42 protein-coding genes and 2 pseudogenes are annotated in these 53,181 nt (G+C 70.7%); 30 read left to right on the forward strand and 14 right to left on the reverse strand.

The window, feature by feature from the left end:
* Nucleotides 1-404 precede the first annotated feature (404 nt).
* Entirely contained in the window at nt 405-1,208 is an 804-nt protein-coding gene (locus ACLJQZ_RS45725) for an alpha/beta fold hydrolase (RefSeq protein ID WP_410627716.1), read from the forward strand.
* Nucleotides 1,205-1,963: an SDR family oxidoreductase gene (locus tag ACLJQZ_RS45730; protein WP_410627718.1), complete on the forward strand. Its 759-nt coding sequence runs from the start codon at nt 1,205-1,207 to the stop codon at nt 1,961-1,963. Before ACLJQZ_RS45725 ends, ACLJQZ_RS45730 begins: the two co-directional genes overlap by 4 nt.
* Here the strand turns inward: ACLJQZ_RS45730 and ACLJQZ_RS45735 are convergent.
* A complete protein-coding gene (locus tag ACLJQZ_RS45735) occupies nt 1,960-3,504 on the reverse strand; it encodes a transposase (RefSeq protein WP_410627720.1) in 1,545 nt (514 codons plus the stop codon). The two genes, ACLJQZ_RS45730 and ACLJQZ_RS45735, sit on opposite strands and share 4 nt — an antisense overlap.
* Nucleotides 3,505-3,656: 152 nt before the next feature.
* Between ACLJQZ_RS45735 and ACLJQZ_RS45740 the strand changes: the two genes are divergently transcribed.
* From ACLJQZ_RS45740 to ACLJQZ_RS45760, 5 genes are all read left to right on the forward strand, one after another.
* Nucleotides 3,657-6,254 carry a bifunctional FO biosynthesis protein CofGH gene (locus ACLJQZ_RS45740; protein ID WP_410627721.1) on the forward strand — a complete coding sequence of 866 codons (2,598 nt, stop codon included), beginning with the start codon at nt 3,657-3,659 and terminating at the stop codon, nt 6,252-6,254.
* Between the two features lie 110 nt (nt 6,255-6,364).
* Entirely contained in the window at nt 6,365-6,898 is a 534-nt protein-coding gene (locus ACLJQZ_RS45745) for a DUF4232 domain-containing protein (RefSeq protein WP_410627723.1), read from the forward strand.
* A gap of 111 nt (nt 6,899-7,009) precedes the next feature.
* On the forward strand, nt 7,010-7,867 hold the full coding sequence (locus tag ACLJQZ_RS45750) for an arpA protein (protein ID WP_410627725.1): 858 nt from the start codon (nt 7,010-7,012) through the stop codon (nt 7,865-7,867).
* A 17-nt stretch (nt 7,868-7,884) separates the two neighbouring features.
* Entirely contained in the window at nt 7,885-8,763 is an 879-nt protein-coding gene (locus tag ACLJQZ_RS45755) for a class I SAM-dependent methyltransferase (RefSeq protein ID WP_410627727.1), read from the forward strand.
* A gap of 4 nt (nt 8,764-8,767) precedes the next feature.
* Nucleotides 8,768-10,519 (forward strand): choline/carnitine O-acyltransferase, encoded by a 1,752-nt coding sequence (locus tag ACLJQZ_RS45760; RefSeq protein ID WP_410627729.1) that lies wholly within the window; start codon nt 8,768-8,770, stop codon nt 10,517-10,519.
* Here the strand turns inward: ACLJQZ_RS45760 and ACLJQZ_RS45765 are convergent.
* Nucleotides 10,488-11,423 carry an alpha/beta hydrolase fold domain-containing protein gene (locus ACLJQZ_RS45765; RefSeq protein WP_410627730.1) on the reverse strand — a complete coding sequence of 312 codons (936 nt, stop codon included), beginning with the start codon at nt 11,421-11,423 and terminating at the stop codon, nt 10,488-10,490. The genes ACLJQZ_RS45760 and ACLJQZ_RS45765 overlap by 32 nt on opposite strands.
* A 1-nt stretch (nt 11,424) precedes the next feature.
* On the reverse strand, nt 11,425-12,210 hold the full coding sequence (locus tag ACLJQZ_RS45770; protein ID WP_410627732.1) for a class I SAM-dependent methyltransferase: 786 nt from the start codon (nt 12,208-12,210) through the stop codon (nt 11,425-11,427).
* A gap of 207 nt (nt 12,211-12,417) precedes the next feature.
* On the opposite strand from ACLJQZ_RS45770, the gene ACLJQZ_RS45775 reads away from it, so the two are divergent.
* The 7 genes from ACLJQZ_RS45775 to ACLJQZ_RS45805 all read left to right on the forward strand — a co-directional run bounded on the left by ACLJQZ_RS45775 (nt 12,418) and on the right by ACLJQZ_RS45805 (nt 23,205).
* On the forward strand, nt 12,418-14,736 hold the full coding sequence (locus tag ACLJQZ_RS45775; RefSeq protein ID WP_410627734.1) for a discoidin domain-containing protein: 2,319 nt from the start codon (nt 12,418-12,420) through the stop codon (nt 14,734-14,736).
* 38 nt (nt 14,737-14,774) lie between these two features.
* Nucleotides 14,775-16,967 (forward strand): discoidin domain-containing protein, encoded by a 2,193-nt coding sequence (locus ACLJQZ_RS45780; protein ID WP_410627736.1) that lies wholly within the window; start codon nt 14,775-14,777, stop codon nt 16,965-16,967.
* Nucleotides 16,968-17,055: 88 nt separating this feature from the next.
* A complete protein-coding gene (locus ACLJQZ_RS45785) occupies nt 17,056-18,063 on the forward strand; it encodes a LacI family DNA-binding transcriptional regulator (RefSeq protein ID WP_247055644.1) in 1,008 nt (335 codons plus the stop codon).
* Between the two features lie 315 nt (nt 18,064-18,378).
* Entirely contained in the window at nt 18,379-19,755 is a 1,377-nt protein-coding gene (locus ACLJQZ_RS45790; RefSeq protein WP_410627738.1) for an ABC transporter substrate-binding protein, read from the forward strand.
* Nucleotides 19,733-20,707 (forward strand): carbohydrate ABC transporter permease, encoded by a 975-nt coding sequence (locus tag ACLJQZ_RS45795; protein WP_247055648.1) that lies wholly within the window; start codon nt 19,733-19,735, stop codon nt 20,705-20,707. The genes ACLJQZ_RS45790 and ACLJQZ_RS45795 overlap by 23 nt, the downstream gene beginning before the upstream one ends.
* Nucleotides 20,704-21,573, forward strand: a complete 870-nt coding sequence (locus ACLJQZ_RS45800; protein ID WP_247055650.1) for a carbohydrate ABC transporter permease — start codon at nt 20,704-20,706, stop codon at nt 21,571-21,573. Before ACLJQZ_RS45795 ends, ACLJQZ_RS45800 begins: the two co-directional genes overlap by 4 nt.
* Nucleotides 21,574-21,615: 42 nt before the next feature.
* Nucleotides 21,616-23,205: a glycoside hydrolase family 13 protein gene (locus ACLJQZ_RS45805; protein ID WP_410627740.1), complete on the forward strand. Its 1,590-nt coding sequence runs from the start codon at nt 21,616-21,618 to the stop codon at nt 23,203-23,205.
* Between the two features lie 79 nt (nt 23,206-23,284).
* Here ACLJQZ_RS45805 and ACLJQZ_RS45810 read toward each other — a convergent pair whose 3' ends face one another.
* Nucleotides 23,285-24,619, reverse strand: a complete 1,335-nt coding sequence (locus ACLJQZ_RS45810) for an LVIVD repeat-containing protein (protein ID WP_410627742.1) — start codon at nt 24,617-24,619, stop codon at nt 23,285-23,287.
* Between the two features lie 95 nt (nt 24,620-24,714).
* On the opposite strand from ACLJQZ_RS45810, the gene ACLJQZ_RS45815 reads away from it, so the two are divergent.
* The 3 genes and pseudogenes from ACLJQZ_RS45815 (at nt 24,715) to ACLJQZ_RS45825 (ending at nt 26,722) form a co-directional block, all read left to right on the forward strand.
* The gene (locus ACLJQZ_RS45815) at nt 24,715-26,148 is read left to right on the forward strand and encodes an ABC transporter substrate-binding protein (protein ID WP_410627744.1); all 1,434 of its coding nucleotides are present in this window, start codon (nt 24,715-24,717) and stop codon (nt 26,146-26,148) included.
* A gap of 26 nt (nt 26,149-26,174) precedes the next feature.
* Nucleotides 26,175-26,267 (forward strand): annotated as a pseudogene (locus tag ACLJQZ_RS45820) (amino acid transporter); the annotation flags it as partial.
* Nucleotides 26,268-26,506: 239 nt separating this feature from the next.
* Nucleotides 26,507-26,722 carry a hypothetical protein gene (locus ACLJQZ_RS45825; protein ID WP_410627783.1) on the forward strand — a complete coding sequence of 72 codons (216 nt, stop codon included), beginning with the start codon at nt 26,507-26,509 and terminating at the stop codon, nt 26,720-26,722.
* Nucleotides 26,723-26,766: 44 nt separating this feature from the next.
* On the opposite strand, the gene ACLJQZ_RS45830 is transcribed toward ACLJQZ_RS45825, so the two are convergent.
* Together ACLJQZ_RS45830 and ACLJQZ_RS45835 are read right to left on the reverse strand one after the other, a co-directional pair.
* Nucleotides 26,767-28,158, reverse strand: coding sequence for a hypothetical protein (locus ACLJQZ_RS45830; RefSeq protein ID WP_410627745.1), 1,392 nt, complete (start codon nt 28,156-28,158; stop codon nt 26,767-26,769).
* Between the two features lie 142 nt (nt 28,159-28,300).
* A complete protein-coding gene (locus tag ACLJQZ_RS45835) occupies nt 28,301-29,179 on the reverse strand; it encodes a LysR family transcriptional regulator (protein WP_410627747.1) in 879 nt (292 codons plus the stop codon).
* Between the two features lie 71 nt (nt 29,180-29,250).
* On the opposite strand from ACLJQZ_RS45835, the gene ACLJQZ_RS45840 reads away from it, so the two are divergent.
* Entirely contained in the window at nt 29,251-30,270 is a 1,020-nt protein-coding gene (locus ACLJQZ_RS45840; RefSeq protein WP_410627749.1) for an SDR family oxidoreductase, read from the forward strand.
* On the opposite strand, the gene ACLJQZ_RS45845 is transcribed toward ACLJQZ_RS45840, so the two are convergent.
* From ACLJQZ_RS45845 to ACLJQZ_RS45875, 7 genes and pseudogenes are all read right to left on the reverse strand, one after another.
* Nucleotides 30,260-33,244, reverse strand: a complete 2,985-nt coding sequence (locus tag ACLJQZ_RS45845) for an NACHT domain-containing protein (RefSeq protein WP_410627751.1) — start codon at nt 33,242-33,244, stop codon at nt 30,260-30,262. The genes ACLJQZ_RS45840 and ACLJQZ_RS45845 overlap by 11 nt on opposite strands.
* Nucleotides 33,245-33,353: 109 nt before the next feature.
* Nucleotides 33,354-34,088 (reverse strand): SDR family oxidoreductase, encoded by a 735-nt coding sequence (locus ACLJQZ_RS45850; RefSeq protein ID WP_410627753.1) that lies wholly within the window; start codon nt 34,086-34,088, stop codon nt 33,354-33,356.
* A gap of 59 nt (nt 34,089-34,147) precedes the next feature.
* The gene (locus ACLJQZ_RS45855; RefSeq protein WP_410627754.1) at nt 34,148-36,049 is read right to left on the reverse strand and encodes a S8 family serine peptidase; all 1,902 of its coding nucleotides are present in this window, start codon (nt 36,047-36,049) and stop codon (nt 34,148-34,150) included.
* A 136-nt stretch (nt 36,050-36,185) separates the two neighbouring features.
* Nucleotides 36,186-36,329 (reverse strand): annotated as a pseudogene (locus ACLJQZ_RS45860) (zinc-binding dehydrogenase); the annotation flags it as partial.
* A 381-nt stretch (nt 36,330-36,710) separates the two neighbouring features.
* Nucleotides 36,711-38,102: a dihydrolipoyl dehydrogenase gene (lpdA, locus tag ACLJQZ_RS45865; protein ID WP_410627756.1), complete on the reverse strand. Its 1,392-nt coding sequence runs from the start codon at nt 38,100-38,102 to the stop codon at nt 36,711-36,713.
* A gap of 49 nt (nt 38,103-38,151) precedes the next feature.
* On the reverse strand, nt 38,152-38,916 hold the full coding sequence (locus tag ACLJQZ_RS45870) for a lysophospholipid acyltransferase family protein (RefSeq protein ID WP_410627758.1): 765 nt from the start codon (nt 38,914-38,916) through the stop codon (nt 38,152-38,154).
* Between the two features lie 63 nt (nt 38,917-38,979).
* The gene (locus ACLJQZ_RS45875) at nt 38,980-39,384 is read right to left on the reverse strand and encodes a nitroreductase family deazaflavin-dependent oxidoreductase (RefSeq protein WP_410627760.1); all 405 of its coding nucleotides are present in this window, start codon (nt 39,382-39,384) and stop codon (nt 38,980-38,982) included.
* A gap of 317 nt (nt 39,385-39,701) precedes the next feature.
* On the opposite strand from ACLJQZ_RS45875, the gene ACLJQZ_RS45880 reads away from it, so the two are divergent.
* The 10 genes from ACLJQZ_RS45880 (at nt 39,702) to ACLJQZ_RS45925 (ending at nt 50,581) form a co-directional block, all read left to right on the forward strand.
* On the forward strand, nt 39,702-40,742 hold the full coding sequence (locus ACLJQZ_RS45880) for a LacI family DNA-binding transcriptional regulator (protein WP_410627761.1): 1,041 nt from the start codon (nt 39,702-39,704) through the stop codon (nt 40,740-40,742).
* A gap of 447 nt (nt 40,743-41,189) precedes the next feature.
* Nucleotides 41,190-42,323 (forward strand): DUF993 family protein, encoded by a 1,134-nt coding sequence (locus ACLJQZ_RS45885; RefSeq protein WP_410627763.1) that lies wholly within the window; start codon nt 41,190-41,192, stop codon nt 42,321-42,323.
* The gene (locus ACLJQZ_RS45890; RefSeq protein ID WP_410627765.1) at nt 42,323-43,135 is read left to right on the forward strand and encodes a sugar phosphate isomerase/epimerase family protein; all 813 of its coding nucleotides are present in this window, start codon (nt 42,323-42,325) and stop codon (nt 43,133-43,135) included. Before ACLJQZ_RS45885 ends, ACLJQZ_RS45890 begins: the two co-directional genes overlap by 1 nt.
* Nucleotides 43,136-43,188: 53 nt before the next feature.
* Nucleotides 43,189-43,863 (forward strand): IclR family transcriptional regulator, encoded by a 675-nt coding sequence (locus ACLJQZ_RS45895; protein WP_410627767.1) that lies wholly within the window; start codon nt 43,189-43,191, stop codon nt 43,861-43,863.
* 34 nt (nt 43,864-43,897) lie between these two features.
* A complete protein-coding gene (locus ACLJQZ_RS45900; protein ID WP_410627769.1) occupies nt 43,898-44,608 on the forward strand; it encodes a response regulator transcription factor in 711 nt (236 codons plus the stop codon).
* 2 nt (nt 44,609-44,610) lie between these two features.
* Complete coding sequence (locus ACLJQZ_RS45905) at nt 44,611-45,894, forward strand: histidine kinase dimerization/phospho-acceptor domain-containing protein (RefSeq protein WP_410627770.1); 1,284 nt, start codon at nt 44,611-44,613, stop codon at nt 45,892-45,894.
* Nucleotides 45,895-46,021: 127 nt separating this feature from the next.
* Nucleotides 46,022-47,413 carry an amino acid permease gene (locus tag ACLJQZ_RS45910; protein WP_410627771.1) on the forward strand — a complete coding sequence of 464 codons (1,392 nt, stop codon included), beginning with the start codon at nt 46,022-46,024 and terminating at the stop codon, nt 47,411-47,413.
* On the forward strand, nt 47,410-48,165 hold the full coding sequence (locus tag ACLJQZ_RS45915; protein ID WP_410627773.1) for a carbon-nitrogen hydrolase family protein: 756 nt from the start codon (nt 47,410-47,412) through the stop codon (nt 48,163-48,165). Before ACLJQZ_RS45910 ends, ACLJQZ_RS45915 begins: the two co-directional genes overlap by 4 nt.
* Nucleotides 48,162-49,853 carry a flavin monoamine oxidase family protein gene (locus ACLJQZ_RS45920; RefSeq protein WP_410627774.1) on the forward strand — a complete coding sequence of 564 codons (1,692 nt, stop codon included), beginning with the start codon at nt 48,162-48,164 and terminating at the stop codon, nt 49,851-49,853. The genes ACLJQZ_RS45915 and ACLJQZ_RS45920 overlap by 4 nt, the downstream gene beginning before the upstream one ends.
* An 80-nt stretch (nt 49,854-49,933) precedes the next feature.
* Nucleotides 49,934-50,581: a TetR/AcrR family transcriptional regulator gene (locus ACLJQZ_RS45925; RefSeq protein ID WP_410627776.1), complete on the forward strand. Its 648-nt coding sequence runs from the start codon at nt 49,934-49,936 to the stop codon at nt 50,579-50,581.
* 109 nt (nt 50,582-50,690) lie between these two features.
* Here ACLJQZ_RS45925 and ACLJQZ_RS45930 read toward each other — a convergent pair whose 3' ends face one another.
* Entirely contained in the window at nt 50,691-51,434 is a 744-nt protein-coding gene (locus tag ACLJQZ_RS45930) for a TetR/AcrR family transcriptional regulator (protein ID WP_410627778.1), read from the reverse strand.
* A 67-nt stretch (nt 51,435-51,501) separates the two neighbouring features.
* Here ACLJQZ_RS45930 and ACLJQZ_RS45935 point away from each other — a divergent pair, with 67 nt between their 5' ends.
* Together ACLJQZ_RS45935 and ACLJQZ_RS45940 are read left to right on the forward strand one after the other, a co-directional pair.
* Complete coding sequence (locus tag ACLJQZ_RS45935) at nt 51,502-52,368, forward strand: alpha/beta fold hydrolase (protein ID WP_410627780.1); 867 nt, start codon at nt 51,502-51,504, stop codon at nt 52,366-52,368.
* 82 nt (nt 52,369-52,450) lie between these two features.
* Entirely contained in the window at nt 52,451-52,894 is a 444-nt protein-coding gene (locus ACLJQZ_RS45940; protein WP_410627781.1) for a hypothetical protein, read from the forward strand.
* The last annotated feature ends 287 nt before the right edge of the window (nt 52,895-53,181 follow it).

Consider the following 53,181-nt stretch of genomic DNA (forward strand, 5'->3'; position numbering starts at 1 on the left):
CTGGCTTAGTTCACTAGCACACTGTTGAGTTCTCAAGCAACACACTCCGGAATCACCCACATTATCCGCGGGCTCAACCTCGGCGATTGTTTCAAGCTATTTTGGTGGGACACCCACTCAATCGCTTTTGCGAGAGCTTGGTTCGTGTCCCCGCCGCCCGGTTTCCCTGGCGACTTGGAGAACTTTACATGCCCCGAAACCGCCCGAAACAGGGGGTCCCGTTAACAAGATCAGCGCAGGTCAGAACCCCTGACGGAGCCCGTCCGAGGCCCAGTGTGCCCCCGGCGCCCCGAGAGCGCCAGGGGAAATCCCGGGAAGCAGCCGAGGAGAGCACGGAAAGAACATTGCTCCGAGTACATTGCGCCGTATTGCTCCGCATCAAAGCTCCGCCTAGCTTCGAAGGCATGACCTCCCCTTACGACGACGCGGGACCGAAGGACGCGACCACCGTCCTGCTCGTCCACGGCCACCCCTTCGACCGCTCGATGTGGCGGCCCCAGGCCGCGCACCTGACCGAGCTGGGTTACCGCGTCGTCGTCCCCGACCTCCGCGGCTACGGCACCCACAAGAACGGCACCCACAGGACCGAAGCGACCAAGACCGGCCTCGACGTCTTCGCGAACGACCTCGTCGAGCTGGCCGACCACCTCGGTATCGAGACCTTCGTGCTCGGCGGCCTCTCCATGGGCGGCCAGATCGCCATGCAGACCGTCGCCGGTCACCCGGACCGCGTCAGCGCTCTCCTGCTGGCCGACACCTTCGCCGGCCTCGACACCCCCGAGGTGAGACAGGGCCGCGTCGACACCGCGGACCGGATCACGCGCGAAGGCATGGAGCGCTACGCCGAGCAGCTGCTCCCGAAGATGATCTCGCCGACGACCCGCGCGAACAGGCCGGACGTCGAGGAGCACGTCAGAAGGATGATGCGCAACGCTCCCGCCGAGGGGGCCGCGGCCGCACTGAGAGGACGCGCCGAGCGCCCCGACTACACCCCCGGGCTCAAGAACATCGCCGTCCCGACCCTGGTCGTGGTCGGCAGCGACGACGAGTTCACCCCGGTACGGGACGCCGAACTCATCCACCGGGAAGTGCAGAGTTCGACCCTGGTGGTGATCGACGGCGCGGGCCACTTGCCTAACCTGGAGCGTGAGACCGAGTTCAACGAAGCGCTCAGCACCTTCCTGACCACAAGCGGAGCCAAGCCATGACCCAGCAGACCGTGTTCGTGACCGGCGCCAGCGCCGGCTTCGGTGACGCCATCGCCCGCCGGTTCGTCGCTGAGGGCGCCCGGGTGATCGCCGTCGCGCGTAGTGAGGACAAGCTCGAGAAGCTCGCCGGGGAGCTCGGCGACGCCGTCCTCACGCTCAAGCTCGACGTCAGCGACCCCGAAGCGGTCAAGACGAAGATCGAAGGCCTGCCCGAAGCGTGGCGCGAGGTCGACGTCCTGGTCAACAACGCCGGGCTCGCGAAGGGCCTCCAGCCCGCGCACCAGGCCGACCTCGCCGACTGGGACGAGATGATCGCGACGAACGTCCGCGGCCTCACCCACGTCACGCGCGCGCTGCTGCCCGGGATGGTCGAGCGCGGCCGCGGCCACGTGCTCAACATCGGCTCGATCGCCGGCACCTACCCCTACCCCGGCGGCAACGTCTACGGCGCGACCAAGGCGTTCGTCCACCAGTTCAGCCTCAACCTGCGCAGCGACCTGCACGGCACCGGCGTCCGGGTGACGAACATCGAGCCCGGCATGGTCGGCGGCACGGACTTCTCGAAGGTCCGCTTCGACGGCGACCAGGACAAGGCCGACAAGGTCTACGCAGGCACCACCCCGCTGACCGCGGACGACGTCGCCGAGTCGGTCTACTGGGCCGCGAGCCAGCCGAAGCACGTCAACATCAACGTCATCGAGCTGATGCCGGTGGTGCAGAGCTTCTCCGCGCTGCAGATCCACCGCGAGTCCTAAAAGAGCTGGTAGAGCGCCTGTTGGGCCGGGTCCCGCTCGGTCGGCAGGCGCCCGGTCCGCGGCCGCCCGCCGGTCGACGGGTAGTGCAGCACCAGCTCGCCGATGCCCGCGAGCCGCTCGAGCAGCTCGCTCACGGACAGGTTCATCCCGGCCCGGTCGGCCTCGCGCCGCATCAGGTGCGTCACCGTCGCGGCGAGCACCGAGACGAGCCCGTGCGCGGCGATCCGCTGCCGCGTCCACTCCCAGCGCGGGGTGGGGCCGGTGACGGCGGGCCCGGTCAGCCAGCGGAACGTCGACTCGAGGTGGGTGCGCGCCCGGTAGGCGGTGACGAGCTCGGCGACCGGCCAGTCCTGGTCGGTGACCAGCACCTGCTTGCCGAAGAACTCGTCGTCGAGGCGGGCGACGGCGGCGGTGTCGATCCGCCGCTCGAGACGGATCTCCCCGGCCCGGCTGCCGCTCAGCACCGCGGTGAGCACGCGTTCGACGCGCCGGCCGCGGGTGACGCGGCCGATCTCGGCGTGCACCTGGGCGCGGTCGCCGCGGTGGGTGCCCGCCGCCAGGGCGCCGGCCAGGCCGTCCAGCTCGCGGGTCGCGGTGGCCAATTCGTCGGCGAACGCGCGGGACTGCGCCGCGTGCAGCGTCGCCGAGTGCGTGAGGACGACCCGCCGCCGGACGCCGTCGACGACCGCGTGCGTGTCGAGCGCGGTGAGACCGGCGAACCGCTCGGGGTCGACGCGCTTGCGGGCCGACGCGGGCTGGGTCAGCAGCTCGGGGTGGTCGGTCAGCGGCAGCGAGCCGACGAACCCGCTGCGTGAGCCCAGGTCGAGCTGCGCCGCTTGTCCGGTGTGGAAGATGAGCGTCGCCGGGCCCAGCTCGCCGGTCAGCGCGGCGAACGTCGGGGCCGTGCCGTCGTCGCGCCGGTACAGCCGCGAGCCGAGCGGGATCGCGCCGTCGCGGGTCACCCGCAGGCCCACGCCGGCGAGCACGCTCTGGCAGGCCGAGGGCAGCGTGCGGTCCGCGGCGGCGAACGCGGCGAACTGCGGGACGTCGACGGTGAGGGCCGCGTGGTCGTCCACGATGTCCAAGACCGCGGCGGCGACGGTCTCTTCGATGCGCGTGATGCGTTCGGGCGTCAGCCTTTCCAGCGCCCGCCAGAATCCTTCCACTGTGGACACCCGGGGCCGCACCAGGTCCGGGGCGGCCCCGGTCGCCCACCAGTCCGCGATCGGCGTTTCCGGCGCGGTGGCCCGGTGCAGCACCGCGATCGCCAGCGTCAGCCCGAGCGTCGTCTTCGCGCGCTGGGGCCCGGCGACCTCGTCGACGCGGCGGACGAAGTCGAGCCGGCGCAGGGTCGCCCACACCGCGGCGACGTCGCCGTACGCGCGGTAGCGTGCCGACGCGGGTTCACCGCCCGGGACGGCACGGGCGATCTCGTCGGCGGTACCGAGATAACGCTGGGTCACCACACGGGGCTTGCCGTCCACTCTCGCGGACTCCGCGAGGTAGTAGTACGTCCGTCCGCCGATCTTCTTCCCGATCACCGAGGCCACCCTTTAGGTAATACACGTCGCGGCGCTGATCGACAACCAGCGCACCGCGCTGACCTGCGGAGACGATCACGAACCACGGTCGGGTCAGACAGGTGCGGAACGCACACTGGCTGGTCGCCGAGGACGGTCCTAGCGTGGGCGGAATGGGACCCGATCCTGACGCCACCACCCCGACCGCCTCCGCGATGCGCCGTTCGCTCGCCCGGGCGCGTGACGGGAAGACACTCGACGTAGCCGAGGCGAGCGTCCTGCTGCACGCTCGCGGCGAAGACCTGGGGAAGCTGTCCGAGTACGCCTCCCGCATCCGCGACGCCGGCCTCGCCGAGGCCGGGCGCGCGGGGATCATCACCTACAGCCGCAAGGTGTTCATCCCGCTGACCCGGCTCTGCCGCGACCGGTGCGGCTACTGCACGTTCGTCACCGTGCCCGGCCGGCTGGAATCGCCGTTCCTCTCGCCCGACGAGGTCCTCGACATCGCCCGCAAGGGTGCCGAGATGGGCTGCAAGGAAGCCCTCTTCACCCTCGGCGACCGGCCCGAGGACCGCTGGAAGGCGGCCCGCGACTGGCTGGACGCGCACGGCTACGACGACACGCTCTCCTACGTCCGCGCGATGGCGATCCGGGTGCTGGAGGAGACCGGCCTGCTGCCGCACCTCAACCCCGGCGTGCTGACCTGGCAGGACTTCCAGCGCCTCAAGCCCGTCGCGCCGTCGATGGGCATGATGCTGGAGACCACGGCGACCCGGCTGTGGAGCGAGAAGGGCGGCCCGCACTACGGGTCGCCGGACAAGGACCCCGCCGTCCGGCTCCGGGTGCTCGAAGACGCCGGCCGCAGCAGCGTCCCGTTCACCACCGGCGTGCTGATCGGCATCGGCGAGACGCACGAGGAGCGCGCGGACGCGCTGTTCGAGATCCGCAAGGTCGCCAAGACCTACGGCGGCATCCAGGAAGTCATCGTGCAGAACTTCCGGGCCAAGCCGGACACGAAGATGCGCGCGACGCCGGACGCCGACCTCGAGGAGCTCGCCGCGAACATCGCCGTGGCGCGGCTCGTGCTCGGCCCGAAGATGCGCATCCAGGCGCCGCCGAACCTGATCGGCAACCAGTACGACCTGATGATCCGCGCCGGGATCGACGACTGGGGCGGCGTCTCGCCGCTGACCCCGGACCACGTCAACCCGGAACGCGCGTGGCCGCAGATCGACGAGCTCGCCCGCCGCACCGAGAAGGCCGGCTTCGACCTCAAGGAACGGCTCACGATCTACCCCGAGTACATCAAGGCCGGCGAGCCGTGGCTGGACCCGCGGATCACCCGGCACGTCGCCGCGCTCGTCGACCCGGCCACCGGGATGGCGCGCGAGGGCGCGATGCCGGTCGGCATCCCGTGGCAGGAGCCGGACGGCGGCTGGCAGCAGTCCGGCCGCACCGACCTGCACACCGAGATCGACACCACCGGACGGACCGAGGACCGCCGGAGCGACTTCGACTCGGTGTACGGGGACTGGAAGGAGATCGGCGACCGGATCAAGACCGGGCCGCAGAAGTTCGACTCCACCGTCCTGGAAGCCTTGCGCAGCGCGGAAAAGGATCCCGCCGGGCTGTCCGACGACGCCGCGCTGGCGCTGCTGTCCGCCGACGGCAAGGAGCTCGACGCGTTCACGAAGCTGGCCGACGACCTGCGGCGCGAGACGGTCGGCGACGACGTCACGTTCGTCGTCACGCGGAACATCAACTTCACCAACGTCTGCTACACGGGTTGCCGCTTCTGCGCCTTCGCGCAGCGGCGCACCGACGCCGACGCGTACACGCTCTCGCTGGAGCAGGTCGGCGACCGCGTCGACGAGGCGTGGGCCGCGGGCGCGACCGAGATCTGCATGCAGGGCGGCATCCACCCGGACCTGCCGGGCACCGCGTACTTCGACCTCGCGGCCGAGGTCAAGCGCCGGCAGCCGGGCATCCACCTGCACTCCTACAGCCCGATGGAGGTCGTCAACGGCGCTTCGCGAACCAACCTCTCCCTGCGGGACTGGCTGATCGCGGCGAAGGAGTCCGGTGTCGACTCGCTGCCGGGCACGGCCGCGGAGATCCTCGACGACGACGTCCGCTGGGTGCTGACCAAGGGCAAGCTGCCGACGTCGGAGTGGATCAAGGTCGTCACCACCGCGCACGAGGTCGGCCTGCCGACGACCTCCACGATGATGTACGGCCACGTCGACACGCCCGCGCACTGGGTCGCGCACCTGAAGCTGCTCGCGAAGCTGCAGCGTGACGGCCTGGAGAAGCACGGCAAGCGCGGCTTCTCCGAGTTCGTGCTGCTGCCGTTCATCCACCAGAGCTCGCCGATCTACCTCGCCGGGCTCGCCCGGCCGGGGGCGACGCAGAACGAGAACCGGGCGGTGCACGCGCTGTCCCGGCTGCTGCTGCACGGGATGATCGACAACATCCAGAGCTCCTGGGTGAAGCTCGGCACCGAGGGCAGCCGCGCGGTGCTGCAGGGCGGCGTCAACGACATCGGCGGCACGCTGATGGAGGAGACGATCAGCCGGATGGCCGGCGCGTCGAACGGCTCGTACAAGACGATCAGCGACATGCGCGAGATGGTCGAGCCGCTGGGCCGCCCGCTGGTGCAGCGGACGACGGGCTACGGCCGGCCCTCGGCCGAGCGGATCGCCGCGGCGGAGGCGTCCGACGGGGTCGCCACCGCGGTCCGGAAGCCGCTGCTGCCTCTCCTCACGCCGTAGAAAACGGTTCGGGGGGTCCGGGTGGCGGAGCCCCCGGCCCGGGGCGGAGCCCCGGTTGACACAGCGGTAGCGGGCGCCCGGCTCCGGGGCGCCCGCTACTCTTCGGCCGCATGGGGGTTTTCCGCTTCGCACCACTTCTCTTCGTCGTGCTTCTCACCGGTTGCGGCACTCCGCCGCCTCCGCCGCCCGTCCCGTTGCCGACCACGACGCCGAGCCCGACGTACGCGCCGCCGCCGTCGAGCGGCCTGTCGCTCTCGGTCGGCCAGGTCGAGGCCGGGCTCGGGCACCGTGCGAGCGTGCTGACGCTGACCAACCGGGACAGCAAGCCGCGCAAGGTCACCGGCTACCCGGACCTGAAGATCCTGGCGGGCGACGGCTCGCCGCTCGACGTCGAAGTCCTGCACGAGACGTCCTACTTCGCCCCCGATCCCGGCCCGCGGGACCTGACCGTCCAACCGGGCGGGACGGTCCTGTCCGTGCTCGCCTGGTCGGCCACCGTGACGACCGGGGACGAGCACACCGGTGCGGCGATCTCGGTGATCCCGGTTCCGGGGGACCCCGCGCAGACGCAGCCGCTGGACACCGACCTCGGCACCACCGACACCGTCAAGCTCAGCGCGTGGGCCACCGAAATCGGCCACTGACCACTTTGTGTCACCGCTCACAAACCCACGGTTCACCGCCGGGGCGTTGTGCTACTTGTTTTCCTCACGACCAGGGCAAGCACCGTAGCTTCACCTGCCGGAAGGACTTCGATGAGCACCTCCGTGGCCGCGCTGGACATGATCGACTCGGACCGCTACCCGCTCACTGATCCGGAAAGCGGAGCGTGGCGGGCGGTCGTCGCCCGCACCCGCGCGGACCTCGCCGACGTCGGCTGCAGCGTCCTCGCCGACTTCATCCGGCCGGAGCTGCACGAGGTCCTGCGGGCCGAGTGCGCCGCGCTCGAACCGCACGCGTACACGAAGATCGAAAAGGTCAACGCCTACAACACCGCGATCGACGCGGACCTGCCCGCGGACCACCCCGGCCGGCAGATCATGGAGCGGGGCAACGCCTTCGTCGCCCGCGACCACATCCCGGCCGGCGCGATCATCGGCCGGCTCTACGGCAGCCCGGTGTTCCAGCGGTTCATCGCCGACTGCTTCGGGCTGCAGGAGCTGCACGAGCTCGCCGACCCGCTGTCCGGGCTGACGCTGAACGTGATCGCGCCCGGCCGCGCGCACCCGTGGCACTTCGACACGAACTCCTACACCGTCAGCATGCTGACGCAGGCCGCGAGCGACGGCGGGACGTTCGAATACTGCCCGAACATCCGTTCCGCCGAGGCGGAAAACTTTTGCGCCGTCCGGGGCGTTCTTTCCGGCGAAAGCACCCATCCGGTCCAGCGCCTCGGCCTCCGTCCGGGCGATCTGCAGTTGTTCAAAGGCCGCTTCGCCTTGCATCGGGTCACTAGGGTGGAAGGGAAGATCGCGCGCCACTCGGCGATCTTCGCTTACAGCGAGCGCCCCGGCGTCATCGGCAGCCCGGAGCGGACCAGGCAGCTCTTCGGCCGGGTCCTGCCTGAGCACCTGGCTGGTCACGCTGTGCGGGGCGACGCCCTGCTCGACTAGATCTAGGAGCCTGGCCCGTGCCTTTCGACTCGACCGGCAAGATCTCGTTCGACCACATTTACACCGCGCCCGACCCCCGTCCGTTCTTCGGAACGTTGCAGCGCGTGGACTACCAGATTCCGCAACTGGCGAAGCCGTACTTCACGAAACTGATCGAGGAATACCAGGCGGAACGCGGAATCGCGCGGCCGACCGTGCTCGACGTCGGCTGTTCCTACGGCGTCAACAGCGCGTTGCTGCGGTGCGAAACGACCCTGGACGACCTCTACGAGCAGTACACCGCGCCCGGCGTCGAGGACCTCGGCCGCGCCGCGCTGATCGAGCGCGACCAGCGGCTCGTGCGCAGCCGCGCGACCTCCGACGGCGCCCGGTTCTTCGGCCTCGACGCCGCGGGGGCGGCGCTGGACTACGCACGTGAAGCGGGCTTCCTGGACGAGACGATCTACGCCGACTTCGAACGCTACGACCCGGACGAGACGCAGCAGGCGCTCCTCGATCAGGTGGACCTCGTCGTGTCGACCGGCTGTGTCGGCTACGTCACCGAGAAGTCGATCGCCCGGATCGCGCGCGGCTCCCGGCCGTGGATGGCGCACTTCGTGCTGCGGATGTTCTCCTACGACCCGGTCGCGGAAAGCCTCGCCGAGCTGGGCTACGAGACCGCGGCCATCGACGGCGTGTACCGCCAGCGGCGGTTCGCCTCCGCCGACGAGCAGGAGCACATCCTCGACGCGCTGGGCACCGCCGGCGTCGATCCCGAAGGGCTCGAGGCCGAGGGCTGGCTGTACGCGGAGCTGTATGTTTCCCGACCGAAGAAGGGCGCGGCCGCCGGGCTCGCGTCCACGCTCAACGCCGTTGCCACCGAAGACGAAGACACCGCACCCGACGAACGAGGATGACAGAGTGAGCAGTCCGGAATGGTCCCCCCGCACGTTCGGCAACGAGGACCGGCTTCCCCGGGTCCCCGTGCCCGCTCTGGCCGACAGCGGCCGCCGCTTCCTGGAATGGTGCGGTCCGCTGCTGACGCCGGACGAGCTGGCGGAGACCGAAGCGGCGGTCGCGGGCTTCCTCGCGCCCGGCAGCCCGGCCCACGAACTGCAGGCCGCGCTGGAGGAGTACGACCGGTCACCCGGCGTGCACAGCTGGCTGGACACCTTCTGGCCGTACCGCTACCTCGGCCGCCGCGACCGGATCGCGCTCAACGCCAACTTCTTCTTCCTGTTCGCCGAATCGCCGCTGGGCCAGGTGGAACGCGCGGCCGAGCTGACCGCGTCCGCCGTGGACTACAAGCTGCGGCTCGACGACGAACTGGTGCCGCCGGTGCTCGTGCGCGGCACGCCGCAGTCGATGGTGCAGCACAAGTTCCTGTTCTCGGCCACGCGCATCCCGGGCGAGGTGCTGGACAGTGCGCGGACGCCGTACCGCGACGGCTGGGAAGGGCCGTCGCGGGCGCGGCACATCGTGGTGTTCCACCGGAACACGCCGTTCCGGATGGACGTCGTCGCCGAAGACGGCCGCCCGTACTCCGCCGAGCAGCTCGCCGACGGCCTGCGGGCGGTCCTCAAGGACGACCACACCACGGACGTGCCCGCCGGCCACTTCACCACGAAGGCCCGCGCGGAGTGGGCGGCCAGCCGGCAGGCGCTGCTCGACGCGGGCAACGCCGAAGCGCTCGAGACCATCGAGACGGCGTTGTTCTGCGTCTGTCTGGACGACGTCACGCCTTCGACCACGCTGGAAGCCGCGGACCAGCTGCTGTACGGCGCCAACCGCTGGTACGACAAGGCCGTCTCGCTGATCGTGTTCGAGGACGGCACCGCCGGGATCAACGTCGAGCACTGCGAGCTCGACGGCACCACGATCCTCGGCTTCACCGACGCGCTGCTGAGCGGGGAACGGCTGCCGCGGGACGCCGCCGACGGCGTCCCGGGGTTCGAGCCGGTCGAGTTCACGCTGACCGACGCCCTCCGCGACGACGCCCGCGCCGCCGGGGAGTCCTTCGCGGCGTACGCGGACGCGACGGCCACGCAGACCGTGTCGTTCGACTTCGGCGCCAACCGCGTGAAGGAGCTGGGGATGTCCCCCGACGCCTTCGCGCAGATGGCCTACCAGCTCGCGCACAAGCGCGCGAAGGGCCTGACGGGCGCGACGTACGAGTCGATCGCCACCCGGCAGTTCCGCAACGGCCGGACCGAGGCCATGCGGGTCGTGACGCCGGAGGTCTTCCGGTTCGTCGCCGCGATGGAGGACGGCACGCCCGAGGAGAAGCGGGAAGCCTTCCGCACGGCGGCCGCGAAGCACGTCTCGCGGGCGAAGGAGTGTCAGGCCGGTGACGCGCCGGAGCAGCACCTGTGGGAGCTGCAGCTGATCGCCAAGCGCCGGGGTGACACGGAGACGCCGGCGTTGTACAGCTCGCCGGGCTGGCTGAAGATGCGCGACGACTACCTGAGCACCAGCTCGGCGCCGTCGGTGAACATCCAGTACTTCGGCTTCGGCTCGACGAGCCCGCAGTGCATCGGCATCGCGTACGTGCTGCTGCCGGACCGCTGGAACCTCTACCTCAGCACGCCGAAGCACGTGTCGTCGGAGATGTACCGCTTCGCCGACGAACTCGCGAAGGCCGTCAGCGAGCTGCAGGAGCTGCTGGCCGGCTGAGCAAGCGGCGCAACCAGCTCAGCCGGGCGGCCCGCGCCGCCCGGCTGAGTGCCGTTTCGGGGGCCAGCGACTCGAAGCCGTGGAACCCACCGGGCCATACGTGCAGTTCGGCTTCGCCGCCCGCCTGCCAGAGCCGGCTCGCGTAGGCGACCACCTCGTCGCGGAACGTCTCGGCCGTGCCGACGTCCAGGAACGCCGGGGGCAGCCCGGAAAGGTCGGCCGCGCGGGCCGGCGCGGCGTACGGCGGGACGTCGCGAAGGTCTCCCAGGTACGCCGCCCAGCCGACGTTGTTGGCCGTGCGGTCCCACAGGCCGCGGCCGTCGAGGTCGAGCGCCGACGGCGTGTTGTCGCGGTCGTCGAGCATCGGGCAGATCAGCAGCTGCCCGGCGAGTTCCGGGCCACCGCGGTCGCGGGCGAGCAGGGCCGTGGCCGCCGCCAGCCCGCCACCCGCGCTGACGCCGCCGATCACGATCGGACCGGCGAGCCGCTCGGCCATCCACGACAGACCGGCGTAGCAGTCTTCGACCGGCGCCGGGTAGGGGTGCTCGGGCGCGAGCCGGTAACCCGGCGAAACGATGCTGACGCCGAGTTCCCCGGCCCAGCGCAGCACGTTCGGCACGTCCGGGCCGAGGTGGCTGCCGACGATCAGGCCGCCGCCGTGGATGTAGTAGAGGACACCGCGGCTCTCGGGCGGGCGCGCGACCAGCAACGGCACCTCCCCCGCGTGCTCCTCCGCGAACTCGAACCCCGGGTGCGCCGCGGCCAGCTCTTCGACGGTCTGCTCGGCACCGGCGACGAACTCACGGCGCGCGGTGATGTCGTCCGGCGTGCTCAGCGGCGGCCGGGCCGCCCGCAGCTGTTCGATGATCGGCGCCAGCTCCGGGTCGAACGGCGGTGGCGGCACGTCAGGCCCCCTCGGGGTTCGAGACGACGAGGACGAGCGAGCCGTCGAACGTCGGCTGTTCGCGGAACCGGCCGTAGCGGCGTTCCCACGTGCCGTCGTCGAGGTCGTGACGCAGCTCGGCGGCGAACCGGTGGTGCACCCGGTCGTCGACGAAGCTCCACGCCGAGCACGACAGCCGCGCGCCCGGGTCGAGCAGGCGCTCGGGGCGGGCGTAGTAGGCCTCGTTGAAGCCGTCGGTGCAGTCGATCGGCACCGGGACGCCGATGATCGACGTGTGGCCGCCGAGCCCGTCGGCGATGTCGTCGACCGGCGGGTAGCGCCGCGCCTCGGTCTCGATCACCTCGGGCGCGTAGTCGAGCAGCCAGAACCGCCGCAGCAGCGCGGGATCGCAGGTCAGGATGGCGACCGGGCCGCGGGTGACCCGGCGGACCTCCTTCAGCCCGGTCCACAGGTCGTTCCACTGGTGGACGCTGAACGTGCTCATCGCGCCCTCGAACGCCCGGTCCGGGAACGGCAGCTTCTCGGCGACCGCGTCGATCGCGGGCGGCAGGCCCTCGGGCCGTTGCGCGCGCATCGACGCCGACGGCTCGACCGCCGTCACGTCGCGGTCGTGCGGCTCGTAGGCGCCGGCGCCCGCGCCGACGTTGAGGACGGTCCGCGCCTCGCCGAGCGCGTCGAGGACGTACTGCCCGATCCGCGGGTCCGGCACGCGGTAGTCCGTGTACACCCCGCCGATCGCGCCGTAGTCGGCGTCACCGGCGCTTCCGTCGGCACGTCGCTCAATCATGGCTCAAAACTAGCAGCGGCCTGCGGGTCCACGACGCCGGTGGCGCTGCTCCGCCCGACGGAAACCGACGTCCGGCATCCGGCGCAGCCGTCAGTTTCTGTCGCAAATTTGCGTAAGTTCGTTCATCTATTGCGTTATCTTGTCCCGGATTCGTATGATCCAGGTCACAAGGGTCCCCACCCGCACTCGACGAGGAGTTGCTGCTCCATGTCTCCCCATCCTGTCTTCAGCGCGCCCCAAAATGCCCCCGTCCCCCGCCGGCGCGCGAGATTCGGCGCACTGGCCGCCGCCGTCGCCGCCGCGACCGGCCTGACCGTCATCACCCTGGCCGCGGCCCCCGCGAGTTCGGCGCTGGCCGCCGGGCGCGGCGCGACCGTGCCGTTCCTCGAACAGGAGGCCGAATCCGCCGCGACCAACGGCACGGTCATCGGCCCCGACCGCAACTCCGGCACCCTCGCCGGTGAGGCGTCCGGCCGCAAAGCCGTAACGCTGGGCGGTCAAGGCAAGTACGTCGAATTCACGCTCACCGCGCCGGCCAACTCGATCGACTTCCGCTTCAGCCTCCCGGACTCCGGGAACGGCACCGGCACGAGCGGCTCGATCTCGTTGTACGTCAACGGTTCCCACAACCGCGACGTCGCGCTGACGTCGAAGTACGCCTGGTACTACGGCTCGTACCCGTTCACCAACACCCCGGGGGACGGCCACGCGCACCACTTCTACGACGAGACCCGCGCGTTGCTGGGCACGAACTACCCGGCCGGCACCAAGATCAAGCTGCAGGTCGACGCGGGCGACGTCACGACCTCGACGATCGACCTGGTCGACTTCGAGCAGGTCGGCGCGGCCGCCACCAAGCCGGCGAACGCGCTGTCCGTCACCGACTACGGCGCCACCGCGGGTGACACCAGCGACGACGCGGGCGCGTTCGACGCCGCCGTCGCCGCGGCGAAGAGCCAGGGCAAGGAGGTCTGGATCCCGTCCGGGACCTTCACCCTCGGCCACCACATCACCGTCGACCAGGTGACGATCCGCGGCGCCGGCCCGTGGTACTCCGTGCTGACCGGCCCGCGCGCCGGCGTCTTCGGCAAGGGCGAACCGGCCAGCTGCGGGACGTCCACGTATCCCGGCAACGGCGCGGTCCCGGGCACGAGCAGCGCGGTCAAGCTGTACGACTTCGCGATCATCGGCCAGGTCGACGCCCGCGTCGACTGCGACCAGTCCAACGCCATCGGCGGCGCTCTGGGCGGCGGCTCGGTCGTGCAGAACCTGTGGCTGCAGCACACGAAGGTCGGGCTGTGGCTCGACGGGCCGTTCGACGGGCTCACCGTGTCCGGCAACCGCATCCTCGACCAGACCGCCGACGGGCTGAACCTGCACCAGGGCATCAGCAACGTCACCGTGACGAACAACTTCCTGCGCAACACCGGCGACGACGGCCTGGCCATGTGGTCCGAGCACGACGCCGACCACAACAACACGTTCTCCTTCAACACCGTGCTGCTGCCGATACTCGCCAACAACATCGCGATCTACGGCGGACGCGACAACACGGTGTCCGACAACGTCGTGGCCGACACCCAGGACCAGGGCGGCGGCATCCACATCGCCAACCGGTTCAGCGCGGTGCCCCTCGCCGGCACGACGACCGTCGCGCGCAACACCGCCATCCGCACCGGCGTGCTCGACTCGAACTGGCAGTTCGGCGTCGGCGCCCTGTGGTTCGACGGCCGCGACGGCGCCATCACCGGCCGCGTCGACGTCACCGACCTCGACCTGCTGGACAACAACTACGAGGCCATCCAGTTCATCGACAGCCAGACCACGGACGTGCACTTCACGAACGTCAAGATCACCGGAGCGGGCACGTTCGCCTGGCAGCTGCAGGCCAAGCCGACCGGCACGGTGAAGAACGTCGTCGCGACCGGGATCGGCCGCGCGGGCGTCTACAACTGCATGGGCCCCGACGCGCTGACCGGCCTGGTCGACCAGGGCGGCAACTCCGGCTGGAGCACCACGTTCTGCGGCTCGTGGCCGACGCCGGTGTACGGCTCGGACAACGGCGGCACGACCACGCCGACGACCCCGACCACACCCACCACCCCGCCGACCACCACCACGACGACCCCGCCGACCGGGAACCTGGCGCTGCACAAGGCGATCAGCGCGTCGGCGTCGCAGGGTGGCTTCCCGCCGGGCAACGCGGTCGACGGCGACGCGAACTCGTACTGGGAGAGCGCGAACAACGCGTTCCCGCAGTCGCTGACCGTCGACTTCGGCGCCACGGTTTCGGTGTCGCGGCTGGTCCTGAAGCTGCCGCCGTCCTCGGCGTGGGGCACGCGCACCCAGACGATCGCGGTCGACGGCGTCAAGACCGCGGCGGGCTACACCTTCAACCCGGCGACCGGCAACACCGCGACGATCACCTTCCCGGCGACGTCCGTGCGCACCCTGCGGCTGACCTTCACCGACAACACCGGCTGGCCCGCGGGACAGCTGTCCGAACTCGAAGCCTACTCGTCATGAAACCAGCAGAGCCTGAACCCCGCAGAAAGGTGACGACGATGTCCCCATCACCACGGCGCCGCGCGGCGCTGCTGGCCGCAGCTTTGGCCGCGTCCGGCCTGACCGTCCTGTTCAGCGGAACTCCCGCGTCCGCGGCGACCTGCCCGACGACGGCGTCCGGCGGCGCGAGCGTGCCGTTCCGGACGGTCGAGGCCGAGTGCTCGGCGACCACCGGCTCGGCCGTCGGCCCCGACTACACACAGGCCAGCATCGCTTCGGAGGCGTCCGGGCGCCAGGCCGTCCGGATCGGGTCCGGCCAGTACGTCGAGTTCACGTTGCCGGCGGCGGCCAACTCGATCAACGTCCACTACAACATCCCGGACGGCTCGTCCGGGCGGCTTTCGGTGTACGTCGGCGGGACCAAGCTCGGCAGCGGGCTGTCCGTCACGTCCCGGTACTCCTATGTGGACACCGGCTTCATCACGGGCTCGAAGACACACCACTTCTTCGACGACGCCCGGCTGCTCTTCGGCCAGAACGCGGCCCAGGGCACGAAGGTCCGCGTCCAGGCCGACTCCGGTGACGTCGGGCAGGCGACCATCGACCTGGCCGACTTCGAGCAGGTCGGCGGCGCGGGCGCGAAACCGGCCAACGCCCTGTCCGTGACGGACTACGGCGCCACGGCGAACGACTCCTCCGACGACACCCAGGCGTTCCGCAACGGCCTGTCGGCCGCGCGGTCGCAGGGCAAAGAACTGTTCGTGCCGGCCGGCCGGTTCGAGATCGGCTCGGCGCTGCAGATCGACCAGACCACCGTGCGGGGCGCCGGGCCGTGGTACACCGTGTTGCACGGCAACAACATCTTCAACAACGGCGGCGCGTCCGGGAACATCAAGCTGTACGACTTCGCGGTGTTCGGCGACGTGACCGAGCGCAACGACGGCAGCCCGGACAACGCGTTCCACGGCGTCCTGGGCAACGGCTCGGTCGTGAGCGGCCTGTGGATCCAGAACACCAAGTGCGGGCTGTGGCTGATGAGCGGCGCGTCGTCGAACCTCACCATCGAGAACAACCGCATCCAGGACACGCAGGCCGACGGCGTCAACTTCGACGGCGCCGTCACGAACTCGGCGTTGCGCAACAACTACCTGCGCAACAACGGCGACGACGGCCTCGCGCTCTGGTCCAACGGCCAGGCCGACTCGGGCAACACGATCGCGAACAACACGGTCGTGCAGCCCAACCTGGCCAACGGCATCGCGCTCTACGGCGGGTCGGACAACACCGTCAGCGGCAACCTGGTGCAGGACACCAACGCGCTCGGCGGCGGCTACCTGGTGGCGAACCGGTTCAGCTCGGTGCCGCTCGGCGGCACGGTGACGCTGTCGAACAACACCGCGCTGCGGGCCGGGGCGCTCGACCCGAACTGGCAGTTCGGCGTCGGTGCGCTGTGGTTCGACGCGCGTGACCAGGCGATCACCGGCGTGACGATCCGGGTCACCGGGTTCACCGCGATCCAGAGCCCGTACGAGGCGATCCAGTTCATCGACGGCAACGGCGCCGGCAAGCAGATCCAGGGCGTCACGATCGACGGCGTCTCGGTGCAGGGCGTGGGCACGTTCGTGGCGCAGTCGCAGACGCAGGGGACCGCGACGATCAGCAACCTGAGCGCGTCCGGCGTCGGCGTCACCGGCACGTACAACTGCCCGTACCCGTCGTCGATCCCGAAGATGACGTTCGGCGGCTCGGGCAACAGCGGCTGGACCGGCACGTGGAGCGACTGCTCGAGCTGGCCCGCGCCGAACTCCGGCCCGCAGCAGCCGCCGCAGTCGGGCAGCAACATCGCGCGGGGCAGGGCGATCAGCTCGTCGTCGTCCCAAGGCGGGTTCCCGCCGGGCAACGCCAACGACGGCAACGCGGACAGCTACTGGGAGAGCGCGAACAACGCGTTCCCGCAGACGCTGACCGTGGACCTCGGCGCGGCCGCGTCGATCAACAAGGTGACGCTGAAGCTGCCGCCGTCGTCGGCGTGGGGCGCGCGCACCCAGACGGTGACGGTCTCGGGCAGCACGGACGGCGGCTCGTACACGACGCTGGTCGGCTCACGCGGTTACGCGTTCGACCCGGCGTCGGGCAACACGGCGTCGGCGTCGTTCACGGCGACGTCGCAGCGCTTCGTGCGGCTGACGTTCACCGGCAACACCGGCTGGCCCGCCGGTCAGGTGTCCGAGTTCGAGGTGGCGGCTTCGTAACTCCGGACTGACGACAAGCCCGTCCCGGCTCCTGACACCGGGACGGGCTTGTCTTACTTTTGCGCGCAGTTGCTGTAAAGTTTCACTCATGACGCGTCGTCTTGCCGAAGTCGCCCGCCAGGTCGGGGTCAGTGAAGCCACGGTCAGCCGGGTGCTCAACGGGCGGTCGGGGGTGTCCGCCAGCACCCGCGCCGCCGTGCTCACCGCGCTCGACGTAATGGGTTACGAGCGGCCCACCCAGCTGCGCGGCGAGCGCGCCCGCCTCGTCGGGCTCGTGCTCCCCGAACTGCAGAACCCGATCTTCCCGGCGCTGGCCGAGATCATGGGCAACGCGCTCGCGCAGCAGGGCTTCACCCCCGTCCTCTGCACCCGGACGGCGGGCGGGGTGTCGGAGGCGGAGTACGTCGAGCTGCTCCTGCAGCAGCAGGTGTCGGGCGTCGTGTTCGCCGGCGGGCTCTACGCGCAGTCCGACGCGGTGCACTCGCACTACCACCACCTGGTCGAGCGGCGGCTCCCGACGGTGCTGATCAACGCGGCCGTCGACCACCTCGGCCTGCCCCAGGTGTCGTGCGACGACGCGGTCGCCGTCGAGCAGGTCGTCGGGCACCTCAGCTCGCTCGGGCACGAGAAGATCGGGCTGGTGCTCGGGCCGACCGACCACGTGCCGTCGAAGCGCAAGCTGGAGGCGTTCCAGGCGTACGCGGCGAAGCTCGGCCTGCCGGTGCTCGACGAGCTGGTCGAGCACGGGATGTTCTCCATCGAAGGCGGCCACGCGGCGGCGGCCCGGCTCTACCCGCGCGGCGCGACCGCGGTGTTGTGCGCGAGCGACCTGCTGGCCCTGGGCGCGGTCCGCGCGGCCCGCCGGCAGGGTCTGTCGGTGCCCGACGACGTCTCGGTGGTCGGCTACGACGACTCGGCCCTGATGAACTGCACCGACCCGCCCCTGACGACCACCCGCCAGCCGATCGAGGCGATGGGCCGCGCGGTGGTCGAGCTGCTGGTCAAGCGCATCAACGGCGGCGAGGTGGCGGCCGAGGAGCTGCTGTTCGCGCCAGAACTCGTGGTGCGCGGCTCGACGGCCCGCCGCATCGCGTAACCCGGCACTCACGCCCACGGGCCGTGGTCTCTTCCCCGAGGCCACGGCCCGTTTTGCGTTCTCGCGACCCCTTAAGCGCCCCAATGTGGCGTTGGGTGCATCCAACGCACCCAATGTGGCGTTCGGTGCGTCCAGCGCACCCAACGCCACATTGGGGCGTTCGGGGGTACCCACTCAACCCGATCTCTTCGCCAGCACGTTCGCAGCCTGTTCGTAACTTGCAAAGTCTCGTCGGCTTATTGCGTCGATCCGGTCTCACACTTTAGAGTGACCGCAATCACGTGACAGCCGTCGCGACCCGAGAAGAGGCTTGAGATGAGCAGTCCCTGGTCCCGATCCTTGCCCCGCCGGATGTTCTGCCTGCTGGCCGCAGGTGGCCTCGCACTGGGGGTGGCCGCCTGCGGCGACGACGGCAACGCCGCCGCGCCCGGGGGCAAGGTGAAGATCACGGTCACCGGCCAGCCGCCCACCAGCCAGCCGTTCGAGCGCGGTGTCTTCGACGCCGACGTCAAGGAGTTCGAGGCATCCCACCCGAACATCCAGATCGAGCCCCACGAGGGGTTCATGGACCCGAAGACGTTCTCCGCGAAGCTCGCCGGCGGCCAGCTCGAAGACGTCTACTACGTCTACTTCACCGACCCGGCGCAGATCATCACGCGGCATCAAGCCGCGGACATCACGGAAGCGTCGAAGAGCGTCCCGCACATCGGCGACCTCAAGCCGGAACTGCTGGACAACTTCCGTGACGCGAGCGGCAAGCTCTACGGCCTGCCGACGATGAACTACACGATGGGCCTGGTCTACAGCCGCCCGCTGTTCCAGAAGGCCGGGCTCGACCCGAACAAGCCGCCGACGACCTGGGACGAGGTCCGCGAAGACGCGAAGAAGATCTCCGCGCTGGGCAACGGCACCGTCGGGTACGCCGACTACAGCAAGAACAACCAGGGCGGCTGGCACATGACCAGCTGGCTCTACTCGGTGGGCGGCGACATCGCCCGCAAGGACGGCGACAAGTGGGTCGCCGACTTCGACAACGAGAAGGGCAAGCAGGCCCTGCAGTACCTGCACGACATGCGCTGGACCGACAACTCCATGGGCGCCAAGCAGCTGCTGGAAGCGACGGACGTGCAGCGGATGATGGGCGCCGGCCAGCTCGGCATGTACATGGCCGCGCCGGACAACATCCCGGTGCTGGTCAAGCAGTTCAACGGCAAGTACGAGGACTACGGCGTCGCGGGCATGCCCGGCGGGCAGGGCACCCTGCTCGGCGGCGAAGGCTACATGCTGAACCCGAAGGCGTCGCCGGAGAAGATCAAGGCCGGCCTCGAGTGGATCCAGTGGAAGTACCTCAACCCGGACCGCTTCGAGAAGCACATCCAGCAGTACGTCGACGGCAAGCAGCCGGTCGGCCTGCCCGCCGAGCCGACCCCGGACGTCTGGCAGGGCGCGGTGCGTGACCAGCAGCTGACCCTGAAGGCCAAGTTCGCCAACGTCCCGGCCACGAACTACCAGTCCTACGTGGACACGACCAGCAAGATCAAGGGCAGCATCGAGCCGCCCAACGCGCAACAGGTGTACGCCGCCCTCGACAGCGTCATGCAGGCGGTGCTCACGGACCAGAACGCGAACATCGACCAGCAGCTGTCGTCCGCTTCGTCGAAGGTCAACAGTGTCCTCGCCCAGGTCAAGTAGCCTCCTCGCCTGGCCCGCGACGTCTTCGTCGCGGGCCAGGCGCCCGGCCGCGTCCCCGGCCGAGCGCCGCCGCGTCCGGTTGCGCCGCAAGCTGAAGGAGAACCTCACCGCGTACGGCCTGCTCTGCGCCGCGCTGCTGGTGTTCGCGATGTTCTCCTGGTACCCGATCGTGCGGGGCGTGCTGCTGAGCTTCCAGCAGGTCGACTTCGTCAACGCGCCGACGTGGGTCGGGTTCGACAACTTCAGCCGCCTGTTCGACGACCCGCTGTTCGGCGTCGCCTGGCGCAACACGCTCCTGTTCACCGGGCTCGCGCTGGTCTTCGGGTTCGCCGTCCCGTTCCTCACCGCGGTGCTGCTGAACGAGATCCGGCACGCCAAGGCGTTCTTCCGGCTCGCGGTGTACCTGCCGGTGATGCTGCCGCCGGTCGTCACCGCGTTGATGTGGAAGTGGTTCTACGACCCGGGTCCCGGCCTGTTCAACTCCGCGCTCGGCGCGGTGGGCCTGCCCGGCGGCCAGTGGCTCGACTCCTCCACCACCGCGATGCTGTCGCTGGTCTTCGTCTCCACCTGGGCCAACATGGGCAGCACCACGCTGATCTACCTGGCCGCGCTCGGCACGATCCCCGGTGAGCTGTACGAAGCCGCGGAGCTCGACGGCGCCGGGATGTGGCAGCGGCTGCGGCACGTCACGTTCCCGCAGACCCGGTTCGTGCTGCTGGTGCTCCTGCTGCTGCAGATCGTCGCGACGATGCAGGTGTTCACCGAGCCGTACGTGATGACCGGCGGCGGGCCGGACGACTCGACGGTCACCGTGCTCCTGCTGCTCTACCGGTACGCCTTCGTCTACAACGACTTCGGCTCGGCGAGTGCGATGAGCCTGCTGCTGTTCATCGCGCTGGGCGTGTTCTCGGCGTGGTACGTCCGGCTGACGCGGAAGGCGGACCAGTCATGAGAACCCTCGTCTCCCCCGGCGCGTTGCGCAGCCGCCGCGGCAAGGCCGTCTACGCCGTGATCTTCGCCTGCACGCTCGCGGTGTTCATCCTGGCTTTCATGTTCCCGCTGTACTGGGTGATCACCGGGGCGATGAAGTCACCGCAGGAGCTGGCGCAGACGCCGGCGACGCTCATCCCGCGCGACTGGCACCCGGAGACGTTCGGCGAGGCGTGGGACCAGCTGAGCCTGGGCAAGTACTTCCTCAACACGCTGATCGTCGCCGGTGGCGCGTGGCTGGCGCAGCTGGCCATCGATGTGCCGGCCGCGTTCGCGCTGTCGAAGCTGCGCCCGAAGTTCGGCAACGTCGTGCTGGGCCTGATGCTGGCCACGCTGATGCTGCCGGCCACGGCCCTGCTGGTGCCGACGTACGTGACGGTGACGGACCTGCCGCTGCTGCACCTCAACCTGATCAACTCGCCGACCGCGGTCTGGCTGCCCGCGGCGGCGAACGCGTTCAACATCTACCTGCTGAAGCGGTTCTTCGACCAGATCCCGGACGAGCTGATCGAAGCGGCGCGCATCGACGGCGCCGGGCCGGTGCGCACGCTGTGGCGGATCATCCTGCCGATCTCGCGGCCGATCCTGGCCGTGGTGTCGATCCTCGCGGTGGTCACCGCGTGGAAGGACTTCATCTGGCCGCTGCTGGTGTTCCCGGACACCGAAAAGCAGACCCTCTCGGTGATGCTGCAACGGGTGGCGATCGACATGCCGCTCAACGTGCTCGTCGCCGGGATGGTGCTGGCCAGCCTGCCGATGGTGGCGCTGTTCCTGGCGTTCCAGCGGCAGATCCTCGCCGGGCTGACCGCCGGCGCCGTCAAGGGCTGAAGCCGCGCCCGGGGTTTCCACGACTACTAGGAGGGCACTTCCGTGACCGACAAGACCGGCTGGTGGCGTAGCGCGGCGATCTACCAGGTCTACATCCGCAGCTTCGCGGACGGCAACGGCGACGGCATCGGCGACCTCGCCGGCGTCCGTTCGCGCCTGGACCACCTGGCCGAGCTGGGGATCGACGCGATCTGGTTCACCCCCTGGTACCCCTCGCCGATGGACGACGGCGGTTACGACGTCGCCGACTTCCGCGACATCGAGCCGCTGTTCGGCACGCTCGCCGAAGCGGAGGAGCTGCTCGCCGAGGCCCACGCCCGGAACATCCGGGTGATCATCGACATCGTGCCCAACCACTGCTCGGACGAGCACCGGTGGTTCCAGGCCGCGCTCGCCGCGGGCCCGGGTTCGCCGGAGCGGCAGCGGTTCTGGTTCCGGCCCGGCCGCGGCCCGGACGGCGCGGAGCCGCCCAACAACTGGAAGTCGCGCTTCGGCGGGCCCGCGTGGACGCGCGTGCCGGACGGCGAGTGGTTCCTGCACCTCTACAGCTCGCGCCAGCCGGACTTCAACTGGGAGAACCCGGACATCCGCCAGGAGTTCGAGGACGTGCTGCGGTTCTGGTTCGACCGCGGGGTCGACGGCTTCCGCATCGACGTCGCCGACGGGCTGGTCAAGGACCCGCGGCTGCCGGACGTCGAAGACGGCGACGAGACGCCGTTCTCCGACATGGAGGGCCTGCACGAGATCTACCGGTCGTGGCGCAAGATCGCCGACAGCTACGCGGGCGAGCGCGTGCTGGTCGGCGAGATGTGGCTGCCGGACATGTCCCGCGCGGCGCGCTACCTGCGCCGCGACGAGCTGCACTCGGCGTTCAACTTCGACTTCCTGGTCTGCCCGTGGGACGCCGCGCGTTTCCACGACGTCATCACCCGCACGATCCGGGCGCACGACGAGGTCGGCGCGCCGGCCGCGTGGGTGCTGTCGAACCACGACGTCACCAGGCACGTCACGCGCTACGGCCGGCAGGGCGACACGGGCTTCAGCTTCGCGAACCGGCTGCACGAGCTGCCGGTGGACCGGGAGCTGGGCACCCGCCGGGCCCGCGCGGCGGCGCTGCTGACGCTCGCGCTGCCGGGCGGGCTGTACGTCTACCAGGGTGAGGAGCTGGGGCTCTGGGAGATCCGCGACATCCCCGACGACCTGCGCCAGGACCCGGTGTGGGCCCGCACGAACGGCACCGACCCAGGCCGCGACGGCTGCCGCGTCCCGATCCCGTGGTCGGGCTCCGAGCCGCCGTTCGGCTTCGGTTCCGGGGACGCGTGGCTCCCGCAGCCCGCGGAGTGGTCGTCGTTCACGGCGGCCGCCGAGGCCACGGACCCGACGTCGATGCTGAGCCTCTACCGCGACGGCCTGCGCATCCGCGAAGAGCAGGCGGCCCTCGGCGCGGGCACGCTGGAGTGGCTGTCACTGGGTGACGGCGTGCTGGCGTTCACGCGCGAGCCGGGCTTCACGTTCGCGCTGAACTTCTCGGCTGCTCCGGTACCCCTGCCGGCGGGCGAGGTCCTGCTGGCGAGCGGCCCGGTGGACGGCTCCCTGCCGACCGACACCGCGGTCTGGCTCCGCACCTCCTGAAAGCCGTGAAGGCCTCCTTCCCGGCCATAAGAGCCGGCAAGGAGGCCTTCACGGACTTCGGTGGCCTGCTTCGGTGGGGCTACTTCGTCAGCTGCAGCACGTCCACACCGCGCGCGTTGTCCGCGACGTACACGTACTTCCCGTGCCAGTACGGCGCCCACGCGCTCGCGTCCGCCGGGCGGTAGTACGCGATCTGCCGCGGGTTCGTCGGGTCGCTCACATCCAGGAACCGCGTGCCCTGCGAGTAGAACGACTGCACGAGGACCTTGCCGCGGACGTCGAAGTAGTGCGCGGAGCAGTCGTCGGACGCCGGGTCACTGCCCTCCTGGCCGTTGACGCCCCAGGTGCCGACGCTCTGCAGCCGGAAGGGCTGCTCGGGCGTCGAACGCCAGCCTTCGCCGTGGTAGGAACCGGCCAGCGACGAGATCGTGAGCACGCCGTCGCCCGCGCAGCCGTCGACGAAGTTCTCCTCCGTCGCGTAGATCAGGTCCTGGCCGCGCCAGGCGCCGTCGCCGACCCGGTGCCCGGCCGGGTGGAAGCTGTTGTGCATGAACCGCGACGGCGCCGCCGTCTCGGCGATGCCGCCACCGGCGTACGGGATCGGCTCGTGCGCCGTCGCGCGGCGGATCTTGTTCGTCAGCGGGTCGCGGTGCACGCCGGAAGTCCAGTAGCCGCGCACGCCGCCGCGGCCGGACACCCAGGCCACGCCGTTGTCGTCCACTTGGACGTCGTGCACGTAGTCGGTCTTGCCGTCGTTGCGGGCCAGCTCGATCGGCTGCGGGTCGACCTTCGGGTGCTTCGGGTCGCGGATGTCGGTGACCCAGATCGGCCGCCCGCCCCACTCGGCCGGCTGGTCGGCGGCCTTCGACGGGCCGCCCGTCCACAGGAAGCGGCAGCCGTCGACGCAGCTGGTGGTGTGCCCGGCGGGCGCCTGCACGTAGCTGATGATCTTCGGCGCCTCGGGCTTGGCGACGTCGACGACGTAGATGCCGGACTCGCCGGTCTGCGTGGTGCCGCCGAACGCGCGCGGGTCGCGGGAGAGGAACACCAGCTTGCGGTCCGGGTCGACCTCGGTGTCCTCGGTCTCCCACAGCCCCGGCAGGCTGACCTGCCCGACCAGCTTCGGCGCGGCCGGGTTCTTCGTCAGGTCGTAGACCTTCAGGCCGAACTCGCCGGAGACGACCATGACGTCGCGGCGGCCGTAGTCGAGGAAGTTGATCGAGATGGCGCCGGCGGCGTCGGGCACGTTGCCGACGGACTTGACGTTCTTGATCGCCCCCGGATCACCCGCCGTCCGCGTGGCCGGGACCGCGGGTTTGTCGTCCTCGCCGCAGGCGGCGGCCGGCAACCCGGTCGCGACCAGCGTGGCACTGACGGTGACGGCGGCGAAGCACGACCGTAGCCAGGTGCGCACAAAACCTCCCAAAGGGCGTGATCACCCGAACCGTACGACGGAGATCAACCGGACACAACCGCCTTTGGTTGCCTTCCGACTGGTAGGACTGGCCCATGCGCTTGCTCGCCCTGCTGGCCGTCCTGGCCCTCGCCGTCACGGGGTGCTCCGACCCCGCCCCGGCCTCCGGCGTCCTGTCCGTCGGCCTCCGGGAGCCCGCGACACTGCTGCCGGCCGACCTCTCCGACCAGGCGGGCCGGCTGGTGACCGCCGCGCTGTGGACCCCGCTCGCCGACTACGACGCGGCCACCGGGAAGGTCAAGCCGCGCGCGGCCGAGTCGATCGAGAGCACCGACCGGGTGCACTGGACGGTGAAGCTGCGGCCCGCGACGTTCCACGACGGCACCCCGGTCACCGCGCAGTCCTATGTGGACACTTGGTGGGCGATCGCCGCCGAGCACTGGATGGCTTCGCCCGTGCTGACGAAGCTATTGCGCGCTCAGGAGATCAAGGCGTCGGGACTCGTCCTCACCCTGACGCTCGACCGCCCGTCCGGCCAGGTCCCGGCGTTGCTGTCGGCACCAGGCCTGGTGCCGCTGCCCGCGTCGGTACTCGCCTCCCACGACTGGAACGGCTTCGCGAAGGCGCCGGTCGGCAACGGTCCGTACCGGCTCGACGGGCCGTGGCGGCCCGGCTCGGGCGGGACGCTGAAACGCGTCGGCGAAGGCGGCGCCGCGACGATCGAGCTGCGCGTCGGCGAGCCGGCCGCCCAGTACGACGCGGTCGAGGCGGGCACGCTCGACCTCGCCACCGAGGTCCCCGGCGAGAAGCACGACGCCATGCACGAGTTCGGCGACCGGCACGCGACGTGGGCGCTGCCGCAAGCCGGTTACCTCGCGTTCCCGGTGACCGACCCGAAGTTCACCGACGCGACGGTCCGCCACGGCTTCGCACTCGGCGTCGACCGCGCGGCCCTGGAAGCCGGTCCGCTGGCCCACCAGGTCGACCCGGCCAAGGCCCTGCTACCTCCGGCGGACGCGCCGGGCGAGCGCACGGGCACGTGCCGCCCGTGCAGCTTCGACGCGGCGGCCGGCAAGGCGCTGCTGAAGCAGACGTCCTTCCCCGGCGGCGCGACCGTCTACTTCGGACCAGGTGCCGAAGGGTGGACCCGCACCCTGGTGGTCGGCCTGCACAAGGCCCTGGACGTCTCGGTGACGGCGCAAGCGCGGCCGGCCGGACCGCTCGACGGACCGTCCACACTGGACGTCAAGCTGGCGACACCGAGCCCGTACGAGCTGCTGTCGGCCTTGGCCGAGGCGTCGGGCTACACGGACGAGGTGTTCCGCCAGAACCTCACCCTCGCCGACGCCGCGGCCACAGCCGACGAGGCGGGCCAGCTGTACCGGCTGGCGGAGAACCAGCTGCTGCGCGACCTCCCGGTGGCTCCGCTGTGGTCGGGCCACGGCCACGCGGTCTGGAACGACCGCATCCACAACGTCACGACGGCGCCGTTCACCGGCCCGGCGCTGGCCGCGATCACGACGTCGTGACCTGGGACCCGGCGCCACTGTCCGAAGTGGTCACCCTGTTCTCGCGGATCCGAACCCCGTGGTGGACAGCGGGCGGCCACGCGATCGAACTCGCGGTGGGCCACGCTTTCCGCGCGCACGACGACATCGACGTCCTCCTGCTCCGGCGCGACCAGGCGGCGGTCCAGGAGGCACTGCCGTCGTGGGAGTGCTGGGCGGCGGACCCGCCCGGCACCCTGCGTCCGTGGCTGCCCGGCGAAACCCTGCCGTCCGCGGTCCACGACATCTGGTGCCGCCCCGGTCCGGCGCAGCCGTGGCGAATCCAGGTCATGCTCGACGAGTCCGAAGGCGACGACTGGGTCTCCCGCCGAGACCCACCGTGCGCCGCGCGCTCGCCGACCTGGGTACGCACTCGGCGGCGGGGATCCCTTATCTGGTGCCGGAAGTGCAGTTGTTCTACAAATCCGCTCGGCCCCGCCCGAAGGACGAGCAGGACTTCGCCGCCGTCCTGCCGGTCCTGGACCGCGCCCAGCGCCGCTGGCTCGCGGACGCGCTCGGGACCGCGCACCCGTGGCACGACCGGCTCGGCGACTGAGCCGTACGGCCGGGAGCGGCACCCGCGGGTGCCGCTCCCGGGTTTCAGTCGTTCGGCAAGTAGCCGCGCCGGACGTTGACGAGCTCGTCCACCCAGCCGGAGCGGAGGTCCCCTTCCTTTACGGAGAAGGTGCCCGCGGTGTTCAGGACACCAACACGGTTGCCGTTCAGGACGCCGTCGGTGATGCCGGAGGCCTCGTCCACCCAGCCCGCGCGAAGGTCACCTTCCTTGACGGAGAAGACGCCGGCGGTGTTCAGCACACCGACACGGTTGCCGCTGAGGACACCGGCGGTGATGCCGGACGCTTCGTCCACCCAGCCCGCACGAAGATCGCCTTCCTTGACGGAGAAAACACCGGCGGTGTTCAGCACACCGACACGGTTGCCGTTCAGGACACCGGCGGTGATGCCGGACGCCTCGTCCACCCAGGCCGCACGAAGATCGCCCTCCTTCACCAGGAAGTGACCGTCGGCCGTCAGCACACCGAGGCGGTTGCCCGACAGATAGCCGGCTGTCACACCACTGAGTTCATCCACCCAACCCGCTCGAAGATCACCCTCCTTCACCAGGAAATGACCGTCGGCGGTCAACACGCCAAGGCGGTTGCCCGACAGATAGCCGGCTGTCACACCACTGAACTCATCCACCCAACCCGCACGGAGATCACCCTCCTTCACCGAGAAGACACCCGCGGTGTTCAGCACACCGACACGATTGCCGCTCAGCACGCCGGCGGCGATGCCGGAGGCCTCGTCCACCCAGCCCGCACGAAGGTCACCTTCCTTGACCAGCATGTGCCCGTCGTTGGTGAGCACCCCAAGCCTCGGTGGGGTGCTTCCGGCCCGCTGGACGGGCGCGTGGACGATCCCCTGCACGCGGTAGCCCTGCCAACCGGCCATCGTGAGGGTGCCGCCACTCCAAGTCGCGGAGCTCCACACCGCCGGAGTGTTCTGGTTGACGATTTGGACGCTGCCCCCGGACACCGTGGCAATCACGCCGGCGTGCCCGTACCCGCCGTCGTCGAACGTGATCACGTCACCGGGATTGAGATAGGAAACGGAGCCGTTCGGCTGCCGATCCAGCCCGGCGGGCGCGTTCGCGTAGAGCTGGTTCCCGTTTCCGAACCACGTCGACGCGATCCACCCCCGGGTCAGGTAGAGACGGTTCACCAGTTCGACGCACTGCCACATCTCGCCGTCGTAAACCCCGGCCGTGTAGTGACGCCCGTAGTCGTTCGTCGCGGCGGAGCCATTCGAATAGACGTCGACTCCGGCGCCACCCAGCCAGTTTCCACCGGCGAGTTCGGTCGTGCTGGGCGGATCCGTACGGGTGTTGCCGACGCTCGCCGTCGCGGACGTCATTCCGGCAACAATCGCGATAACGACGCAGAAAACAGTGAAAAGCCAACCACTACGTCTACTCATCCAGTTCTCCACTTGAACAATTGCACGGGCAATTACGCCAAGCTAGACCGGATCTCTCACACCTCGGAAACATCAACACGAAGGAGTGAATGGCGAAAATTTCCGACGGTGAAAATCACGTCTGTTCCGCCGGATTTGTCGTTCTCCGGCTCGGCTAAACGGTCGCGTGCGCGACCAGGGTTTCGATGAACGCCGCCGTCAGCGGATCCGGCGCCGCCCGGGTGTACGCGGCGAGCGTCCGCCGCACCGGCACTGACGGGCGCAGCACCCGGCCGTCGAACCGCGCCGGGAGGACGTTCGCCGGGACCAGTGCGGGACCGAGGCCGGCCGCCGCGAGGATCGGGGCGGCGGCCGTCTGCTCGGTGCGGACCGCCGCGCGCGGGCGGAACCCCGCCGCCGCGCAGGCCGCGTCGACCAGCTCGGCCAGGCCGTTGCCCGGCGCGTAGTGCACCCACGCGCAGCCGGCGAGCGTGGCCAGGTCGACCACCCCGGCCGGGTCGTCCTCCGCAGCGCCGTCGGCGGGCAGCACGACGACGAACTCCTCGACCCCCAGCGGCCGCACCGGCCCCGACCAGGCCGACGGGATCGGCCCGAGCGCGACGTCGGCCTCGCCCGCGGCCATCGCGTCCCGCAGCTCGTCGGCGTGCCGGAACTCGATCAGCCGGACGTCGACGTCGGGCCGGTCGCGCCGCCACACGCGCAACGCGGGCGGCAGCACGCCGAGGCTCACCGAGTACACCGTCGCGACCTGCAGTTCTCCCGCCGTCGTGCCGGACGCGAGCCGCGCGGCGCAGCGGGCTCGTTCGGCGTCGGCCAGCGCCGCCCGCGCGTGCGGCAGCATCGCCCGGCCCATCGGCGTCAGCCGGACGGCGCGCGGCAGCCGTTCGAGCAGCGGGCCGCCGAGGCCCTGCTCCAGCGCGCGCATCTGGTGCGACAACGCGGGCTGCGTGACGTGCAGCTGCTCGGCCGCGCGCGTGAACGACCCGGTGTCGACCACCGTGACCAGGTATTCGAGCTGCCGGAGACTCGTCATGACCAAATCTTATCGCTGAGCTGACAACTAAGCCTTGGACTTATCTCGCTCGCCGGACCAGCCTGGATGTCATGGAAACGAAGACAGCCCTGGTCGCGGGGGCCAACGGGATCATCGGCCGGAACCTGATCGAGCACCTGCGGGCCGTCGGCGGCTGGGACGTCGTCGGCCTGTCGCGGCGCGGCGGGCCCGGGAACGTCGCCGTCGACCTGCTCGACCCGGCCGACACCCAGGCGAAGGTCGGGCCGCTCACCGCCACGACCCACCTGTTCTACGCGGCCTACCAGGACAAACCGACGTGGGCCGAGCTGGTCGCACCGAACGTGGCGATGCTGACCAACCTCGTCGACGCCCTGACGCCGGCCACCCTCGAGCACGTGAGCCTGATGCAGGGCTACAAGGTCTACGGCGCGCACCTCGGCCCGTTCAAGACGCCGGCCCGCGAGTCCGACGCCGGGCACATGCCGCCGGAGTTCAACGTCGACCAGCAGCAGGTCCTGGAACGGCGGCAGGGGCCCTGGACGTGGTCGGCGATCCGGCCGTCGGTGGTCGGCGGCACCGCGCTGGGCAACCCGATGAACCTGGCGCTGGTGATCGCGGTCTACGCGTCGATCTCGAAGGAACTCGGCCTGCCGCTGCGGTTCCCGGGCAAGCCCGGCACGTACGACAGCCTCCTGGAGATGACGGACGCGGATCTCCTGGCCGGCGCGACGGTCTGGGCGACCGGGCAGCGCGGCGCGTTCAACATCGCGAACGGCGACCTGTTCCGCTGGCGCGAGCTCTGGCCGAAGCTGGCCGCCTACTTCGACCTCGACGTCGCGCCCCCGCTGCGGATGTCGCTGTCCGACGTGATGGCCGACAAGGGTCCACTGTGGACGTCGATGGCGGCGAAGCACGGCCTCACGGCGTCCTACGCGGACGTCTCGGCCTCCTGGGCGTTCGGCGACTTCGTGTTCGGCTGGGACTACGACGTGTTCGCCGACACATCGAAGGCGCGCCGCGCGGGCTTCCACACCTACGTCGAGACCGAGCAGATGTTCTACCGGCTCTTCGACGAGTTCCGCAAAGCGCGGGTGATCCCTAGCAGTTGACGTCGCGGCCGGAAATCACCGTCGACCGGACGCGCATCAAGCTCTCGTCCAGTTTCCGCAGTTCCCGGAACGGGTTGTCGATTTCGCGTTGTCTCCTGTACCGGACCCAGTGAAGGACGACGGTCACCGCCGTCCAGGCGATCACTGCCGAAAGGGCCATCGAGTAACCGAGCCAGCCGGCGAAAGCCGATAGCGAAAACACTCCAGCCCCCGGAGCCGACACGACGAAACAGCCCGTCGTCGCCCACATGGTCAGATCATCAGCATCGCCGTTGGGCGAGACCGCGACGACCACCCTCTCGACCCGGTCGAACTCGGAGGAAAGAATGAATGTCCCGAAACTGAGCACGGCCGCCACGGCAGCGATCGCGGTGGTCCAGCCGAGCCACAGTGGGCCCCCCTGCCACCAGCCGAACGCGGTGCCCGCCGCCCTGGCCACGCCGACCAGATACGAGCCCAGCACCAACGTCGTCAAAGTTGCCCACGCCAAGGGCCGGACGATGCTCGGCTCACGTGGATTCTCGTTCACCGTCTCCCAATGGGCGGTGTCGGCCCGTAGCCCAGGTCCGCTGAGCCTTCCGGCGATGGCGATCAGGACAGGGACGGGCAAAGTGTCGAGCAGGTTCCGGTAAAGCGCTGGGACACCAGCGCCTTCGAACACGAGGTTCGCGTCCCGCCGGGCCTCATCCGGTTGTTCCGCGTAGCCGATGTCGGACAAGGTGATGATTCTGCGGCGGTCCGGTACCGCAGGACGGGGAGAACGCGCGAATTTCACGATCTGCGAGTCGAGCTGTTCAAGCCTCGACCCGTCGAAGGTCAGCGTGGCCCCCCGCACTCCGATCGGCATCGCGAGGCGCGGATCGATCCGGCCGAGCGAGGCCGGGATGGCCTCCGCACCGAACTTGTCGATCAAGTAGCCGACCCGGCCCATGATCTGGTTGATCGCTTCGGGCTCGTCCTGGTTGAACGGCGACCACAGCCAGTCGTACCGCGGCGCCGGTACCGTCCCAGGTTCGGTGCGGTACAGCTCCTCCTCGATGTCCGGGTTGTTCACCAGTACCGCCAAGTGCCAGGCGGCACGGACGGCGACCCCCCTGTCATCTCCGAGCAGTTCGGCCAGGGCGAGGCCCGCCGACGCCGTCCCGACGGCGGCGATGTCGTCCGCGGCATCCAGCGAGCCCGCCCTGGCTCGCTCGGCGAGCACCGGGATCGCCAGCTCCCCGGTCGAGCGGAGGGCCGTCCGTGCGGCGGGCGACCCGTTCGCCAGATCGCTGAGCGTCTCGACCGCCGCACGCAGCCGCGACGCCGCCAGCGCCCTCATCGCCAGCTCGTCGTGGTTCGACGCCGCCTGGCGAAGCCGCGCGAGCAGCGCCGCACCCCGAGGGCCGGGATCGGCCGCGACGGTACCGAGTGCGGCCGCCACGAGGTGGTCGGCGTCCGTACCCCGGCCCAGTGCGGCCTCGAAGTGGTCCAGCACCTTGCCGGCCAGGCCTTCGTCGATCTGCCGCGCCTCGGCCAGGCATTCGAGCGCCAAGAGCTTGCCACGCTCTTCCCCGGCGAAGATCCGCTCGACGAACGCGGTGCAGTCACGGTTGGCGCCACCGCACCACAGCTTCACCGTCTCGCGCCAGCGAGCCGGGTTTCCGGTGTAGAGCTCCAGCAGCCGTTCAGGGCTGTCCGCCAGCTCCATCGCGGCCAGGTACTCCTGCAACGTCAGGTGTGGGAACTCGTAGAGCAGATTCCCTTCGTCCACTTTCACCAGCAGGCCGCTACGGTCGACGATCTCCTCGAGCATCGCGGTGGCGTGCGTCGGCTCCAGGTTGAACCGGCCGAGCACGCGCGTGATGTTCGTCAGGAGCTCGCCTTCCGACAGGGTTCTCCGGTCGGTGCCCGGCGCCACGGCTCCCTGCGCCTGCACGGCGATGGCACGCAAGGCCATCAGCTTGTGACCGGCCTTGTAGGTCGCGAGTGCACGGCTGCGGCCGAGCTGGGAATCGCGCCGGAGCAGGTGCATCACGGCCATTTCGTAGAACTCGGTGCGCGAGCTCGGCAGCATCGGCCCCAGCCCGGGATCCGCGTCGTGCAGGGACGCGATCATGGTGAGCAGGAGCGGGGTCCTGGCCAGCCGCATGATGGCCGGGCTCGCGCGGAGCCCGGCCATCATCTGTTCGACCTCGTACCGCGCGTCGTCCCGCTGCTTCGACTTGAACCAAAGTCCCAGGAACCGGCGGATGGCCGCGTCGTCGAAGCCGGCGACCCGGACCTCGTGGTCGAAATCCGGCCGCAGGTCGAAATCATAGACCGCGTCGCGGCAGGTGACGATGATCTGGCAATCCGGCCACTTCTCGGCGAACTGCTTCAGCTCTTGTGTTACTTCCACTCGGCGGTCCGTCACGATTTCATCGAAGCCGTCGAAGAACACGCTCAACAATCCGTCTTCGAGCGCTCGCTCCAGGAACCGTTCCGGTTTCTTCACCCCGCCGCGCTTCAGCGCGTCCGCGACCAGGTCGAACAGGGAGTCCTCACCACGGTTCCGGCGGAACAGCTCCACGAAGATCGGGACACGGTCGAAGGCGTCCGGCTCCTTGGCCCACTTCACCATGGAGTTCTTGAGCAGCATGGACTTGCCGGCGCCGGCGGCACCGAGTACGACCATCCTGGCCTGCGTGCGGATACTGCCGTAGATGTCCTCACGGCGCCCGTCGACCTCGTGCTGCAGAGGGACGTAGACGTCGCTGACTGTCACCTTGGTGTTGGCGAGGAACCCGAGCGCGTGGTTGTTGTGCGCCTCGGCACCGTCGGCGTACCGGCTCAGGTCACGCTTTCCCAGCGTACGGCGGCGACTGCGGAACACTTTCGGCCAAAACCGCTGGCCGAGGTGTTTCACGCCTTCGCCCAGAAATTGTTTTGCGAGGAACATCGCGGCAGCGAAAACTACCGCCAGAACGGCGGCGAACGTCCATTGAGTCGGCACAGCTCTGCCCTTGTGCTCGGGTTTTGCGGATTTCCGGTTTACCAACCGGTCCGCCAGGCCGTCGACCGCCCGGTTCGGAGTTCACTCGAATGTCGGAGCGGGTGATCCCCTAACCGCGGCCGATGAACGGCATCGTCGTCGCGGTGATCGTCAGGAACTGGACGTTCGTGTCGAGCGGCAGCCCCGCCATGTAGACGACCGCGTCGGCGACGTGCCGGACGTCGAACGTCGGCTCGGCGACGATCCGGCCGTCGGCCTGCGGGATGCCGGCGGCCATCCGCTCGGTCATCTCGGTGGCCGCGTTGCCGATGTCGATCTGGCCGCAGGCGACGTTCCAGGCCCGGCCGTCGAGCGAGATGGACCGGGTCAGGCCGGTGACGGCGTGCTTGGTGGCGGTGTAGGCGACGCTCGCGGGCCGCGGCACGTGCGCGGAGATCGAGCCGTTGTTGACGATCCGGCCGCCGCGCGGGTCCTGCTCCTTCATCAGCAGCACGGCCTGCTGGGCGCAGAGGAACATCCCGGTGAGGTTGACGTCGACGGTCCGTTTCCAGTCCGCGACGGACAGGTCGGCGACAGTACCGGCCGCGCCGATCCCGGCGTTGTTGACCAGCAGGTCGAGCCGCCCCCAGCGCTCGCGGACGGCGTCGAAGAGGGCCTTGACGGAGTCTTCGTCGGCGACGTCGGTGGGCACGACGAGCGCGGTTTCGCGCCCTTCCGCCGTCTCGGCCAGTGCGTCGGCCCGCCGCCCGGCGAGCGCGACCTCGAAGCCCTCGTCGAGCAACGCTCGCGCCACCGCCCGCCCGATGCCCGATCCGGCCCCGGTCACCACCGCCGTCTTCGCCATGCCGCCGACCCTAACGAAAGAGGGCCCGGCGACCGCCGGGCCCTCTTCGCGAGGAGGAACTACTTCGGCTGGACCCCGAGCGCGGCGAGCGCCGGGCCCGTCATGATCAGGCCGTTGCCGGTCACCGTGTCGAACCCGGGCGTGCCCAGGTCGATCGCGCTCGACACCAGCGCGCTGCGGATCTGCGCCGGGGTCGCCGTCGGCTTGCCCGACAGGAGCAGCGCCGCGATGGCCGCCGCGTGCGGGGCCGCCGCCGACGTCCCGAAGAACGGCTGGAAGCCCGTCACCGACGTCGAGACGCCGTCGGCCGCCGTGATGTCCGGCTTGTTGCGCGTCGTGCCGCCGGTCGAGGACACGTTGCCCGCGGTGATCGCCGTGCCGTCGGCGTTGTAGAACAGGTGCCGCTTGCCGTCGGAGGAGAACCGCTCCCACTTGCTCGACGCGGTGAACACGCCGGGGTACGGGCCGGCCGGGTTCGCCGGGTCGCCGGTCTCCAGCGGCCGGGTGAACGCGCCCGCCGCCGGGGCCGCCGCCACGCTGAACGCGCTGGCCGCGGCCGAGTGGCCGTTGGTGACGCCGTTGGTGCTGAACGCCTTGAGCGAGCCCGAGGCGACGAACCGGCCGCGGATCACGTTGAGCGCGATGAAGCGGTCGGCGCCGCTGTACTTGACCACGGCGACCTTGTAGCCGGAGCCGGTGGCCGGCACGTTCGCGATCTCGTACGGGTTCTGCGAGCCGGACTGGCCGTTCTCGCTGGAGGCCACGACGCTGCCCGCGGAGTTCAGGATGAACAGGTCGTAGTCGTTGGCGGAGCGGCCCCACGGGTCGGACCAGAACAGCGTCACCGGCTTGCCGAGCGAGCCCGCCGAGAGCGCGTCGAAGTTCTGCGTGGTGGCGCTGGGGTCGAAGTCGTGCGGGGTGCCGGTGACGCCGCTGATCTTCGTCGAGGACGCACGGAAGTCGCCCTCGTAGTAGCCGCTGGTGCCGTCGGTCGCGTTGCCCGAGTTGCCGGCCGAGGAGAAGTACAGGACGCCGGCCGCGGTGACGTCGTTGACGGCCTGCGCGACCTGGGTGTCCTGGAACGGCGACTCGTCGAAGTAGGAGACGTCGTCGACGATGATCTGGCAGTGGCTCGTGGTGCGCAGCGCGCGGATGTTCGCGGCGAAGCTCGCTTCGCTGGTGAACGCCGTCGCGAAGCCGAGGGTGGCGTTGGGCGCGAGGTCGTGGACGATCTCGAGCATCGCGGTGCCCTCGTCGCCGCTGCCCTTCTGGCCGGACAGGACGTCGACGGTCGGCAGCTCGCCTGCCGTCTGGGACTTCGCCAGCGAGTCGACGCCGTCGGAGAGCACGCAGACCTTCACGCCGGAGCCGCTGACGCCGTAGGTGGTGCGCGCGGTGTCGGTGCCGTGCGCTTTGTCCCCTTCGGACACCTGCGTCGCGGCGGCGGCCTGCGCGGCGAGCGTCTGGCGCAGGTCGCGGTTGCCCGGCTCGCTCCAGGTCGTGGCCTGGGCGGCGGGCTTGACCTCGGTGACGTCGGCGCGGCCGGAGATCGCGTCCAAAGCGGACAGCGGCAGCTCGGCGCGGACGGCGTCCGGCGCGGCGTAGCGGACGGTGCCGCCCGCCGCCTTGACGGCGTTCGCGACGGCCTGGTCGCGGGTGGCGATGTCGACCGAGACGGTGCCGGCGCCGCTTACGCCGACGCCGGAGCGGTATTCCGGCAGCTTCGCGGCCAGGGAGTGGTCGGCGCGCAACCGCTTCTCGACGACCAGTTGGCTCGATTGCTTGCGCTCGGCCGGGGTCAGGCTCTTCTTGATGCTCTGCAGCGCGCTGATGCCCGCCTCGGTGCGCGCGGTCGCGGCGTCCACCGTGGACGGCTGGGCCACGGCGACCCCCGTCGACAACAGCAAGGCGCCGACCGTCAGCGGAACCGCGTGCGCGGTGACCCGGCTGAATCTCACCATCGATTTCTCCCTGTGGTACTCGGCCGCTCGACCGAATGACACCCGACCGGGTGTAATGGGGAGAATCTAAGGAGTGACCGATCACCGGTCCACCGACCAAAGTCGGGAACGTCCAGCCGTCCACATCGTGGAACGATCAAGGAAACGTGAGAACGATTTTTCCCCGGCCGTGCCCGGTCTCGATTTCACGGTGGGCCGCGGCGGCCTCGGTGAACGGGTAAGCGCGGCGCACGAGGAAGCGCAAGTCACCCTTCGCGTACAGCGCGGCCAGCTCGGCGAGACGCGCGCGGCAGAGCGTCCGGACTTCGAGACGAGCACGCCGAGCCCCGCGGCTTTCCCGTGCTCGACGAGCGTCAGGATCCGGTTGTCGGCCCTCAGCTTGATACTTCGAGCTACCTGGAGGTCAAGACGTTCATACGGCCTGCGTCACGCACCCGGCGGCGAGATGCCGACCCGGCCGTCCGAGACCTTTCACCTGATCGAGTATTTCGTTGTGCCGCAACAGTTTTCGAGGCCGATCGAGGTCCACCGCCCTTCGCCCCCGCCGAAACTGTCGGTGCCCGTTCGTAGCGTGCGGGACATGGCTCAGACCCGGATCGACCGCACCGCCGAGACCCCCGTCCGCCCCGACCCGCGACAGCGGGCCAGGGCGGACGGCGAACTACATGTTGATCATGTGCCCCGCGAGGCCGTGCAGGGCTTCCTTCGCCGCTTCACCCAGCGTCGGGTGCGCGTGCACGTTGCGCGAAACCTCGTGCACCGTCAGGTCCCACTGCTGCGCCAGCGTCAGCTCCGGCAGCAGCTCCGTCACGTCCGGCCCGATGAGGTGACCGCCGATCAGCTCGCCGTACTTCGCGTCGCTGATCAGCTTGACGAACCCACCCGCGTCGCCGAGGCCCTGCGCCTTGCCGTTCGCGGTGAAGGGAAACTTCGCCACCTTGACGTCGTAGCCCTTCTCGCGCGCCTGCTCTTCGGTCCACCCGAAGCTCGCGATCTGCGGCTGGCAGTACGTCGCGCGCGGGATCATCGGGAAGTCGAGCTCCATCGTCTCCGCGCCCGCGATCGTCTCCGCCGCCACCACGCCCATCGACTCGGACGCGTGCGCCAGCATCAGCTTCGCCGTCACGTCGCCGATCGCGAAGATGTGGTCGACGTTGGTGCGCCCTCGGCCGTCGATGGCGATGGCGCCGCGGTCGGTCAGGGCGACACCCGTCTTGTCCAGGCCGTACCCCTCGACCCGCGGCTGGAAGCCGATCGCCTGCAGGACCTTGTCCGCTTCGAGGACCTGCTTGCCGTCCTTCTCCGACGACACCGTCACGTGCACCGACGCGTCCGACTCGTCGATCGACTCGACCCGGGTCGAGGTCAGCACCTTGATGCCGAGCTTGCGGTACCGCTTGGCCAGCTCCGCCGACACCTCGGCGTCCTCCAGCGGGACCATCCGGTCGAGGAACTCGACGATCGTGACGTCAACCCCGTAGTTGTGCAGCACGTAGGCGAACTCGACGCCGATCGCGCCGGCCCCGGCGATGATGATGCTCGACGGCAGCTCGCTGGAGAGGATCTGCTCTTCGTACGTCACGACCCGCGAGCTGCGCGAGGTGCCCGGCAGCAGCTTCGTCGTCGCGCCCGTCGCGATGACGCAGTGGTCGAAGGTCACCTGAGAGCCGTTCACCTCGAGGGTGTGGTCGTCGACGAACGTGCCGTGCCCGTCGAACTCGGTGATCTTGTTCTTCTTCATCAGGAAGTGCACGCCCTTGACGCGCCCGTCCGCGACCTTGCGGCTCCGCTCGTAGGCGGCCGTGTAGTCGACGCGGATCGGGCTGTCGGACGAGATGCCGAACGCCTTCGCCTCCTGCGTCACCACGTGCGCCAGTTCGGCGTTGCGCAGCAGCGCCTTCGACGGGATGCACCCGACGTTCAGGCAGACCCCACCCCAGTACTTCTCCTCAACCACGGCGGCGCTCAGCCCCAGCTGGGACGCCCGGATCGCCGCGACGTAGCCACCTACCCCGGCTCCCAGCACGACGACATCGAAGTGTTGTGCACTCATGCTTCCGAAACTACCCTTCGGCGCCCCTCCGGGCGGGGTGACCCGGGCCTCAAGCGGCGATCGGCGGGCGCTCGCCGCGCAGCGTCGCGAGCAGGTCCGTCACCGCCGCCATGATGCGGGCCGTCGCCTCCTCGAGCACCGCGCGGGTCAGCTCGCGGCCGGCGAGGTCGGACAGGTCGACCGGCGGCCCGGCGACCAGCTCGACGGTCTTGCGCGGCAGGCCGCGGGGGAACCACGCGGTGGCCGGCAGCAGGCGGTGTGTCCCCCAGTTGGCCACCGGGATCACCGGCGCGCCGGTCTCCAGCGCGATCCGGGCGACGCCGGTCTTGCCGCGCATCGGCCAGCCGGCGGGGTCCTTCGAGAACGTCGCCTCCGGGAAGATCGCGACGCACTCGCCGGCCTTCACGGACGCGACCGCGTCGCGGAAGGCCTCGGACGCCGTCGCGGCGCCGCGGTAGACCGGGATGTGGCGACCGGAACGCATCACCGAGCGGACCACCGGGAGGTTCCACAGAGAGGCTTTGGCCAGGTATCGCGGCACGCGGCCGGCGGCGAGGCAGAACGCGGTCAGCGTCGTCGGGTCGGCGAACGACAGGTGGTTGGAGGCCACCAGCACCCCGCCGGTCTTCGGGATGTTCCCCGAGCCCCGCACCCGGAACCGGGTGGTCTGGACGAGGAACTGCCAGACCACCTCGATCGCGAAGCTGTACCAGGCGCCCCGGCCGGCGCGGGCGAAGCGCCGGCCGTAGGCGATCATCTGGCGTCGGGTGAGCAGCTCACCCTCGAGGTCGAGGGCGGTCCAGCGGTCGGTCATGGACGTAATTCGTAGCCGACGACCGGCCGGATCGCCCCGGTCACGCCCGGAACGCGGCGCAGATCACAGCCGCTCGAGCACCACCACGGGGATCTCGCGGTCGGTCTTCTTGGCGTACTCGTTGTAGTCCGGCCACACGGCGGCGAGCGCGTCCCACAGCTTCGAGCGCTCCTCGCCGGAGGCGGTGCGGGCGCGGGCCCGGTACTTGTCGGCCTTCACCTGCACGCCGACCTCGGGGTGCTCGAGGAGGTTGAAGTACCAGCCGGGGTGGTTCGGCGCGCCGCCCTTGGAGGCGACGATCACCGCGTCGCCCTCCACCTCCTGGTAGATGAGGGCGAACTTCCGCTCCTGGCCGGTCTTGCGGCCGGTGGTGGTCAGCACCAGCGTCGGGACGCCGTCCCGCCACTCGTGCCCGACCTCTCCATCGGTCTCCTCGTAGCGGCGGACGTGCTCGTCACCGAACAGCATGCGGTGTTCCTCTCGTGATCTTCGGGGCGTGGCGAACTCACCACGTCGTGGTTCTCCTGGTGTTCAACACCCGGGCCGCCGTCAATCTTCCCCGGACCCGCTTCACTCGATCGGGGTAAATTCCGGCCGGCGTCGAGGCTGTGACCACCACCCGGACCACCTGGGCGAACCGGAGCGGGCTTACCCTCTCGGTTCCCGCACTCCTCCCCAGTAGATTGCGTTCCCGTCGCCCCCGGTCCGGCACCACGCCGCCGGCACCGCACGGCCGACGAGCAGGGTATGCGGGCCGCACGCCCGAGACCGATCTTGGAGGATCCATGAAGGCCCGGCCGCACGTGACGCTCGAAGACGTGGCACGCAGCGCGAACGTCTCGCTCGCGACGGCGTCGCGGGTGCTCAACGGCACCGCGTCCGTCCGCGCCGACCTGCGGGAGCGGGTCTCGGCCGCGGCGGCGGAGCTGGCCTACGCCCCGAACGCCCACGCGCAGGCCCTCGCCGGCGGCACGCACCGGACGGTCGGGGTGATCTGCCACGACGTCAGCGACCCGTACTTCGCCGCCATCGCGGGCGGGGTGATGCGGGTGGCCACGGACAACGGGCTGCTGGTGATGCTGGCCGGCACGTTCCGCGACCCGGACCGCGAGGTCGCCTACGTCTCGACGCTGCGCGCGCAGCGGGCCGCGGCCATCCTGCTGATCGGCTCGGCGTTCGAGGACCGGGCGTGGGAGCGCGCGATGGCCGCGGAGCTGGAGCCCTACCGCCGGGGCGGCGGCCAGGTCGCGGCGGTCAGCCGCCACCGCGGGCTCAAGATCGACACCGTCCAGCCGGACAACAAGGGCGGCGCCGCCGAGCTGGCGAAGGCGCTCGTCGGCCTCGGCCACAAACGCTTCGCCGTGCTGGCCGGACCGCGGCGGCTGAGCACGGTCATCGACCGGCTCGCCGGCTTCTCCGACGGCCTCGCCGCGCACGGCATAGACCTGCGCGAGGACGACGTCGTCGAGGGCGCGTTCACCCGCGACGGCGGTTACGAGGCGACCAAGCAGCTGCTCGCCGGCCGCAAGCGCAAGCTGCCCACCTGCATCTTCGCCGTCACGGACGTGATGGCGATCGGCGCGATGACGGCGTTGCGCGAGGCGGGCCTGTCCGTCCCCGGCGACGTCTCCTTGGCGGGCTTCGACGACATCCCGGTCGTCCGCGACCTCGCCCCGGCCCTCACCACGGTGCGGCTCCCGCTGGAGGAGCTGGGCGAGCGGGCAATGGACCTTGCGATCAAGGGCGGCAATGCCGGCCGCCCGAGGACGATCCGCCTGGCCGGCGAAGTAGTACTGCGCGAGAGCACCGCCCGCCCCAAACGCTGACCCGACGGCCTAGCCGAGCCGCAGAATCGTGCCGGGCGAATGCACCGCACGCCCCAAGCACCGACCGAATGGCGGGCCGGGTCGGGCTGCGCGAGAGCACCGCACGCTCCCCCGAGCCGACCGAATGGGCCGGCCGAGCCGCCGAATCGTGCCGCGAGAAACACCACCCCACCCGAACGTTGACCGGACGAGCCGGGCGAGCCGGCGAATCACGCCGCGCGAGAGCACGCCCGAGCGCCGACCGACCGGGCCGCCGAAATCGTGCTGCACGAATGCGCCGCCCGCCCCAAGCGCTGCCCCCGACGGCCCGGCCGAGCCGTCGAAGTCGCGCCGCGGGAAACCGCCTCCCACCCCGAGCGCTGACCGGGCAGGCCTTGTCGCGCCCCCGTGCAAGCCCTACCGTAGTCGGCGAGAAAGCGCTTTCTGACGACGACTCCGGAGGTTCCCGTGCTCGTGCTCCCCACCCTCGGCGGCGAGCTCACGACGTGGTCGCCGGGCGGGCCGCGACCGCCCGCGCCGCCGTCGGCACCTCCGGCGTCGCGGGTCGCCTACGCCGCCGCGCACGTGGTGGCCGACGCGCTGGCCGATGAGCCCTACGCCGTGGACTGGGACACGACGCTGGCCTTCCGCGAGCACCTCTGGGCCAGCGGGCTCGGCGTCGCCGACGCGATGGACACCGCGCAGCGCGGCATGGGCCTGGACTGGGCGACCACCCGCCAACTGGTCACCCGCACCGGCGCGGCCGCGAACGGGCGGCCGTGGGTCGCCGGTGTCGGTACCGATCAGCTGGCCGACGGCCCGGCCACCGTCGCGTCCATTGTGGACGCCTGGCGGGAGCAGCTCGACCTGGTCGGCGGCGCGGGCGCGGTGCCGGTCGTGATGGCCAGCCGGGCGCTCGCCGCGGCGGCGTCCGGGCCCGGCGACTACCACGCGGCCTACGGCAAGCTGCTGTCCGAGGCGAGCGGGCCGGTGCTGCTGCACTGGCTGGGCGAGCAGTTCGACCCGGCGCTGGCCGGCTACTGGGGCCACGACGACGTCCGCGCCGCGGCCCGGGAGCTGGGCGCGCTCTGCGCCGAGCACGCCGGCACCGTCGCGGGGGTGAAGGTGTCCGTGCTCGACGCCGCCGTCGAGACGGAGTTCCGGCGGGCGCTGCCGGCCGGCGTGCGGTGCTACACCGGCGACGACTTCCACTACCCCGAGCTCATCGCGGGCGACGAACACGGGCACAGCGAAGCCCTGCTCGGGATCTTCGACCCGATCGCGCCGGTCGCCGGGGCCGCGCTCGCCCGGCTCGACGACGGCGACCGCGCCGGGTTCGCCGCACTGCTCGACCCGACCGTGCCGCTGGCCCGCGAGATCTTCCACGCGCCGACCCGGCACTACAAGACCGGCGTCGTCTTCCTCGCCTACCTCAACGGGCACCAGGACCACTTCCGGATGATCGCGGGCCAGGAGTCGGCGCGCACCATCACGCACCTCGCCACCCTGCTGCGCCTCGCCGACGAGGCCGGCGTGCTGGCCGACCCCGACCTGGCCGTGGCCCGGATGCGGCCGCTGCTGCTGGCCGCCGGGGTGGCGTGATGGACGAGCGGCTCAGCCTCAACCAGATCACCACCAAGGCCTGGTCGCTGCCCGAGGCCGTCGCCGGGTGCGCACGAGCGGGCGTCGGCTGGATCGGCCTGTGGCGCGACAAGGTCGCCGAGACCGGCGTCGACGAGGCCGCGCGCCTGCTGAAGGAGCACGGCGTCCGCGTCTCTTCCTTGTGCCGTGGCGGGTTCTTCACCGGTGTGACGCCCGAAGGGTCCCCTGTGGACGGTGTGACGCAGACGCGGGAGGCGATCGACGAAGCCGCCGCGCTGGGCGCCGACGTCCTCGTGCTGGTGGTCGGCGGCGTCGCGGGCAACGACCTCGGAGCGTCCCGGCAGCGCGTCGCGGACGCCGTCGGCGAGCTGGCGCCCTACGCCGGGGAACGCGGGGTGCGCCTCGGTCTGGAGCCGCTGCACCCGATGCAGTGCGCCGACCGGTCCGTGCTGTCCACGGTGGACCAGGCGCTGGCCATCGCCCTCGAGCACCCGGCCGAGCAGGTCGGGGTGATCGTCGACGAGTTCCACGTCTGGTGGGACCCGCGGATCGAGGAGTCGATCGCCGCGGCCGCCGGGCGGATCGCCGGGTTCCACGTCTGCGACGTCCTCGTGCCGCTGCCCGACCCGCTGCTGGGCCGCGCGCTGCCGGGCGACGGCCCGATCGACCACCGGCACCTGCGCGCCCGCGTCGAGGCCGCGGGCTACACCGGCCCGATCGAGGTCGAGGTGTTCAACGGCGACCTGTGGGCCCGGCCGGGCGCGGAGGTGCTCACCGAGACCATCGCGGCGTTCGAGCGGTACGTGGCCTGAGACGTCCGGCCGCCGGTAGCCTCGAGTCCATCAAGCGGACGGGGGGTCGCTCGGTGAAAACGGACGACGACGGCGCGGTCCGGAGTGTGCTGCGCACCTTCGACCTGCTCGCGCTGTTCACCGAACGCCACCGCACCTGGGCCGTCAAGGACCTCACCGCGGCGAGCGGCCTGGCCAAGACGACCGTGCTGCGCCTGGTCGCCACCTGCGAGCAGCGCGGCCTGCTCTGGACGCGCCCGGACGGCCGGGTCACCGTCGGGCCGGGCCTGCTGCGCTGGGCCCAGCTGGCGAACACCGCGTGGCAGCTGCCCGAACCCGTCCGCCAGGTCTTGCGCGAACTGGCGCTGGAGTGCGGCGAGACGGCCGGGCTCTACGTCCGCAGCACGACGGTGCTCGTCTGCGTCGCCCAGCAGGAGGGCCCGCAGGGCATCCGGCACGTGGGCCGCGTGGGTGACGAGCTGCCGCTGACGTGCGGCGCGGCGGGCCTGGTGCTCGACGCGGGCGCGGGCGGGGGTGCCGAGACCAGCCACGGCGAGCCGGAGGCCGGGGCGTCCAGCGTCGCCGCGCCGGTGCACGACGGCGACGGGCGGGTGCTCGCCGCGCTCGCGATCACCGGGCCGACCACGCGGCTCACCGGACCGCGGGCCGCCGGGTTCGGCGCGTCGGTGACGGCGGCCGCGCGGCGGATCACCCGGATCGGCTTCGGCACCCGTCCCGACCAGCCCTGACGTGGATCTGAGGCCGTCCGGTTAGGCTTCCGGCATGCCGAACCTGCTGGTGGTGGAGGACGACGCCGCGATCGGCAGCGTGCTCGAATCGACCCTGCGACTGCACGGTTACCAGGTGTCCTGGCGGCGCGACGGCCGGACCGCGTTGCAGGCCGCCGACGACGGCGAGTTCGACCTCGTCCTGCTCGATCTCGGCCTGCCCGACCTGGACGGCGTGGAGGTCTGCCGCCGGCTGCGGGCCGCGCTGCCCGCGGCGGTGCTGGTCATCCTCACCGCCCGGCAGGAGGAGATGGACGTCGTCGTCGGCCTGGACGCCGGGGCCGACGACTACCTCACCAAGCCGATCCGGCTGGGCGAGCTGCTGGCCCGGGTGCGGGCGCACCTGCGCCGCGGCGTGCCGGCCACGGCCCGGCAGCCGGTGACCGTCGGCGGGCTGACCGTCGACGTCGCGAGCCGCCGTGCCAGCGTCAACGGGCACGAGGTGGTGCTGCGCGCGAAGGAGTTCGACCTGCTGGCCCGGCTGGCCGAGCAGCCCGGCGTCGCGGTCAGCCGCGAAACGCTGATGGCCGAGGTCTGGGACGCGCACTGGTACGGCTCGACGAAGACGCTGGACGTGCACATCGCGGCCGTGCGCCGCAAGCTCGCCGCGGCCGCCGGCGCCGGGCCGGACGTCCCGCTGATCGCCACCCTGCGCGGGCACGGCTACCGCCTGGAGGACCCCGCGCGGACCGGGGCGCAGCGGTAGCCGTGCGCCGCCGGATCATCTCCCTGACGGTGCTGGCCGCGCTGGTGGCGACCGTCCTGTTCGCGCTCCCGCTGGGCGTGGCCGTGATGCAGTACTACCGCGACGACACGACGTCGGACCTGGAGCGCGCCGCCGACGCCGCCGCGCTCGCCGTCGCCCACGACCTGAACGCCGGGCGGCCGCCGGTCGTGCCGCCGCTGGAGGGTGACGAGGCCGAGGGCGCGGTCGGCGTCTACGCCCCGGACGGGCGGCTGCTCGCCGGGCAGGGGCCGGCCGTCGGCGGCTCGATCGAGCGGCAGGCGGCGAAGGCCACCGAGGACGTCGTGACCGGCCGTCAAGGCGGCGAGGTGGTGCTGGCCGTCCCGGTGGTCAACGGGACGCGCACGATCGGCGTCGTCCGCGCGGCGCTGCCGGTGTCCGACCTCTACCTGCGGGTCGGGCTGACCTGGCTCGCCATGGCCGCGCTCGCGGTGGTGGCGATCGGGGTCAGCTGGCTGATGGCCCGGCGGGCGACGTCCCGGCTGGTCCGGCCGCTGGAGGAGCTGGCCGCCGCGGCCGAGCGGCTCGGCGACGGCGACTTCACCGCCCGCGGCCCGCGGGCCGGCATCGCGGAGATCGACCAGGTCGGCGAGGCGCTCGACGCCACCGCGACCCGCATCGGCGAGACGCTGGAGCGCGAGCGCGCGTTCTCCGCCGAGGCGTCCCACCAGCTGCGGACGCCGTTGACCGGGTTGCGGCTGCAGCTCGAAGCCGCGCTGGAGACGCCGGAGAGCGACCCGTACGCGGCGATCCGCGCCGGGATCGCGTCCGCCGACCGGCTGGAACGCACCATCGAGGACCTCCTGGCCCTGGGCCGGGAACGGCGGGCGCCGCGGGCCGAGCTGGCGCTCGACGTCCTGCTCGACGAGATCCGCCAGGCCGGGGACGCGCTGCTCGCGCCGCACGGGCGGAAGCTGCGGATCGTCCGGGACGACCCGCCGCCGGCCCGCGCGGCCGCCGCCGCGGTCCGGCAGGTGCTCGGCGTGCTGCTGGACAACGCCGTGACGCACGGGCGCGGCACGGTCACGGTGGTGGCCCGCGACGCCGGCGACGCGCTGGCCATCGACGTCGCCGACGAAGGCCCGGACCTCGGCGAGTCCGACCCGTTCGCGAGCGCGCCGAGCGGCCACGGCATCGGCCTGCGGCTGGCGCGCAGCCTCGCCGAAGCCGAGGGCGGCCGGCTGCGCCTGCACCTGCCGTCCCCGCCGACGTTCACCCTGCTCCTGCCCGCATCCAGCCCGCCGTGACGGCCGAATCCCGATGGAATGATTCGCCACAGATCGAGCATGTTGTGCAATGAATCACCTGTGATTCATCTTTACGTGCAATGTTCTCCTGTTTTGCGCTTCCGCGGCGGCGGATACGGTCGTCGGCATGACTCTGCGAGCCGCGACGGTGCGGCGGAAACCGGTCGCCGACCTGATCACCGAAAGTGATCATGGCACGTTGAAGCGGTCGCTCGGCCTCGGGCAGCTCACCACGCTGAGCATCGGCGCGACGCTGGGCAGCGGGATCTTCGTCGTGCTCGGCGAAGCGGTCCCGGTGGCCGGGCCGTCGGTCGTGCTGTCGTTCGTGCTCGCCGGGATCACCGCGCTGTTCTCCGCCCTGTCCTACGCCGAGCTCGCCGGCATGATCCCGCTGTCCGGTTCGTCCTACTCCTACGCCTACGCCACGCTCGGCGAGCTCGTCGCCTGGGTCTGCGGCTGGTGCCTGATCCTCGAATACGGCGTCTCGGTGGCGTCGGTCGCCGTCGGCTGGGGCCAGTACCTCAACGAACTGCTGCGGCTGGTCTTCGGGTTCGCCATCCCGGACGCGCTGAGCCAGCCGCCCGGCTCGGGCGGGATCGTCAACGTGCCGGCCATCGTCGTCGTGCTGCTCGCGATGGTGCTGCTGCTGTCGGGGGCGAAGGAGAGCGCGCGGGCCAACACGATCATGGTCGCCGTCAAGATCGCCACGCTGGTGCTGTTCTGCGTGATCGCGTTCACCGCGGTGCAGGCCAGGAACTTCTCGCCGTTCCTGCCGCTCGGGCTGGCCGGGATGAGCGCCGGGGGTGCGAAGCTGTTCTTCTCCTACATCGGCTTCGACGCCGCGTCGACCGCCGGCGAGGAGGCGAAGAACCCGCAGCGCGACCTGCCGCGCGCGATCCTGCTCTCGCTCGTCATCGTCACGGTGCTGTACTGCCTGGTCGCCGTGGCCGCCGTCGGCGCGCTGCCGTGGCAGCAGTTCGACGGCCAGGAAGCCGCGCTCTCGCACGTGCTCTCGGCGGTGTCGGACAACAAGCTGTGGGCCGCGCTACTGGCCGTCGGCGCGATCGTGGCGATCTCCAGCGTCGTGCTGACCGTCCTCTACGGGCAGACGCGCATCCTCTTCGCGATGTCCCGCGACGGCCTCGTCCCGAAGGCACTGTCCACAGTGGACGCCAAAACCGGCGCGCCGCGGACCAACACGCTGGTCGTCTCCGGCTTCGTGGCCGTGCTCGCCGCGTTCATCCCGCTGGGCAAGCTGGCCGACGCCACCAGCATCGGCACGCTCTTCGCGTTCGGCCTGGTCAACATCGCCGTCCTGCTGCTGCGGCGGCGCCAGCCGGACACCCCGCGCACGTTCCGCGTGCCGTTCGCGCCGGTCACGCCACTGCTCGGCGTGCTGTGCTGCGGTTACATGATGTTCAGCCTCGACGGCGCCACCTGGGTCGTCTTCGGTGCCTGGATGCTGCTGGGCCTGGTGATCTACTTCGGTTACGGCATCCGGAAGTCGCGGCTGTCATGAGGGTCGCCGTCCACCAGGGGCCGTTCGCCGAGCTGCCCGTCGCCGTCGCGGCGGCCGGCGCCGACCTCGTCGTCGCGGCCGAGATGATCACCACCGGCTATCACATCGGCGCGCGCACGCACGAGCTCGCCGAGCCGGCCGACGGGCCGACCGCGGCCCGGATGTCCGCACTGGCCCGGGAAACCGGCGTCGCGCTGGCCTACGGCTACCCGGAGTCCGCCGGCGAGCACGTCTACAACAGCGTCCAGCTGATCGACGGCACCGGACGGCGGCTGGCGAACTACCGCAAGACGCACCTGTTCGGCGAGATCGACAAGGACTGGTTCGCCCCGGGCACCGAAGCCGTGGTGCAGGCCGGCCTCGACGGCGTCCGCGTCGGGCTGCTGATCTGCTACGACGTCGAGTTCCCCGAAATGGTGCGGGCGCACGCGCTGGCCGGCACCGAGCTGCTGGTCGTGCCGACCGCGCTGATGAGCCCGTACGAGCTGGTCGCCGACACGCTGGTGCCCGCGCGGGCCTACGAAAGCCAGCTGTTCGTCGCCTACGCCAACCGGTGCGACACCGAGCGGGAGCTGACCTACTGCGGCCGGTCCTGCGTCGTCGCGCCGACCGGCGAAGTGCTGGCCCGCGCCGGCGCCGGGCCCGCGCTCGTCCGAGCCGACGTCACCCGGGACGCGCTCGTCGCGTCCCGGCTCGAGAACACCCACCTGGCCGACCGCCGGCCCGAACTGTACCGAGGAACCACCGCATGACCTCCGCTGTCCCGACCGCGATCCACCACGACGAGCCGGCGGGCCGCCCGATCACGATGTTCGGCCCCGACTTCCCGTTCGCCTACGACGACTACCTCGCCCACCCCGCGGGCCTGGGCTCGGTGCCGCCCGAGCGGCACGGCACCGACGTCGCCGTGATCGGCGGCGGCCTCTCCGGCATCGTCACGGCGTACGAGCTGATGAAGCTCGGCCTGCGCCCGGTGGTCTACGAGATCGCCGAGATCGGCGGCCGGCTGCGCAGCGTGCGCTTCCCGGGCTGCCCGGACGACGTCGTCGCGGAGATGGGCGCGATGCGCTTCCCGCCCGCGTCGACCGCGCTCTTCCACTACATCGACAAGGTCGGGCTGACGACGACGCCGTTCCCGAACCCCCTGGCCCCGGAGACGCCGAGCACCGTCGTCGATCTCAAGGGCGAAAGCCACTACGCGCGGACGCCGGCCGACCTGCCCGCGGTGTTCGCCGAGGTCGCCGCCGCGTGGGACCGGACGCTCGGCGAGCACGCGTCGTTCGCCGAGATGCAGACGGCGATCCGCGACCGCGACGCGAAGACGATCAAACGGCTGTGGAACGAGCTGGTCCCGAAGCTGGACAACCAGACGTTCTACGGCTTCCTCTGCGACTCGCCCGCGTTCGCGTCCTTCCGCAACCGCGAGATCTTCGGCCAGGTCGGCTTCGGTACCGGTGGCTGGGACACCGACTTCCCGAACTCCATCCTGGAGATCCTGCGCGTGGTCTACACCGGCGCCGACGACGAGCACCGCAGCATCGTCGGCGGCAGCCAGCGGCTGCCGCAGCGGCTCTGGGAGCACGCGCCCGCCGAAATGGCGTTCTGGCCGGCCGGGACGAGCCTGAGCACGCTGCACGGCGGCCGGCCGAACCCCGGCGTCGCGCGGCTGCACCGCACCGCGCCGAACAACATCACGGTGACCGACACCGAGGGACACATCCGGACGTTCCCCGCGGCCGTGTTCACCGCGCAGAGCTGGATGCTGCTATCGAAGATCGAATGCGACGAAGCGCTGTTCCCGATCGACCACTGGACGGCGATCGAGCGCACGCACTACATGGAGTCGTCGAAGGTGTTCGTGCCGGTGGACCGGCCGTTCTGGCTGGACCCGGACCCGGTGACCGGGCGCGACACGATGAGCATGACGCTCACCGACCGGATGCCGCGCGGCACCTACCTGCTCGGCGACGACCCGGCCGCGCCCGCCGTGATCTGCCTGTCCTACACGTGGGCCGACGACTCGCTGAAGTGGCTGCCGCTGACCGTCGGTGAGCGTGTCGAGGTGATGCTGCAGTCGCTGCGCGAGATCTACCCCGGCGTCGACGTCCGGCGGCACATCATCGGCGACCCGGTGACGGTGTCGTGGGAGGCCGAGCCGCACTTCATGGGCGCGTTCAAGGCCAACCTGCCCGGCCACTACCGCTACCAGCACCGGCTGTTCACGCACTTCGTGCAGGACTCGCTGCCGGCGCGCTACCGCGGCCTGTTCCTCGCGGGCGACGACGTCTCGTGGACGGCGGGCTGGGCCGAGGGCGCGGTGCAGACGGCGCTCAACGCGGTGTGGGGCGTGCTGCACCACCTGGGCGGCGAGACGGATCCCGCGAACCCCGGCCCGGGTGACGGATTCGCCGACATCGCGCCCATCGCGTTGCCGGACTGAGTGCCACGATCGTGGTACCCCGTCTGCCATCGCGGGAGATTGAACTGCCTGGCGCAACGGGTCATGCGACGATAGGCCGCATGAACACCGAGCCGGCGCCGCGATGGCGAAGACTGGAACCGGACGAACGGAAGGAACAGATCTTCGCTTGCGCGGCGCGGCTGTTCGGTGACCGCCCCTACTCGGAAGTGTCCACTTCGGACATCGCGGCCGCGGCGGGTGTGGCGCGCGGGCTCATCAACCACTACTTCGGCACCAAACGCGAGCTGTACCTGGAAATCATCCGCCGCGCGCTGACCGTGCCGCGGCTGGCCATCGAGATCCTGCCCGAGGGCCCGCTCGAACTGCGGGCCGACGTCGCGATCGACTGGTTCCTCGACATGGTCACCAGCCAGGAGCGGATGTGGCTGGCCGCGATCGCGCCCGAAGGCATCGGCCGGGACCTCGAAGTGGAGCGCATCCTCGAAGAGGCCGACCGGGAGTCGGCCGATCGCGTGCTCGAAGCCGTCGGCCTGTCCAGCGAGAGCGAGCACGGACCCGAGCTGAACGCGCTCGTGCGCGCGTTCGGCGGGATGGTGAAGTCGGCCGGACGGGAATGGCTGGTGCGCGGTTCGCTGACCCGGGAGCAGGTGCACCTGCTGCTGTCGAAGTCGCTGGTCACACTGGTCGGCGAGATCTTCCCGGCCATCCAGCAGGCGCCGGCGCCGCGTCAGGGCGACCTGGCCTAGTCCCTCGAACCGACCGAAGCCCCCGGCGCCACGAGGGGGAGGAGGGCGCCGGGAGCTTCGGGTCGATGGACGAACCACCGACGCACGCTCACGGTACGCCGGAGCGCTGTCAAGTCGCTGTCAACCCGGTGGAGCCCTGGTCACGCAGCTCTTCGAGGCGGTGGGCGAGCCCGTCGAGGCACCGCTGGACGGCGTAGTCGTAGAGCTGCGCGTAATAGTTCGCCGCCAGGTCGGGATCGCCCATCAGGTCGTGCATCGCCGAGCCCAGCTCGGCCATCCCGGGCAGGTCGGAGCGCTCGCGATAGGCCGCGTACGCCTCGGTGTTCTCGATCCGCAGCGCCAGCGCGCCCTCACGGTCGTCCTCCATGGCGACGAACTGGCAGGCCGTCATCACCATCAGGTTGTAGGCGAGCGCGCTCTCGCTGCCGAAACCGGCGGTCAGCAGCACCCCGACCCCGGCGTCGATGCTGCGGGTGGCCGCGTCGACCGACGGGCCGAACAGCGCGAGCCGCCGCGCGCAGCCCGGGTAGGTCCGCAGCACCGAGCGCAGCCCGGCGAGCAGCTCGGTGAACCACACCTGCCACGGCAGGTCCGGGTCCGGCAGCTCCAGCAGCCCGACGACCCGGTCGACCACGGCGTTCACCACCGCGTCCCGGTCGCCGACGTGGTGGTAGACCACCGCCGGGTAGGCGTCGACGGCGCGGGCGAGCTGCCGCAGCGTCCAGTTGTCGAGACCGACGTCGGAGGTCAGCTGAGTGGCCGCGCTGACGACCTTTTCGGCCGTGATCGCCGGCAGTCCCGCTGCGGCTCGCGACCGGGGACGTGCTCCGGTGCCCGAGGATGAGGTCGGCATGGGGCGATACGGTATCCGCACGGACCGGGCCGGTGCCAGCGCCGCGAGTCTGGGGCAAGATCGGGGCATGGCACGCGCACAGGCCAACGGTCTCGAACTCGAGTACGGCACCTTCGGCGATCCGGCCGCTCCGCCCCTGGTCCTGGTGATGGGCCTCGGTGCCCAGATGATCACCTGGGAAGACGATTTCTGCGAACTGCTCGCGAGCCGCGGGTTCTTCGTGGTGCGCTACGACAACCGGGACGTCGGGCTCTCGACGTACTTCGACGAGCTGCCGCCGCCGGATCTGGGCGCGCTCTTCGCCGGCGACCGGTCGAGCGCGCCGTACCTGCTGGCCGACCTGGCCGACGACGCCGTCGGGCTGTTCGACGCGCTCGGCATCGCGAAAGCCCACGTCGTGGGCGCGTCGATGGGCGGGATGATCGTGCAGCAGCTGGCGATCGACCACCCGGACCGGCTGCTGAGCGTCACGTCGATCATGTCGACCACGGGCGATCCGGCGGTCGGGCAGGCCGAGCCGTGGGCGCTGGCGGTGCTGACGCGGCCGCCGGCCACCACGCGCGAGCAGGCGCTCGCCGACAGCGTCGAGGGCTACCGGCGGCTCGGGTCCCCCGGTTACCCGGACGACGAGGCGTTCCTGCTGGCCAAGGCCACGCTGCACTTCGACCGCGCCCGCCACCCGGAGGGCACGCTGCGCCACGCGGCGGCGGTGATGGCGTCGGGCGACCGGACGTCCGGGCTGCACTCTGTCGAGCTGCCGGCGTTGGTCGTCCACGGCGACGCCGACCCCCTGATCGACGTGAGCGGCGGCAAGGCGACGGCGGCGGCGATCCCGGGCGCGGAACTGGTGGTCATCCCGGGGATGGGCCACAACCTGCCGCGCGCGGTCTGGCCGGAGGTCGCCGACGCGATCGGGCGCGTGACGGGTCAATAGCGCGTCAAGAACCGGGGGTGCGGGCGTAGGGATCGCGTCCTGAGTCCGCTTCCGGCTGTCGTGGTCGGGTGCACTTCGGGGCATGACTGGTGGTTTCGGGTTCCCGTTCGGGTGCGTGGCCGCGGTGGCGGCGGTGATCGCGGCGCACCTGGCCGGGCCGAGCCCGTGGTACGCGCTGGTCACGCTGGGTCTGGTGGTGCTGGCGACGGCCCACCGGACGACCCTCGTGGCGGCGTTCGGAGTGTCGGTGGTCGCCTGGGCGCTCGACGCCGGGTTCGCACTGGGCCACTACGGCGAGCTGACCTTCGACGGCGCCTCGGCTCTGGCCGCGCTCGTCCTGGCCTCGTCGCTCGTCGTCGGCCGGCTTTCGGCCTTGCTCGCCCGGACACCAGTGCGGGTCCCGGCACCCCGCCGCCCGGGGGGCGTGGCCGAGCGCCGGCCCGCGCTGGTCCCCGTTCCCCACCGGGCCGTGTCGACCCCCCGATCACGCGAGCTGACCCTCCACTCACACGAACCGACCCTCTAGGCACGCAACCCGACTCCCCAGGCACGCGAACCGACTCCCCAGGCACGCAAGCCGACTCCCCAGGTACGCGAGCCGACCTTCCAATCACGTGAGTTGACCCCTCGATCACGCGAGTTGGCCTTCCGGGCACTCGAATTCGTCGAACCGGCACCCGCAGGTCCGGGTCTATCCCGTGATCGGTGTTTCCGGCGTTGTTGATCAGTAGGTCTCGGCTCCCGGCCAGCGGTCACCGAACGTGATGGCGAACGCGTTGATCACTGGCTTCCACCGCATCGTCCACCGGGCGC

The organism is Amycolatopsis sp. cmx-8-4, from assembly GCF_046548675.1.
Classification (GTDB): domain Bacteria; phylum Actinomycetota; class Actinomycetes; order Mycobacteriales; family Pseudonocardiaceae; genus Amycolatopsis.

Excerpts from the sequence above, each read along its gene's own strand:
- ACLJQZ_RS45730 (WP_410627718.1), top strand. The coding sequence starts at position 1,205 with ATGACCCAGCAGACCGTGTTCGTGACCGGCGCCAGCGCCGGCTTCGGT.
- ACLJQZ_RS45920 (WP_410627774.1), top strand. The coding sequence starts at position 48,162 with ATGACCTCCGCTGTCCCGACCGCGATCCACCACGACGAGCCGGCGGGC.
- ACLJQZ_RS45750 (WP_410627725.1), top strand. The coding sequence starts at position 7,010 with ATGAGCACCTCCGTGGCCGCGCTGGACATGATCGACTCGGACCGCTAC.
- ACLJQZ_RS45745 (WP_410627723.1), top strand. The coding sequence starts at position 6,365 with ATGGGGGTTTTCCGCTTCGCACCACTTCTCTTCGTCGTGCTTCTCACC.
- ACLJQZ_RS45870 (WP_410627758.1), bottom strand. The coding sequence starts at position 38,916 with ATGACCGACCGCTGGACCGCCCTCGACCTCGAGGGTGAGCTGCTCACC.
- ACLJQZ_RS45815 (WP_410627744.1), top strand. The coding sequence starts at position 24,715 with ATGCGCTTGCTCGCCCTGCTGGCCGTCCTGGCCCTCGCCGTCACGGGG.
- ACLJQZ_RS45855 (WP_410627754.1), bottom strand. The coding sequence starts at position 36,049 with ATGGTGAGATTCAGCCGGGTCACCGCGCACGCGGTTCCGCTGACGGTC.
- ACLJQZ_RS45890 (WP_410627765.1), top strand. The coding sequence starts at position 42,323 with ATGGACGAGCGGCTCAGCCTCAACCAGATCACCACCAAGGCCTGGTCG.
- ACLJQZ_RS45775 (WP_410627734.1), top strand. The coding sequence starts at position 12,418 with ATGTCTCCCCATCCTGTCTTCAGCGCGCCCCAAAATGCCCCCGTCCCC.
- ACLJQZ_RS45910 (WP_410627771.1), top strand. The coding sequence starts at position 46,022 with ATGACTCTGCGAGCCGCGACGGTGCGGCGGAAACCGGTCGCCGACCTG.
- ACLJQZ_RS45785 (WP_247055644.1), top strand. The coding sequence starts at position 17,056 with ATGACGCGTCGTCTTGCCGAAGTCGCCCGCCAGGTCGGGGTCAGTGAA.
- ACLJQZ_RS45740 (WP_410627721.1), top strand. The coding sequence starts at position 3,657 with ATGGGACCCGATCCTGACGCCACCACCCCGACCGCCTCCGCGATGCGC.
- ACLJQZ_RS45835 (WP_410627747.1), bottom strand. The coding sequence starts at position 29,179 with ATGACGAGTCTCCGGCAGCTCGAATACCTGGTCACGGTGGTCGACACC.
- ACLJQZ_RS45790 (WP_410627738.1), top strand. The coding sequence starts at position 18,379 with ATGAGCAGTCCCTGGTCCCGATCCTTGCCCCGCCGGATGTTCTGCCTG.
- ACLJQZ_RS45770 (WP_410627732.1), bottom strand. The coding sequence starts at position 12,210 with ATGATTGAGCGACGTGCCGACGGAAGCGCCGGTGACGCCGACTACGGC.
- ACLJQZ_RS45875 (WP_410627760.1), bottom strand. The coding sequence starts at position 39,384 with ATGCTGTTCGGTGACGAGCACGTCCGCCGCTACGAGGAGACCGATGGA.
- ACLJQZ_RS45900 (WP_410627769.1), top strand. The coding sequence starts at position 43,898 with ATGCCGAACCTGCTGGTGGTGGAGGACGACGCCGCGATCGGCAGCGTG.
- ACLJQZ_RS45780 (WP_410627736.1), top strand. The coding sequence starts at position 14,775 with ATGTCCCCATCACCACGGCGCCGCGCGGCGCTGCTGGCCGCAGCTTTG.
- lpdA (WP_410627756.1), bottom strand. The coding sequence starts at position 38,102 with ATGAGTGCACAACACTTCGATGTCGTCGTGCTGGGAGCCGGGGTAGGT.
- ACLJQZ_RS45840 (WP_410627749.1), top strand. The coding sequence starts at position 29,251 with ATGGAAACGAAGACAGCCCTGGTCGCGGGGGCCAACGGGATCATCGGC.
- ACLJQZ_RS45925 (WP_410627776.1), top strand. The coding sequence starts at position 49,934 with ATGAACACCGAGCCGGCGCCGCGATGGCGAAGACTGGAACCGGACGAA.
- ACLJQZ_RS45915 (WP_410627773.1), top strand. The coding sequence starts at position 47,410 with ATGAGGGTCGCCGTCCACCAGGGGCCGTTCGCCGAGCTGCCCGTCGCC.
- ACLJQZ_RS45800 (WP_247055650.1), top strand. The coding sequence starts at position 20,704 with ATGAGAACCCTCGTCTCCCCCGGCGCGTTGCGCAGCCGCCGCGGCAAG.
- ACLJQZ_RS45880 (WP_410627761.1), top strand. The coding sequence starts at position 39,702 with ATGAAGGCCCGGCCGCACGTGACGCTCGAAGACGTGGCACGCAGCGCG.
- ACLJQZ_RS45930 (WP_410627778.1), bottom strand. The coding sequence starts at position 51,434 with ATGCCGACCTCATCCTCGGGCACCGGAGCACGTCCCCGGTCGCGAGCC.
- ACLJQZ_RS45725 (WP_410627716.1), top strand. The coding sequence starts at position 405 with ATGACCTCCCCTTACGACGACGCGGGACCGAAGGACGCGACCACCGTC.
- ACLJQZ_RS45935 (WP_410627780.1), top strand. The coding sequence starts at position 51,502 with ATGGCACGCGCACAGGCCAACGGTCTCGAACTCGAGTACGGCACCTTC.
- ACLJQZ_RS45850 (WP_410627753.1), bottom strand. The coding sequence starts at position 34,088 with ATGGCGAAGACGGCGGTGGTGACCGGGGCCGGATCGGGCATCGGGCGG.
- ACLJQZ_RS45940 (WP_410627781.1), top strand. The coding sequence starts at position 52,451 with ATGACTGGTGGTTTCGGGTTCCCGTTCGGGTGCGTGGCCGCGGTGGCG.